The following is a 57,671-nucleotide window of genomic DNA, read 5'->3' on the forward strand; positions in this document are numbered from 1 at the left end:
CGGCAAAGCACGGCTGCTGCGTGAAGGCGCGGACGTGCTGTTCATTTCGAGCGGCATGATGACGATGCGTGTGCTTGCGGCGGCATCGGCTCTCGAAGCGGACCGCATCGGCTGCGCTGTGCTGCATGTGCCGACGATCAAGCCGCTCGATACGGAAGCGATACTTACTGCAGCGCGCCGGACCGGGCGAATGGTAGTGGTTGCGGAAAACCACACCTTGATCGGCGGGCTGGGCGAAGGTGTCGCTGCCCTGCTGATGCGCGAGGGTGTGAGCCCTGTCTTCCGACAAATCGCGCTCCCCGACGAGTTTCTCGATGCCGGGGCTCTGCCGACGCTTCACGATCGCTACGGGATATCGACAGCTGAGGTCGCGCGCCGTGTTCGTGAATGGACTAAGTAGGTACCAGATCGCCCTCTTCGCTCAGGAACGAGCCTTGACATCTGATATCTGCAGTCCCACGCCTCCGACCTCGCCTGGGCTGCTTTCAAAGTCGAAGAGCCTTTGGGTCGCAAGCGCCGCCGCGCCGCGCGCCCAGGAATCGTCTGCCCAGTCTGGCGTGATTGGTGGGGGGCTCCACAATGCATAACGCTTCAGTGCGTCGCGCATCGGCTCGAACAGAAAATCGCCGAAGGTGACGGCTTCGCCGCCGCCGACAATCACTTCCGGATCGACGATGTTACAGAAGCCGCCAAGGAATCTTCCTATTCCTAGGCCTGCCTCCCGCAACAGATCGATTGCTGTGCTGTCGCCGGCCTGAGCCGCGCTCAGCATGTCGTGGCGTGTGGCTTCCCCGGACAGGCGACGGGCCTCTTTCCATCGCCGCACCAAGGCCGGCTCGGAGAAGAAGGTTTGCAGGCAGCCGCGTCGGCCGCATTCGCACAGCGGACCATCGGGATCGTATGTCGAGTGACCCATCTTGCCGGCGGCTCCATTCGCGCCGTGATGGACAGAGCCGTCGATCACGACCGCGCAGCTGATCCCGGCGTCGGTTCTCAAAGTGCGGATTTGAACATCTCCGATTACCACCCGGCCGGTAACGTGTGGGCGTCAGAAGCCAAGAGCGAGCTCACGCCGGCTCGGCTGAGCTCACCACGACAGTTCCTCTAGAGGTCGGGCGCAGGTCGCCCTTTCGCAATTGGAGCAGTTCAACGCTTCCCGCCGCGCCTGAATTTACCGCCAATGGCAATGACGATGGCGAAACGGTAGGGACTGGTCCGCGGCGGCTCGGTGGGATCCTGCGAGGGACATCGGCATCGCGATACCAGGCGCGCCGATGGCCAGCGCGCCGACGGTGCGGTGATGCCTGCCAAGGCCGAACAATTGCTGTGCAAGCGCGAAAGCATTGGTGTCGTCGTCCGCCCAAACGGGAACATGCACGAGTTCGGCAAGCATGGCCGCGAACGGCACGTCGGCCCAGTTGAACCGGTGGCTCAGGCGACAGACGCCGTTCTCGATGACGTGCCGCTGAGCTGCGCAGTCGTATGGCGGTAGACCTCGATGCAAACAAACCTCTTATATCGCGACTGGCGATTTTTCGGCTTGGATGCGGCCGGGCATCATGGAGAGCCGTTGACAGATATGTGTAAACGTTTACCATCTCGACCGTCGAGCGTTACCGCCTTGCGTTAGAGCGCGAGCCAGCCGCTTGTCACAGATCCATAAAGGCGCCATGAACAATCATGATCAAACCGCCCACTCTCTTGTTGCGGATTGCAAAATTTACCTTGCCTTTCGTGGCTCTTCTCGTCTTTGCAGAGCTCTTTCCAACCGCTATGACGATGCTCGCTGAACAAAGCGCTGAACGCGGTATGATTGCTCAGGCGCAGTCCTCAGCGGCTGAGCACTATCTATCGACTCTGCTCGACAGGAATAAATAACGCATCGGGGATCCTGATTTTCGAGACTTGCGCCAGCAGGTTTTCCAGGGCGGGCCTTCCGCCGACTGGCACCGGCGCGATAAAGATCGCCCAGCTTTGTTCAGGTGGCTTCGCACCATTCATTTTAACAGACTCGTATCCTCGACGGTGTCCGGCCCTCCTTTCGCGTCGCCGTGTTAACATTCCTCCCCGTTGCAGCAGATGAAATACCTGACGGACCTAGCAGACGACGCGCTCCTCGAAGTCGTCCAGCGCCAGACGTTCAGATATTTCTGGGAAGGCGCCCACCCTGCAAGCGGCATGGCGCGCGACAGACAGCGTCTAGCACCCCGGTCCGAAAACGATCTCGTAGCGACAGGCGGTACAGGTTTCGGGGTGATGGCCATCATCGTGGCCGTCGAACGCGGCTGGATAGCGCGCGGTGACGCGGTGGAGCATCTCAGCCGCATAACCTGTTTCCTCGAAAAGGTCTGTCGATATCACGGGATGTTTCCGCACTTCGCCGATGGCCGGAGCGGGAAAACCATCCGCTTCGCTCGCAACGACGACGGCGGTGATTGCGTGGAAACGGCCCTGTTGTTCCAGGGCCTCTTGTGCTCGCGGCAGTACTTCAACCGAAAATCAGCTCCCGAATCGCGCCTACGAGAGCGGATCGACCGACTGTGGCTATCGGTTGAATGGGATTGGTACTGCCAGGACCAGGAAATGCTCTACTGGCACTGGAGCCCCGGCTGCGGATGGGCGCTGAATTGCCCCGTGTCAGGATGGAACGAAGGACTGCTGCCTTATGTGCTGGCAGCTGGCTCTGCCACCCATCCGATCAGGGCCAGCGCCTACCATAGGGGGTTCGCCCGCGATGGCCGGATGCGCAACGGGAAGAGTTTCTACGGCACAGTCCTCCCACTTGGGCCGGACTATGGAGGGCCCCTGTTTCTGGCCCAGTATTCGTTTTGCGGGCTGGACCCTCGGCGCATGAGGGACCGATACGCGTATTACTGGCAACAGAATGTGGCCCATACGCGCATCAACTACGAACATTGCGCTCGCAACCCGCACGGACATTCCGGCTATGGTACCGATTGCTGGGGACTAACCTCAGGCCACGGCCCCTACGGTTACGTTGCGCACGCGCCAGACCATGACAGGGGCGTTATTACCCCAAGCGCAGCCTTGTCCAGCCTTCCTTACGCGCCCGTGGAATCCATGCGGGCGTTGAGATGTTTCCTCACAAAGCCGCTTCATCGCATCTGGGGAAATTTTGGATTTGTCGACAGCTTCAGCGAGACCCTGAGTTGGTTCGCTCGAACCTATCTGGCGATAAATCAGGGGCCGATCATAGCGATGATCGAGAACCACCGCAGCGGGCTGATCTGGGAACTCTTCATGAGCGCACCTGAGGTGCGCGAAGGGTTGAGCGTGTTGGGCTTCGTCGAGATCTAGGCCGACTGACTCTCCACATATCTGGCGAAGAACCATAACGGCAAGGTTCAAGCGCTTGCCACGGCAGTACCTTTTCGCAGCACTACACAGGCTGGGACGATAAGCTAAAAAATCAAAATTCCCGTTGAGTTAATGGATGTAAACGTTTACAAGAGCACGATGCTTGTATGGGCGCGACGATCATGAATGGAAGTCATCCCTCACCCTCCGCGCTAGGACACCACGGCCTGATCAACCAGGCCGAGATGGTCGTCGATCTCGAAGCAATACGAGAGAACTACAGGCGCTTGCGCGCCATCGCTGGAGGGGCCGAGTGCGCGGCTGTCGTGAAGGGCGACGCCTATGGGCATGGCATGATCGCGTGCGCCCTCGCGCTGCGGCAAGCTGGCGCCAGGACCTTTTTTGTCGCCACCGCCAATGATGGCGTCGCCCTTAGGAGTGTCCTCGAGGAGGCAACGATCTGTGTGCTGGGCGGTTTCCTGCCTGAGGAAACGGAGGCGCTTGTAGGTTCGAACCTGCTTCCCGTCCTTAACAGCCGCAACCAGATCGAAGGATGGCACAAGGCCGCGCGTCGGCTTGGGCGCCCCCTCGACTCGATCATCCATTTCGACACCGGCATGAACCGGCTCGGACTGCTTGCTGACGACGTCGCATGGCTTGGCGAGAACTTGCCGCTGCTCTCGCGAATTCCACCCCTCCTTTATATGTCGCACCTCTCGGCTGCCGACGATCTCGATTTCGACCGGTGCGAATTCCAGCGCAGGGCTTTCCTGAAAGCAGTTAGTGGGCTGCCTGCCGCGAAGCTGTCGCTGGCCAATTCAGCTGGGGTCTATTTGGGAGAAGATTATCTGTTCGGCATGGTGCGAGCCGGCAAGGCGACGTTCGGGATCAATCCGCTGACCGGCCGTAAAAACCCAATGTTGCAACCGGCCAGCGTGATAGCCCCGATTATCCAGGTCAAGACGATGGAGCGCGGTTCGCCCGTCGGTTACAGCTCGACATATCGGCTGGTCGAAGAGGCCAAGATCGCGACTGTCGCGATCGGCTATGCCAACGGCTACTCCCGAGCCGGTTCAAGCCGCGCCACGGTCTTTGTTCAAGGTTTCGCAGCCCACGTTGTCGGGCGCGTCTCGATGGATCTTCTGACAGTGGATGTCTCGGCCGTTCCAGACTGGGCGCTGGTGCCGGGGAGCCCAGTTGAAATTCTTGGCCCCAATGTTCGCGACCACGATCTCGCGAAGGCCTGCGGGACGATTGAGCACGAGATCTTGATTTCGCTTGGCCATGGTTGCGCACGCCGTTACGTCAATGAATAGCTCGCGCCATCATGTTGGGTGCCCGAGGATGGGCCCGCTCCCAGGCTTTGCCGGGCACTCGGCCGCCAATGGGCACCTGGCGTGCTCGTTGGCGGCCCCGAAATCACAGGCAGCGGGACGGGTTGCTGCCAGCTCGCGATCATGACAGGCCAGTCCTCAGACGAACTCCCTATCTACCGCAGCTTCCCCGATCTTGTCGCCACGCTAGAATCAATTCTCCTGCGCAACGGAACGTCGGATGACGCCGCTCGCGTGCTTGCCACGAACTGTGCGAGCGCCGAGCGCGATGGCTCGGAAAGCCATGGCCTGTTCAGGATGACCGGTTATGTGAAGAATCTCAGGAGCGGCTTTGTCGACGGCCGCGCCGTCCCGCACATCCGCGACGCGGGGAGTGCCTTTCTCCACGTCGACGCCGGCAATGGCTATGCCAGACCGGCGCTGGAGTCGGCCATGCCGCGAGCCATCGACAAGGCCCGATCGGCTGGCGCGTGCGTGCTAGCGATCGGCAATGCCCATCATAACGGGCCACTTTGGCTTGATGTCGAGCCATTCGCCGAAGCCGGACTGGTCGCGCTCGGCGTCGTCAACAGCGTCACTTATGTTATCCCCCATGGCGGCCGCGAGCGGCTCTATGGCACAAATCCGATGGCCTTTGCCGTGCCGCGCCTGGATGGCCAAGTGCTGCTTTTCGACCAGGCGACAGCAGCCATGGCTCATGGCGAGGTGGCGGTCGCGGCGCGCGAAAACAAGCTCCTTCCGGAGGGGATTGGCCTCGACGCTTCAGGGCTGCCTACCCGCAGCCCAAAGGCGATACTGGAGGGGGGAGCGCTACTGCCCTTCGGCGGTCACAAGGGCTCATCCATCGCCATGATGATCGACATTCTTGCCGGAGCATTGACCGGCAGCAACTTTTCCCATCAGGTCGACTGGTCGGCCCATCCCGGCGCGGAATCGGCCCATACCGGAGAGACGATTGTCCTGATCGATCCGACCAGGGGGAACGGCTCACTGAGGATTTTCACGCAGCGGATCGAGAATCTGATCACAGCGATGGTTCGCGCCGGACAGACGCGCCTGCCGGGCGAACGCCGATTTGCCGCCCGCAGGTTGGCAGCCGAGCGCGGCATCGCAATTGCAGCCGCAACGTGGAGGCAGTTGATGGCCCTATGAGCGTGCGGCCGATAGCCTGATGGCCATTCCGGCTACCGAGTTACCCAGACCAGGAGATACATGGCCGATGTCGCGACAGCCACCCAGAACCAGTCCCACAGCCGGGATCGTCCCTCGGTAGCGTTGTCATCGCTTTTTCCTGGGACTTCGTCCTTGCCGCGCGTCCCCAAATCTGGTCGCCGCCCTTCAGATGTCATTGAGCACCTGCAACGCTGCCTCGTGCAAGATGGCGTTTGCCGATGCCAGGATGTTTCCACCTCGCTCCGCGCGGCCCCCGTCGAAGCGGGTGACGACACCGCCGGCGGCCTCGATAACCGGGATCAGGGCTGCGATGTTGCAGGCTTGCATGGAAAGTTCCACGCAAAGGTCGATCTGGCCGGCCGCCAGCATGGCGAATGCGTAACAGTCGCCGCCGTACCTCGTGAATTTGACTGACGACGCGAGCCGAGCAAAGCCCCTGCCCGGACGGCGTGCGAAGGGTTCAGGAGAATTCGTGTGGCAAATGGACTCAGAAAGGAGCTGGGTCCCACTCGTTTTCAACACAGTCTCGCCAAGGGCGGAGCGACACACCGATCTCATGCCGTCAGACCAGAAGCATTCCCCGGTATCGGGCTGGCTCATCATGCCCATCGTGGCGCGGCCATTTATTGTGAGACCGATCAGGGTCCCCCATACCGGAAGCCCACACAGGAAAGCTTTTGCACCATTGATCGGGTCGATGACCCACTGTATCGGCCCTGATCCTGACGGCCCGAATTGGTCGCCCAGCATCGCGTCCACGGGATAGTCGGCGGCTATGATCCCGCGAATGGCTCTTTCGGCCGCGCGAGCCGCCTCGCTCACAGGATCGTCTATGACGCCGGTCATGTTCTTGGCATTCGCCGACCCTCTGATGCGAAGTCTCGGCAGCGTCTCGGCGGCGGCTGCATCGGCCAGCCTGCGGAAGAATTCGAAGTCCGGCAGCGCCTCGTCGTACCCTCGACGGGCGACGCCAAGCGAGAAGCGCCCCTGCATCAGAGCCCCCTCTCCTCAAACAGGCTGTTGAGGCGCGCCCCGGCTTCCACCAGCTGATTGCCATATTGCGTAAGAAGCAATTGCTGGGTCTCTGTCCCGGCACATGACAAGGCACCGAAGATAGCAGCAAGCCTCTCGCTCAGAGCCCTGCTTTCCTCCAGCGAGGGCCGATCGGCAATGAGCGCGGCAAGGTGATCGCGCGAAGGCTTTCCGATGCCGGGTACCGTGCGGGTTCCACCGTCCACATAGTTTGCGGGCAGTTCGCCCTCGCGATTGACGATCCGACGGTTGAGAATTGCGTCAAGAATTTGGTCGACGGCCTGTCTCGCGCCGGCCACTCGAGAGGGGTGATCGGTGTCGGCGGCCGCGTGCGGCAGAAGCTCGAGCCTGCCTGGAAACTTGAGAGCAAGCTGGCGATACGGGACCAGCGGGCCGACGAACGAGGATGTCTGGCCGTCGAAGAAGATGTCGGCATCGACTGCGACATGGCGGACTTTCCCGCAATCCAGGGCGGCTGCCAGCGCCGAAGCATCGATGATCTCGCCGCGGTCGTAATTTATGACCACCGCACCGTCGTTGAGAAGCGAGAGTATCTCACCGTCGATCAGTCCCGCATTTGCGAAGCGTCCGCGGGCTTGGTCAAAGGCGCCGAGACCAGTGTGGGGGCTGATGAAGTCGGCGCCACGCGCGGCGTCCTGAAGCGTCGGTGCATATTTGAGGCCCTCGGCTTCTATCCATTCGCGGTGAATTGCGCGGGCATGCACACAGACACGCATGCGTAGCGCCTTGCAAAGCTTGGCCAGCTCACGGCCGATATTGCCGTATCCAATAATGGCGATCTTCTTGCCTTCGATCTTTTCGGTGGGGAAATCGCGAAGGTTCCTCGCGGTGTCGAAATGCCCGTCGACCACCCTTTGATGCAATTCATCGACCGGCAGATCGGGAACCACCTTCAGCATCGCCTTGAACGCCATCTGCGCCGTGGCCCGGCTGTTGAAGCTTGGTGTGTTCATCAAAGGCGCAGGGCCGCCGCCGTTCGGCCCTCCCCAGGACCTGGACTGCATGTTGCCGGTGCCCGCACCGATGCGCACGCCGCCCTCCGTAAAGACCGCTCCTTCCGGGATTGCCGTAGCTGCCGCAATGACGGCGTCGTACTGACCTTTGTCGGTCTGCCGCAGGATCTCTTCGGCGGTGCTCAGGTCCGGCTGATAGAAGAAATGGACGCGGCCCGGCTCAAGCGCTTCACGGCAGAGAGGCCCAAGGTGGAACACGCCTCCCCTTGCTTCGATGTGAGCGCGCACCTCGCTATGGTCCGGCGTGCCGTCCGGCCCAAATCGCAATCCGACCGGATCAGCGACAAGCACGGTATAGGCTCGGCTGGCATCGCCTTTGCGGCCGCTCTCCGTTGTGTTCGGCGACTGCGGAAACCGCTCTCCGAGCTTGGCGATTTCCTCCTCGATGACGGCCACCTTTGCCCTGAGATAGGCGTATTGAAGATTGTCCAGGAGCGCGACGACGTCGTCTGGGGCGCGCACCCCGCCGATCCAGGCACGATAGTCGCCCGGCGTGCCCGGGAACGCGTTGACATAACGGGCGACGTCCAGTCCCGGCTCGTGATTTCCGTCAGGATGGGTGATCCCTTCATAGCCAAGCAGTTGCTTGGAGCGCGCAATGATGCGCGCGTGCAGACCCGAGCTCTCCAAGGCTGGGTCCACAACCTTCAACAGCGTCACCGCGGCGCCGCGCCGTTCAGGGTCGGTGACGCTGAGCCGAAGCACCGCACTGCGCGACACCCAGTCGTTGATCGCATCCCGGTTGGCTGTCGAGCGTCGATTGAGATTCTCCACTGGGCCGAGCCGCCTCTCGGACCGCAGCAGGCCGAAAGTCGTCTCTGCGAAGGCGAGCGCGGAGTAAGTATTGATAACGCCGCCCAGCATCTTGTCGCCTTGCGGATCATAAAGCGGTCCGACAGCGACGGAGCGCTCGCCGCTCAGGGGCCGTTTGGGATCTGCCGGCACAGCGATCTTGAGCTGGCGGGGAATTGCCCAGGAAGGATCCCGCTGGTTGCGCTCGACAAGCCGCAGCGCCTGCGGCGTGAATGTCGCGACAAAGTAGCCAGAGACGCCGCCGATCGCCTTCTGGAACGGCATGAACATGCAGGTTCTTGCCAGCAGTTCCTGCACGACGTGGTCACCCCAGGGCATTGCTCCAAGCAGCGATGTCGCGTCCAAAACGGCGTGATGGTTGTCAGGGTCGCTGCGCAGCCATTCCAGGAGGTTGGAGATATCCTGCGACGCATAGGTGGTGGCGCCAGTCGTTTCATGGCCGACGCCAACGAAGAGTTCGATCCCCAAGCCGCGCAGATAGTCGGCGGACGGAATGATCCCTTCTGTTGGCGAGAAGTGCACGCGCCGTTCGTCGCCTCGCTTTGAATAGCGATGCAGTTCGACAAGCTGGGCACCCCAAGACTGGCGGAAGAAGCCGCCGGAGCCTGCCGCTGCCGATTCCGGCGCTGGCGTGTCGACATAGACCCTTTGCTTGTCGTCGTTTGCGTTCATCAGGTGCATGACGCCAGCGGTGAAGCCGCTATGTCCTCCCCCAAGTCCGACCGCCATGTGGTTCGACTTGGGGAAGCCGAAGTAGCGATGGATCTCGCGCATCATGTCGAGCAGGATCTTGTCGGCGGGATAACCGCGATGCATGCCTCGACCGATCTCCGCGGTGGTGAAGGGGCCGATATCGTTGCCCCTGTCGTCGAACTTCCTGTAGTTGCGTTCCAGCCAGGCATCGAACTCGAAGCGCAGGAGCCGCGCATCGACTTCGTCGGCGGTGAGGTCGGTGATGGGGCCGACGCCAAAAAATGGATTGGCGGTCCGCTTTGGGCGCCCGGCGGCCGTCAGGCGCGACGCGGCAAGCCGCTCTGCCCTTAGTGTTTCGATGGATGTCATCAGCCTACCTCGACGCAATGCGGCAGCACCTGCGAACCGCAGGCGACTTCCGTTCCCGACTTGGAGTGGGCTGGCCAGCTCAGACGCCGGCCAGCGGTGTTATCAGCGCAGCTGGATCCACACGGCTTTCGTCTCCGTGTATTGGTCGTGCGCGGCCAGGCCCTTGTCCTTGCCGCCGAAGCCGGACTCCTTGTAACCGCCAAACGGCACGGCAAAGTCGCCTTCCGAATAGCAGTTCACCGAAACAGTTCCTGCGCGGATCTGCTTGGCGACGCGGTGAGCGGTGTTGAGATCGTCGGTGTATAGGGACGCGGCGAGGCCGTAGTTGGTGTCGTTTGCCAGGCGGACTGCATCAGCCTCATCCTTGAAAGTGATCACCGACAGCACCGGGCCGAAGATTTCCTCACGGGCAATCTTCATGTTGTTCGAAACACCATCGAAGATGGTCGGCTCGACGAAACTGCCGCCCGTTCCGGCCAATATCTGGCTACCGCCCAGGGCGATCCTGGCGCCTTCCTTGCGTCCGGTTTCGATGTAGGAGAGCACCTTGGCAAGATGCTCCTGCTCGATCATGGCTCCAATGCGCGTCGTTCGTTCGAGCGGGTCGCCAACAGTCCATGATTCGAAGACTGGCTTCAATTCATCGAGCAGTCGGTCCTTGATGCTCTCATGGACGATGAGGCGCGAGCCAGCCGAGCAGTTCTCGCCCTGGCAGAAAAGAATACCGGTCGCGACATTCTCGACTATCGGAGCGAAATTCCTGACGTCGCCCATCACAATGGCCGGGCTCTTGCCGCCGCATTCGAGAATGATGCGCTTCATGTTTGAGTCTGCGGAATATTTGAGGAATAGCCGGCCCACCTCTCCCGATCCCGTGAAGCTTACGCAATCGATGTCTTTGTGGAGGCCAATGGCCTGACCGGCAGTCGGCCCCAGGCCAGGAACGACGTTGAACACCCCATCAGGTATGCCCGCCTCGGACGCGAGCGCCGCCAGCCTGATCAATGACAGGGATGTCTGCTCGGCCGGCTTCAGAACGAGGGAGTTGCCCCCAGCCAAGGCGGGCGCCAGCTTCCACATGGCGACGAACAGCGGGAAGTTCCAGGGGATCACGCCGCCGACAACGCCGATTGGCTCGCGCACGATCATCGACACGACGTCGCGCGGCGCCGGAGACACCTGGTCGTAGATCTTGTCGGTTGCCTCCGCATGCCAGCGCAATGTCTCGATTGAGTCGGGCAAGTCGACATTGATGGAATCGTTGATAGGCTTGCCGCAGTCGAGCGTCTCGATAAGGGCCAGTTCGGCACTGTGTTTGTCGATCAGATCCGCAAAGCGCAGCAGGACTTTCTTCCGTTCTCGCGGCGGCAAGCCCGACCAGGTGCCGGCTTCGAAGCTGCGGCGCGCCGCCTTGACCGCGACATCGACGTCCGCCGCGCCGCCGGCAGCCACGTTGGCCAGCAACTTGCCTGTTGCCGGATTCACCGTCTCGAAGGTCTCGCCCGATTGGGCCGCGACATAGGCGCCATCAATGAAGGCCCTGGTCTCGAATTTCAGCGTCTGGGCTTGGGCGTGGAAGTCCGTGTGAACATTCATGTTAAACTCCTGGGGATCGCATTGAAGGGTGTTGATCAGGCGCTGGGCCAGGTGTCGGAAAGCGTGTATCCGGTAGGGAACGGATCGCTCGGATCGAGCACAAACTGGTGAAAGCCGGTGATCCAGGCCCGCCCGCTGATCGCGACGGAGACGGCATCGAAGTCGCCGACCTTGGAAGTCTCGAATATCTCGCCCTCGAACTTTGTTCCGATGATCGATTCGTGGATGAATTTTTCGCCGGGCGCGATCTCGCCGCGGGCATGGAGGAGCGCCAGCCGCGCGCAAGTCCCGGTGCCGCAGGGCGAGCGGTCGAGGCGGCCAGGCGAGACGATCACGCCGTTGCGCGATGACTTTAGCCCGTCGCTGACCGTGAGCGGACCGGCGAAAAGTGTCTGGTTTATGGTGTGAATTGCCGGGTTTTCAGGATGGATCGAAGGCAGTTGCTCGGCCGCCGCGCGCTTGATCTTTTCTCCGACGTCGGAGAGGTCGCGCGCCTCTGACGGCTCAATCGCGAAGCCACAGTCGCGGGCATCGACGATCACATAGATCATCCCGCCATATGAGACGTCGACGCGAAGAGATCCAATGCCAGCGACCTCGATCATCCGGTTGCGATGCATGACGAAGGACGGCTGGTTGCGGAACTTCACTCTTTCGCATTTTCCGTTGCGGCATTGCGCCTCGACCTCGATCAATCCCGCCGGCGCCTCGAGCGTCAATCTGGTGACGGGCTCCTGCATCGCGATGACGCCCGTCTCAAGCAACACGGTGACCGTGCAGATCGTGTTGGTCCCCGACATCGGCGGATAGGATGCCGGCTCGATGATCACGTACCCCATCTGGGCGTCGGGGTGGGACGAGGGCAGGACGAGGTTGGTGCACAGTGTGACTTTGCCGCGCGGCTCGTGGAGAAGGAACGCTCGAAGGTCGTCGCCCTTCGTCTCCAGCCAGCGCGCCTTTTCGAACATCGTCTTGCCAGGGACGTCGATGACGCCGCCGGTGATGACATCGTTGGGCTCGCCCTCGGCATGGGCGCCGACAACGTTGATCATCCGCGATAACCGCATGTGTCGTCCTCCTTGTTCACTCGCTTGCGAGGCGTTCCGAGGGATGCGGCCGAATGACGACCGGTGAATTGCCAAGCATGCCGCAGCGGGCCGGCGGCATCCAGCCCTGCCCCGGGGAGACGGTGTCCCCGGGACAAGGGCGCTCGCCTTAAGCGGCGGCCGCGAGGGCTTCGTCGACCAGCTTCACCTCCGCCTCGGTCAGTGGCAGGACAGGAAGCCGGCACTCGCCGACGGGGCGACCCGTCTTGGTGCTGGCTGCCTTGGCGACGGGGTTGAACGGAGACGTCCAAAGCAGCAGCGACAGCGGGCGCAGCTTGAGCCAAAGAGCAGCCGCCTCGGCGAGGTTCTTGGCTTGAACAAGATCATAGAGCTTGACCAGTTGCTTCGGGACGGCATTGCCGGACCCGGTGAAGACGCCGGGCGCACCGCTGACAAGGCTGTAGAAGTTCAGATAGTCGCAACCATTGAACACCTTGGCGCCCTGGGCCGAGAGCTGATCGATGCGCATCATGTTCGACGTGCTGTCCTTGATGTACTTGACGTTGTCGATCTCGCTGAAGCGCTTGAAGACGTCTGGCGTGATGTCAAAGCCGGTGTACTGGGGAATGTTGTAGACCATGATGGGGGTCGCGACGGCCTTGGAAATCTGCTCGTAGTGGTAGCGCACTCCCGGTTCGCCTGGCCCCTCGAAGAAGGGCGGCAGGATGAGCAATGCGTCCGCGCCAGCGTCCCGCGCGTGCTTCGAGTTGTCGATCGCGTCCTCGGTGCGCAAGGCAGACGTCTGCACGATAAGCTTGGCCCGGCCATTGATCCGCTTGCCCGCGATCTCGGCGATGCGCCGCTTCTCGGTCTCGGTGAGGAAAGGAAACTCTCCGGTCCCGCCATTCACGGCGATGATGTGAATTCCCGCATCGATCAGCGAGTCGATGTTTGCCGCCAATGCGCCCTCGTCGAGCGCAGCGCCATTGTCCTTGAATGGCGTGCAGATCGGCACGCAGATACCTTTTAGTTCACTCACGTCTTTGCTCCTTTTGCGCGACTGAATTGACCGTTGAACTTGCAGCGCGCCCCATCCCCCATGGAATGACTTGACGCCCAAAGCTATAGACTCCCACGTCTACTTCCTGTTAGCCATCAGCGATCCATGACCACATTGCCATTCAAGGATTTTCTCAGTTGTAATCGTTTTCATACCTTGGATCAAGCGCTTGCTGCATTTGATGTGCGCCGCCTCAGGCGGTGTGGTAAGGCTGCGGGTCGGCGGGCAACGGCGCTACCCCGCGAATGGCGTCGGCGACTTTTTCAGCCATCATGATGACGGGGGCGTTGAGGTTGCCACTGACGATCTCAGGCATGATCGAGGCATCGACGACCCTCAGGCCCTCAATGCCATGCACCTTTGCTTCCCGATCGACGACCGCGTCATCCCCCTCGCCCATTCTGCAGGTGCAGCATGGATGGTAGTTGGTGCCGGCAATACCGCGCAACCAATTGGCGATATCGTCGTCGGTGGCGATCGAAGGGCCAGGCATTTCTTCCACACCGCGAAACTCGTCCCATGCCTTCTGACGGACTACGTTGCGGATTGCCTTCACGGCCTGAACCGCCTGCAGCACGTCGTCGGGGTGCTCGAGATAGTTGAACACGAATTTCGGCGCCACCATTGGATTGGCCGATTCCACCCAGACACGACCCTCGCTCTTTGGCCTCATCAGGCTCAGGAAATACTGGAAGCCGTTCTCGAGCTTGACATTGCCGTGCTGGAATTCACCCAGCATCGGCACAAACTCGAACTGCACGTTCGGTATGCTTTCTTCTTCCCTCGTGCGCATGAAGGTACCGACTTCGAAGAAATTGGTAGCGCCAAGCCCCTTCTTGAAGAGGAGCCACTGAAGCCCGAGCTTCGCCTTACCGAAGGTTGAGAGTTCCTTGGCAGCCGATACGTCCTTGGTCGCGCGATACATGACAGGGGCCGCGACATGATCCTTCAACCCTCGTCCAACACCAGGCAGGTGGTGTTTCAGCGCGATCCCGGCGTTTCTAAGGTCATCAGCAGGGCCAATGCCGGATAGCAGCAGCAGTTGCGGGGAATTCAGCGCTCCGCCACACAGGATCGTTTCTCGCTCCGGCTCAAACTGTTGGGCGCCGGCTTTTGTGGTCACAGCAACGCGAACGACGCGCTTGTTGCTGGTCTCAATGCCTGTGACCCTCGCACCGGTCAGCACGGTGAGGTTCGGCTTGCGGGGCTGGGCGTGGATATAGGCCTGCGAGGTGCTCCAGCGAATACCGTCATGGACGTTGCGCTGGGTTATGTGAACGCCTTCCTGCTGGTATGCGTTGTGGTCAGCAACATGCTTCAGCCCGCTCTCCACCCCCGCCCTCAGGAAGGCGTGGTAGAGCGGATTTTCCGCCTTGCAGGTCTCGATCCGCATTGGCCCGGAGCCGCCGCGATAAGCGTTACCTCCCTTGTCGAATGTCTCGGCTTTCTTGAAATAGGGCAGGCATTGCGCATAGGACCATCCGTCGGCTCCCATGCCTGCCCAATTGTCATAGTCCCAAGGGTTGCCGCGGACCCAATTCATGCCATTGATGGAAGACGAGCCGCCCAGCACGCGGCCTCTCGCCTCATGAACGATGCGCCCTTGCAAGTGCGGCTCCGGCTCCGAATTGTAGAACCAGTTGAAGCGATCGTTCATCAACGGGAAGCCAAGCGCCGCCGGCATTCGGATATAGATGTGCTGATCCGAGGGTCCCGCTTCCAGGAGAAGAACCGTGCTTGAGGGGTCCTCGGCGAGGCGGGACGCGATTACCGAACCTGCTGAGCCAGAGCCTATGATGATGTAGTCGAACGTCTTTTTGTCTGCCACCTCGGGGTCACTCCTTACGGTCTTGCTAAGGTCGCCACAGTGTGCGGCAGGGCGTGGGGACGTTTCCCAAGTTTGATGAAGGTCGACTTCACCTCGGTGAACTCGAGCAACCCATCCATGCCGTTTTCGCGACCGATCCCACTCTCCTTGAAGCCGCCAAATGGCATCTGGACCGCTGTCTCGAGGAATGTGTTGACGTAGACTGTTCCGCTGCGGAGCTCGCGGGAAACGCGTATCGCCTTGTCGATATCCTTCGTCCATAGCCCGTTGCCCAGGCCATAGTTCGTGTCATTGGCCAGTGCGATTGCTTCCTCCACTGTGTTGAAACGGGTGACCGCAAGTACTGGTCCGAAGATTTCTTCGCGAAAGATGGTCATGTTGGGGGTGACATCAGAAAAGATGGTAGGGGCAACATAATAGCCCATGCCAAGTCCGTTTTCGGTTACGCGTTTACCACCGAGCAGGAGAGTCGCGCCCTCCTCTAAACCAGACTCGATGTATGACAGCACCTGCTCCATGTGCTTCTCGTGGATCAGCGCTCCGACGTCAGCGTCCTCATCCGTCGGCAAGCCGAGGCGGATCTTCGTAGAGCGCTCGACCAGCTTCTCCAGGAAGCTTTCCGCAATGCTATCCTCAACAAGAAGCCTGGTGCCCTGGACGCATTCTTCGCCCTGATTGAGGATGTAGCCGAGCAGGATGCCATCCAGCGCCGCATCGATGTCGGCATCGGCAAAGACGATATTTGCCGCCTTTCCGCCAAGCTCGAGGCCAACGCGCTTGACCTGCTCGGCCGCGCGCTGCGCGATCCTGATCCCGACCGCGGTCGATCCGGTAAACGAGATCATGTCGACATCTCGATGCCCGGTGAGGATCTCGCCGACTGCCCGGCCCGAGCCCGTTACCACATTTATGACGCCATTTGGGATGCCGGCCTCTGTCGCCAGCTTGGCGATTTCCAGCGTCGAACCAGAGGTCAACTCCGATGGCTTGACCACAACCGTACAGCCGGCCGCGAGCGCGAACGGCAGCTTCTGGAACAGGGTCACCATGGGGAAGTTCCATGGCGTGATCATTGCAATCACTCCGCGCGGCTCACGGGTGACAAGACCCAGATTTGCGTCACCGATGTTGGAGACCAGGTCTCCTGGGAGTTGCCAGGCAAGCGCTGCCGCATAGCGCGCCAGCTCAATTGACCACTCAATCTCTGACCTGGCGAAGCGGATCGGCTTGCCAACCTCTTCTGCCTCAATCAGGGCCAACTTGTCGACGTCACGGGTCATCAAATCGACCCAACGCCCAAGTGCCTTGGCTCTGTCGGCGCCAGGCAGCGATGACCAGACAGCTCTCGTGTCGAAGGCTTTGCGGGCGGCCCCGACAGCAGCCTTCACCGCGTGCTCGTCGCTTTGCGCGAAACGGGCTAGCAGCCTGCCATGGGCTGGCGATTTGCGCTCTACCTTCCGATCGGCGCCTGCCCAACCCCCGTCGATCCAATTGTCGTATTCACGGACGTCCATCGATCCATTTTCCTCGATCAGTTTGGGGCGACGAGCCGGCTCTTGCCTGGCGCAACAAGCACGCCGACCACGTCGCCGACCCTCGCCTCTGTTCGATCGGTGACGACGATGAACTTGTGACCACCGCAGTCGACATAGACATTGGTGGTTTGCCCAAGCGGCTCGACGAAATCGACGCTTGCCGACGCGGCGCCTTCGACGCCGTCACCAACGATCAAGAGATGCTCGGGGCGGACGCCGACGAAGAATTGTCCCTGGGCGTCGGCAAAGCTGCTTGCCTTGTCGGCGACCTCCCCTGACAGACTGTCGGCAAAGGGCTGGACGGAGGCGGCAATTCCCTTCTTGCGGTCAAAATGAGCAGGGAACAGATTCATGGGCGGAGAACCGATGAAATCGGCCACAAACTCGGTTCTTGGCCTGTCGTAGATCTCCAGCGGCGTTGCCACCTGGACCATGTCGCCCTTGCGCATGACCGCGATCCGGTCGGCCATCGACATTGCTTCGATCTGGTCATGGGTCACGTAGACCGTGGTGATGCCAAGGCTGGTGACCAGCTTCTTGATCTCGGTGCGCATCGTGGCACGCAACTTTGCATCGAGGTTCGAAAGCGGCTCATCCATCAGGAAGACGCGGGGGTTGCGCACCAAAGCCCGTGCGAGGGAGACGCGCTGCCGTTGCCCGCCCGAGATCTGCCCCGGTTTGCGATCCAGATACTCGGCAATTCCGAGTTTTTCCGCGGTCGCATGCACTTTCTTTTTGCGCTCGCCCTCGGCGATCTTGCGCACCTTCAGAGGAAACTCAATGTTCTGGAACACGGATAGGTGCGGATAGAGACCATAGTCCTGGAATGCCATCGCAATATCGCGGTGACGAGGCTCCTCATATGTCACGTCGCGGCCATTGATCTTGATCTGCCCGTCGCTGGGAAGCTCCAGTCCGGCAATCATGCGCAATGTCGTGGTCTTGCCGCAACCGGAGGGTCCCAGCATGACGAAGAATTCGCCGTCCTTGATGTCAACCGACACGCCGTTCACAGCAGTGAAGGCGCCAAAGCGCTTGTAGACTGATCTGACTTCAATACCCATTGTGGTTCCTCATCCCTTTACGGCGCCAAGCGTCAGGCCCCTGACTAGGTATTTTTGCATCAGCAGGACGAGCACGACGACCGGCAACGACATCAGCACGCCGGCCGCCGAGCCCAATCCCCACGAGATCGCCTTGGCCTTGATCGAGCTCGCCGCGATCACTGGCAGCGTGCGCGCCTCCGAAGAGGTCAGAATGCTGGCCAGCAGGAACTCATTCCAGGCGAACATGAATATGATCACCATCGTCGCCGCGAGGCCCGGCAAAAGCAGCGGCAAGGTCACGCGCCAGAAGCACTCGAAGCGGCTGCATCCGTCGATCAGGGCAGCCTCTTCGATCGACTGCGGAATCTCCTGGATGAAGACCCGCATCACCCAGACCACGAAGGGCAATCCGTTCAGCGTGTAGACCGCGATCAGCAGCCACGGCGTGTCGAAGATGCCCAACTGCTTGGCGATGATGAACAACGGGATGACGCTCACCATCGGCGGCAGCATTCGGATCGACAGCACCTCGAAGGCGATGAAGTTCTTGTTCTTGACGTCGAAACGCGCCAATCCATAGGCGGCGAGCGTGCCCGCGATCATAGCAAATAGCGTGGCCAGGCAGACGATGAACGCGCTGTTGATCAAGGCATCCATCGCATTCAGCTCCGTGAAAAGCTTGCGGTAGCTCTCCAATGTCGGAGCAAAAACCCACTTCGGCGGATAAGCCGCTATGTCGACATCCGATTTCAGCGAAGAAAGCGTCATCCACACGATGGGGAAAGCAAAGAAGGCGGTCGCCATCAGGGCAAGGACGTAGTAGCCGATGCCGCTGAGGATGGAGCCGCGTCGCATGATCGAGCTTGACATCAGCGGGCCTCCTTTTCGTTCACCATGCGCATGAAGCCCGTGTATTTCACGAAGATGAGAACCACGGCGAGGATGATGAGGAGCGTCAGCCAGGATAGCGCAGCACCATAGCCGAGGCTGAAGAAGCGGAAATTGACCCTTGCCAGATAGATGCTGAGCAGGTCGGTGGCGAAATCGGGGCCGCCGCGCGTGACAATGTAGACCGTGTCGTAGGTGCGGATGGCATCGACGATCCTGAGCAAGCTCGCGATCACGATCACCGGTTTCAGCATCGGCAGCGTGACCATGAAGAAGGTCTGGATCGGCGAGGCGCCGTCGATCTGAGCCGCCTCGAAGGGGCTCTTGGGCAGGGCCGAGAGGCCGGCGAAGATGATCAGGAACATGAACGGAGTCCATTGCCAGACATCGACAAGCAGCATCGAGGCCATTGCGCTGGCCTTCTCGCCGGCCCATGGCTGCGGCGGAATGCCTGCAAGGCTCAGCACGTAGTTGAGCACGCCGAGGTCGGGCATCATCATGATGCGCCAGGTGATGCCGACGGCGATCGGCGTGATCAGCATGGGGACGATGATGATGGTCCTCAGCAGCGTGAAACCCCGAAGCCTGACATTGAAGAGGAGCGCCAGCAGCACGGCCAAGGTCAGAGACAGCCCCACGGACAAGACGGTGAACAACAGCGTCAGCAGGATCGAATGCAGGAACTGGGCGTCCGTCACCGCATCGGCGTAGTTGGCGAGGCCGACAAATCCCTGGAACTTGTCTGGATCCGATGGGCGATAGCCGGTGAGGCTCATGTATAGCGAGTGCAGGAGCGGAAAGAGCCCGACAACCGTCATGATGATCATGGTCGGCGCGAGCAGGATCATGCCGGTGTAACGCTCTCCGGCACGCTTGGCCCGGTCGGTCGCGACGGGCAAACCCTCTAAGCTGACTGTCATGGTCCTTGATCCCGAAGGCGCCGAGCAGGCATCTGCCTGCACAGCGCGTTCCTGTTCGACGAGCGCTGGAATAATCCAGGCGCTTGCAGGCGGCGACTTCAGCCCTTGACGAGCTTTCCCACCCGATCGACGGCATCGACCATCGCGGTCTTGGGGGTCTTTCGCCCAGTCACGCCGGCGAGGACTTCCTCGTAGATTGCCCGCTGAACTTCCACCGCATTGGTCAGGCGATAAGGCGGGATCGCGATCGGCTGCGTCCCGCGGGTCTTGAAATCCTCGAAGACATGGAGCCCCGGAATCTTTTTGATCATGTCCGGATTTTCGAGATCCGGCTTGTAGCAGATCGAGGTTTCGCCCGCTTCCGAGAAATACTTGTAACCGCCATCAGCAAGCCAGGCCAGGAACCTGTAACCGTCAGCCTGCTTTTTGCTGGCGGCGTTGAGCACCACGGTCCAGCCGCCAATCATCGACTGCTGGAACTTCTCGGTCGGCGCCACCGCATAGCCGAATTTGCCGGCATGCGGTCCGCTCTCAATGCCGGAGAGCGCGTCCGACCAAGAAATGATCATGGCCGCGGTTCCCTGCCCGATCGCGGACTGACCTTCCGGGTAGTCGAATCCGGAGACGCCTTGCGGGCAATACTGCAAGACCTCCTTCAGCCTTTCGATGGCATGCTCGCCCTGTCCTTCCGAATTGAAGACGGGCTCATTGGCATCGTTGAAGCAGCCGTCGTCGGTCGGCGCAAGCTTCGTCATTCCCATGACGCGCGTCATCCAGTCGCCGGACATGTGGGCGTCCTGCCCTCCCAGGCAAAGCGTGTTTCCAGCGACGTCCGAGCTGTGCAGCTTCTTGGCGGCCGCGACATACTCGTCCCAGGTGACGGGCACCTTGTCGATACCGGCTTTCTCGAAGAGATCCTTGCGATAGATGAAGACTGGAATGGTCATGGCGAGCGGCAGGCCGTAGTGCTTGCCCTGGTAGATGGAATATTGCAGCGATCCCTCTGTGACGTTCCCATATTTGATCTCGGGAAGGTCAGGGTTGGCGGCTTTGATGTCCTCCATCGTGGGCGCCCACTTGTTGCGCTGCGGCTGCCGGACCCACAGGCTGTCGGTGGTGATGATGTCGAACGTTTCCGAACCCTGTGAGAGTTCGATCAGCATCTTTTCGTAGTGAGATTCGTAAGGGTTGGATTCCCCGGTGATCTTCGCGGCTGTATATGCCTTCGCCACCTGATCGGTGAGTGCCCCTGCCCAGACTGAATTGCTATTGAGGATATTGAGCGTCACTTCCTCCGCATATGCTGACGAGGCGCGATAGGCGGCCAAGGCGGCAGCAAGGCCGGCAGAGGCCTTCAGGAAGTTGCGACGAGACACTGGCAGTCTGATCGACGCGGTCAATTGTTGATTCTCCCTTTTATGCGAGACGGGCAAAAGCCGGCCTCGGCGCTCCCAACTCATGTAAACGTTTTCATTCTTTGCGAGCCGAACGGTGATGTCAAGCCCAAACCCGCAGTAAAATAGAAATTTCTGTAAACGATTACATTTTGGAGCGTTTTATGGCTTGTCAAGCGAGGTGAAGTCGAGGACAAAAGCCATAGGTGAATAAAAGCCAACGAAATGGTGCGGCTTATGCCGGGCAAAAGAGCCAAACAGCCCAAGTTGAAGAAGAAGGCAGGCGTCTTCGACGTTGCTCGCGAGGCGGGTGTTTCGGTGGCCACTGTGTCGCGGGCGTTCAATTTGCCTGACCTTGTCAGCGAGGATGTTCGCCGACGGGTCCTGGCGACTGCGCAGAATCTCGGCTACGCGGCCAACCCGGCGGCAAAAGCACTGCGCTCTCGCAAGACCCATATCGTGGGAGCGGCGATCCCGACGCTGGACTATGCAATCTTTGCGAAGATGATCAATCATTTTCAGGATAGCTTTGCGCAGCACGGCTATATGACGATCGTTGCAACAACCGGCTTCGAACACGCCAATGTTTTCGAGAAGGTCAAAACATTGGTGGATCGCGGCGCCGAGGCGCTTCTTCTGGTTGGCGCGATCGAGGACTCGGCGCTCGTGAGCTATCTCAAGCAACCGCATATCCCGGTGGTGACGACCTACTCATATCTACCCGACGAGATCGTACCCTGCATTGGATTTGACAATTACGCGGCTACGCAAAGCGCGATGGAATACCTTGCCGATCTGGGGCACAGAAATTTCGCCATGATTGCCGGCAGTCCGAAGGGTAGTGATCGTCAGCGCGCTCGGATCGCCGCGTACAAGGATTTCGTCGGATCGAGGAATCTCCATGGGGCAGCGAACATAATCATTCGCAATTTCACCATCCGGGACGGAACCGAGGCGATACGCGCCATCCTGGACAAATACCCGGAAACCACGGCGGTGGTCTGCAACACCGACGTCATGGCGTTTGGAGCCTTGAGCGAAAGTCGGCGACTCGGAATCCGGGTTCCCCAGGATATCTCGATTGTGGGGTTCGATGATGCAGAATATGCAGCGCAGTTGGAGCCTCCGTTGACGACTATAGCCGTGCCTGCCGAGGAAATGGGCAGGCTGGCGGCCGAAATGCTCCACAGCTCGCTGTCGAGCGGCGAGCCCCCTCGCTTTGTCAGGCTCGATTCGCACCTGATTGTACGAAAATCAGCGTGCCCGCCGCGTGCTTTGAAGCAGTTGCGCTTGGCCGCGGCCGTCTGACTATCCAGAACCGCGGGCACCTCTCACCTCGATGTCGAGTGGGTACACAGGCACTCTCATGTCCCATAAGCCGCTTCTTCCCTCTAGACCCGCCGCGATCATATTCGATTTCGATGGCGTCATCCTTGACTCTGCCGAGATCAAAGCAGAGGCATTCGCTGAAATCTATTCCGGCTATGGGCAGCAGTGGAGGGAACCAATCCTCCGCTACCAAAGGCTGCATGGCGGTATTTCACGCCGGGAGAAGTTCGACCATTTCGACAGACAGATATTGGGTCGCGCCCCGACCGAGGAGCGTTTGGCGCTGCTGTCGAAGAGGTTCACCGAAATCGTTTTTGAGAAAATCCTCGTCGCGCCTTTCATTCCCGGCGCGCGAGAACTGCTTGAAAACGGGTCCGGTCGTTCCAGGCTTTTCGTCGTTTCCGGAACCCCGCAGCAAGAACTGATCGAGGTCATCCGTCTGCGAGCCCTTGATCGCTATTTCGAGCTGGTCATCGGCGCGCCGACGAAGAAAGGCGAGGCCTTTGCGCGGATCTTGCACATGGGGCTAGAGCGCGAAACCGTGGTGGCGGTCGGCGATTCAACCACGGAATGTTCCGCTGCCTGTGAGCTGGGGATCGCGTTCCTCGGAATTCGAGGCGGGCCCTCCCCAATCGCCTTTCCGGAAGGTATCGTAACGCTCCCAGACCTGCGCGATGCAAGCAACCTGCTCGGCTTCGGCGCCCTGCCCCTAAGCTGACCACCGTCCCCGTGGCCCGAGATGCCTGCCGCCGAGAAAGGGTGCACCGGTACCGGACGAGCACATGCATCCCGGAATCGACAATCTTAATGCGCCTCGACTGAACTCGTTTTAGCGCGGGCGCGCTTGGTCCGAACGGTCGACCACTGGCAATCCGGAAATGGGGTCTCGGAAGAGAGTCCGTATTGACTCAATCCGCCAATGGTGTAAACGTTTACAGGAGGCACGCATCCACCGGGTTAGCTGCTGGCCAGTGCATGCCGCCCACCCCGGGACGGCTATCGGCCGGCTAGTGCTGATAAAGCAGTTGCCTGATCTCATGATAGATCTCGCGTGCCGTCCGGTCCGCGGTGATATCGACGAGGTCCCGAGGTCGAGCGAAAGGGATCGAGAATTCCTTGGCGATCCTGCCGTCTTTGAAGACAAGGATACGGTCGGCCAAGGTGATCGCCTCGTTCAGATCGTGAGTGACGAAGACAACGCTCTTCTTGTCGGCGACCCACATGCGCAAGAACTCCTCGTGAAGCGATTCACGCGTCTGTGCGTCGAGCGCCGAAAAAGGCTCGTCCATCAAGAGTATCTTCGGCGAAGGCGCCCAGGTGCGAGCGAGCGCCACACGCTGCCGCTGGCCCTGGGAGAGCTGACTTGGATAATTATCGGCAAAGCGCTTCAAACTGACGAGGTCCAGATAGTCTCGGGCCAAGGCCCGTCTTTCGCTTTTTGCGAAACCGCGCACTTCCAGCCCGAACTCTACGTTCTTGAGTGCGGTTCGCCATGGCAGTAAAGCGTCGCGCGCGAACATGTAGCCGAGCTGTGGACGCGTGGCGACGGGCGGTTGGCCAAGTACGCTCACCTCGCCGATCGTTGCAGTGTGGAGCCCGGCCAGGACATTGAGCGCAGTGGTCTTGCCGGAACCGCTACGTCCGACAAGAACCAGGAACTCCCCCTCTCGCAGTTCCAATGACACATCATCCAGCCCGCGCACTGGTCCCGACGTGGTCTGGAACTCCATGACGACGTCGGAAATCCTGGCGGCGACACCATCGGTTCCCGCGGCAGGCGATATGCTTAGTGCCATCGTCCTTCGTCCTCGCGGTTTAGAGCGCTCGCGCACCGAGCAGATAGCGTTCGAGCAGAGCCATCCCGGCGTTGAGCAACGAAGCGATCACCGCCAGCACAATGCAGACGGCGTAGACCCCTTCGAGCTGAAAAGTGCCGGCATATCCCGCAATGAGCTGGCCGAGCCCTACCCGCGACGCCAATATCTCGGAGGTTACGACGCCAAGAAGCGAATAGATGATGCCAAGGCGCAATCCGGCGAAAATGGACGGCACAGCACTCGGCAGCAGGATTTTCATGAACATATCACGCTTGGAAATATTCATGACCGTCACCATCAGCCTGATATCGCGATCGACGGTGCGAATACCGGCGCGCGCGTTGACCATCAGGATGAAAACCACGACGCTGAAGGCAAGCGCGATCTTGGCGGCTTGGCTGACGCCGAAAAGCAATATGAAGACCGGCGCGAAGGCGATCCGCGGCATGGCGTTGAACGCACTGATATAGGGCTCCAGCAGTTCCTCCACCCTGGGGAACAGACCAAGGCCGATGCCGATGACAACTCCAACGAATGAGGCCAGCACGAAAGCGACCACTGTCGCCTCGACCGTGGAATAGAGCGCTGGCAGCAACGTGCCATCGGTGGCTATCTGGATGAAAAACCAGAACACCTGCCCGGGACTTCGCGAAATCAGCGGCTTGACGACGCCGGACATGTAGACGAGTTGCCACAACGCCAGAAAGGCTATTCCGACGCCGATTTGTCCAGCAAGTCGCTTGAGCCGCGCGACATTCCGGTGGGAAGGCCGACCGGCCTTCCCTTTTAAGCCCGATGAACCTGCCGCGGCGACCAACTCGGCCACCTCAGCCCGAAGTCAGGCTCGCGCAGGGCTCATACGCGTTTGTCGTCCAGTCTGGAACAAAAGCGGCATATTTCTTCATGCCTTCCCAGCGCTCCTTGGTGAGCTTGGCATTGAAGCCCGATTTGTAGACGTCGATCAACGCCTTGGCCTTGTCCACATCGAGCTTGAGCGTCTTTGCGGTGAAATCGACCAGTTTCTGTTCGTTCGCAGGGTCTTTCATGTAGCTGATCGTCTCGATGACCGCCTTGCAGAAATTCTGGGCAACCTGCGGGCGGTTTTTGATGAAATCCGAATTGGCGGTGAAAACCGTGAAGAGATACTCGGGATCGAACACCTTGTTGCGCGTGGCATTGAGATCGACCAGCACATCGAGATTGTCCGGACCGATCAACGTCGAGCTCGGCGGAATGCTGGCCATCGCATCGACCTGGCGGTTGGTGAAGGCGCCCGCCGCGCCATAGCCAGTGCCGATCGCGATGAAGGTTATGTCCTTGTCAGGATTCATGCCCGCGTCGGTGAACATCTTGCGCACGTAGAGCTCGGTTGCGCCCCCGCGACCGGCAACGCCGATCAGCTTGCCCTTGAGATCGTTTAGGAAAGCCGGATAGCCCTTCTTGACGTCGACTCCGGCGTCCTTGCGCGCGATGAAGGTGTAATCGATGTCATAATTGCCCAACAGGACCGTCAACGCCGCACCCTTTTGGATGGCCGGAAAGATCAGGGCCGCGCCGACATGCGTGATGTCGGCCGAGCCTCCAACCACCGCGGCTACCATGGCTGACCCGTTGGCGCCCTTGACGTAGTTGATGTCGAGTTCATGCTTGGCGAAGATGCCGACCTGCGAGCCGAACTGTGGCACGAAAGCGTCGAGTGTTTCGATCGATGTCGCGATGGTCACGGTATCTGTGGCCTGCGCGGTTCCGGCCGACATCGCCATCCCTATCAAGCCTGCGACCAAGGCGGCGAGCGAATGCAGTTCGTTTCGAAATCCACCCATTTGCTGCTCCCTTTTTTTGCTGGCGGCCTGCAAGCCGCGCCTTACCAAACCTTGAAAGAGGCCTTTCCTTCTACCGGCCTCGGCCGAATCGCGGCCTTCGCGAAGGCGACGAGGCGCCTCTCGACGGCGAAGTGGGGCACGTCGTTGATAATGTCGTGGAAGCCGTCTTTCACGATGAGCACCGTGGCGTTCTTGAGTTGCGAGCGGACGGCAAGGGCATACCTGGCGGGGGCAATAACATCCTGGTCGCCATTGATCAGCAGCACGGGAAGGTCGACTTTGGGGAGAGTCGCGGCCAACTCCCCGCGCGCCTTGTGCATGGCCGCCCGCCGGGCCGCCGTGCTTTTTGGCGTTACGCTGAAGGCGAAAGGATCGGTCGCCAGCATGTCTAAATAGAATGGGTCGAGGGTGACTTCCGGCGCCGCGGGTATGGCAACGGTCTCCGGCCGGATCAGCGTGCCCGTGACGGCCAGCCCCAGGCACCGGCGATCGCCGCGAGCGATCAACAGCGCAGCGGCAATGCCGCCGAGAGAATGGCCGGCGAGAACCAGCGGCAGGCCGGGAGCCTCGCTGGCCGCGATCGAGATTAGACGCTCGGCATTGTCGACGAGGGGATCCATCGACGCCACCGCGCCACGTTTGCCATAGGAAAGGCCGTGTCCTTGCTGATCAAGCGCCCACATGGCGAGGCCACTGGCATTGAAGGCTCCCGCAAGGCGGTGGTAATGCCCGCTGTGCTCGCCAAAACCATGGAGAAACACGACACCGCCGACCGGCTTCCGCGCATCCCAGCGCCGGTAGTAGCTTTTTCCATGTGCGGTTTCGAAGAACGGCATCTGGACGGCCCTTCGGCAAATTTTGACCCGAACGGGTCACTCGACTGGAGAGCCGACGCTCGAGAGCATCGGCCGTGTGTCATGTCAGTCCGGCAGTATCCTGATGTCCCCGACTTCCGTGTTCCGAATGAACTTGACGTCGGCGCTAGCATAGCCTCCGACCAGGGCGATATTGCCGTGGACGCTGTAATCTCCTGTGCGAATGATCAACTTGCTGGCGTTGCGGATCGCATACATCGAGGGCCGGTATGGAACGGTAGTGACCCGCTCCATCCCGAAAGTGTCGACGACGAATTTGTATTTCTGGGGACTCTGCGCCTCCATCGGCTCGGCAACGATCGCCCGCTCGATGTCACCATTGTCGCGCAGCAGCGGCAGCAGCTGCTCGATCGAGACCAGACCTGGGGCAATTCCAAGGTCCACGATCGGCACCTGCACGGAGGAAGCGATGACGCCGCCCGCGTCGGCAATGAAGATCACCTCACCATGGCGGAGCGTGGCCAGAGCCGCCGCGATCGTGCCGTTGATGATGCGGTTGTCCGCGCCGTATTGCATTTCGCGCTCCCCCTTTATCGATAATATTATCCTACGGTTTTATCGATAATGTCAATCGACAAACCAAGGCCGGCCTGCCGGCATGCTCCTTGTGGCGCGGCGCCTGCAATTGCGCGGCCGCTCTTGGCGAGCGACATGAGGACCTGAAGTGCGTCGCCCGGATTCGTTTCAGCGCGACGCGCCTTAAGAGGTCAGGTGCTTAAGGTAATAGTCCCGGAAGGTCCGGATATGGTTTCGAAGCGTTCGAGCCAGGGTTTTCTGGTCGCCCTTCTCTATCGCTTGAATCATAGTCAAGTGATCCCTGGCGCCTTTGGAGCGCAAATCCTTGCTTTGCACCGAATTGGTATGAATCAGGTGAGAGAGAAGTGAATGATGCTTAATGGCGTCGAGTAGGAACTCGTTCTCGCACCGTTGATATATAGCCTCGTGCAAAAGATTGTTCTGCAGATACATTTCAGCAAGATCGTTGTTCGCGATCGCCCTCTCGTGATCCGAGACAATGGCCTTCAATTTTCGCACGAGCTCCTTTGCCGCCGGCTCGGTATAGTAGCTTATTGCCTTCAACTCGAGGCACTCACGGACTTCGTAGATTTGCCAGATCTCGGATTCTCTGAAGCTCCGCACCTGCACGCCGCGATGCGGGTAGCGAACGGCGAGGCCGAGGCGAACAAGTTCGTCGAATGCCTTGCGGACTGCATGGCGGGTTGCCCTGGTGGCTTCAATAATGTCGTCTTCGATGAGCCGCACGCCGGAACGATACTTTCCGGAGATAATGCCCTTTTGAAGCCCCTCATAGACGGCCTGCCATTGGCCGCCGTGGGCGCCTGGTCCGGTGAGATCTTCATTCTTTGCAGTTCTCATGACAATCCATCAGAGTTGCGGGCGATGCGACACACCGTGACCATGTCATAGCGTTGAGCCGGCAAGATCGCCAGAATCGACGGCATCTTGCACGTAAAATCGATCAGTTCGCAATCGCGCCTGGAAAGACGTCCTCCCGCTACTTTGTTCAAGCAGGCCATGCCTCAGAATTCCGCCTGCCGAGTTATAAGAGTTCCTGCCAAAGATATCGACAAAACCGAATTTTTGTGTAAACGATTTCAGTCGCCGCCGACGATCGAACCCGCGAGAACGCACGATGACCACGAAGCTTCTGAGGCCGAGAATACTGAACCAAAGGTTGGCAGCGGCGCTGGCCGACTTGCGCCATGGCGAGTTGATATTCATTGCCGATGCCGGCAGTGGCACGTCAGCCAAGGCGCTGCGTTCGTTGGCGCCTGATGTGGAGATCCTCGACCTGGAAGTCGTTACCGGCGTGCCGTCGATCGACGATCTCGTCCCCGTGATCTGCGACGTCGGCGACATCGAGGCCTGCATCGTCACCAAGGACATGCGTGGCGCAAATCCTGATGGCTTCGCCATGCTGTCCAAGCTCTTCGATGAGAAACACATCTACGAAGTGCCTTACATCCCGGATTATTACGACCTTCGCGATCGGTGCAAGCTGTTTGTCCAGACGGGCGACTATCGCGTGCATGCCAATGTGATCCTTGTCGGCGGCTATCCAAGCGCAGACATTCCTATGGACATGATCCTCAACGGGCTTGTCCCGAAAACGAAGTAACCCGCCACAGGTGGTCGATGCCAAGGTTTGAGGGCGCTTCCGGACAGGTCTACTACCGCCACTGGGCTCCGCTGAAGCCCACTGCGCAGATCGTCTTTCTGCATGGATATGGCGAACATAGCGGCCTCTACCATCGCTTCGCGAACTCCTTGAATGCACAGGGAATCGGCGTCTGGGCGCTTGATGCAATTGGACACGGGCTCTCGGATGGCGAGCGGGGCAATCCCGGCTCCATGGCCGATCTGAGAACGAATGCCGAGCGCCTGACAGGGATAGCGCAGCGGGAAGACCCCGGGCTTCCAATGGTGCTGGTCGGACATTCGATGGGCGCGATGACGGCAGCTGCGGTGGTCATTGCCGGCGCTGGCCCCTTCCGTGGGGTGGTGCTCGGCGGCATGCCTGTCGAGGGGATCAGCCAAGAGCAAGAGCGCCAGGCTGAGCAAGGCGTGATGTCGCTTGACCCCTTCTATCTAGACGAACTGGAATTCGACCCGCTCAAGTTCGATGCAACGATGGCCTTCGTCCATCTAAGAAGCGTCCTGTCGGCGCCGGTCTGTGAGCAGATACAGGCCGGATTGCTTGAACTCAGCCTTCCCGCGCTCATGATCAGCGGGGAAAATGACATGTTTTGCCCTCCTGATCTCGCGCGGCGCTGGGCGTCACGAATTCCAGGCGCAAGGCATCACCTGTTCGCCAATACCCATCACGATCTCATCAACGATGCGAGCCATGCCGACGTTGCGGACGTTATTGCGCAAGCCGTGATCGGATGGACGGTTGATACGCGAGCCGGCTGATCCGCCGGACGCAGCACACTGATACGCCAGTCAGCGCTGCAGCACACGTGCGATGGTCGTTCGCCGACCGCTATGTCGTCTCGCGGACGAAGCCTACATGGCCTGAAACACTCCAACCTCTTTGCGCTTGACACCGTCGCTCCAGCGCGCCATTTTGAAAACGTTTACACGCATTCACCGGAGACCGTCGCAGAAACGGCCGATATCGATGCGTAAGGCGATGGGAGCGCGTCCAGGGCGGAGGCCGGAACTTTCAAAACAGCAATCTCCCAAAATGACGGAGCACGGCCGAAGCCATGCTCCAAGCCCTGTGATGTTCCGAAACTCGGATGATGCGGCGGACCAGAGAGAGAACAGCGAAAATGGAAGGATCTCGTAATGCTTAGGAAATTCGTTGGGAAAATTCGCATGCCAGCGCTGATGTGCGGGTTCGCGGCATGCATGGCACTCACGCCTGCCGCCGCCGCAGAAGATCTTACCGGCAAGATCTACTTTATCCTGCCGGACTTCACGACAGTCCGCTTCGAGCAGTTCGACAAGCCGGCCTTCTTGAAGGCCGCCAAGGAACTGGTGCCGAACATGACAGTCGAGATTCTCAACTCCGAAAACAACGTGCAGCAACAGACCTCGCAGGTTCAGGCCGCTATCGCCAACGATGCCAAAGCGATCGTCATGGTTGCCGTCGACCCAATGCAGACCGCGGGCACGTTGGCCCTTGCCGAGCAAGCCGGGATCCCGCTCATATGCACCATTCACGCTTGCACCGGCGGGCCCGCCTACGCCTACCTGACCGCACCGTTCGTTGAAATCGGCCAGAAGCAGGCGCAGGCGGCGGCCAAGGTAATCGAAGAGATGAACGCCAAGACCGGCAAGCCTGTCCGGCTGGCGAAGATTTACGGCGACCCCAAGTTTCCCTTCTACGGCGACCAGGTGAAGGGCATTGGCGAATATCTCGATCCGCTGATCAAGGCCGGCAAATTGGAGGTCGTTTGTCAGGCGGATGCGCTGCTTTGGCTCCCGGCCAATGCTCAGACTGCAATGGATCAGTGCCTGACCAAGACCCACAATGGCGTCGATGCGATCTTCTCGATGAATGACGACACCGGCGGTGCGGCGCTGGCTGCGGTGGAAGCCGCCGGGCTCAAGGGGATCAAGCTGTTTGGCGGGTACGACGCGACTCTTGCCGGAGTGCAGCGCGTTGCTGCCGGCCTGCAGGAGATGGACATGACTGTGGACTATGTCGCGATGAACAAGCTGGCCGTCCAGTTGGCCGTGCACGCGATGAAGGGCGACAAGATACCGGCTGATCTCGTCGCAACCACGTTCGACAACGGCTACAAGGGAGGCATTCCCGAGGTGGACGCGCCAAATAGCGTCATCACCAAGGATAACATCCAGAAATCGGTGGTCGACACCGGTCTTTATACCAAGGAACAGATCTGCGCCAAAGGCGTGGCCGCCGACTCCGCCTTCTGTCGCGGCTGATGCAGAGAAGCGGTAACAACAAGATGGTCGCCATGAACGACGACGCTCCAATCCTGTCCCTGGCGGGAATTGGGAAGCACTATGGCGGCATCACCGCCCTTTCGGGCGTCGATTTCGACGTCCGAGAGGGAGAGGTCGTGGCGCTGGCCGGAGACAACGGCGCCGGAAAGTCGACCCTCGTCAAGATCATCAGCGGGATCGTTTCCGCCGACGAGGGCAGGATTCTGTTCAACGGGCAAGAGGTATCGCTGAGGAAGCCGCAGGATGCGGCGGAGCTGGGCATTCAGACGGTCTATCAGGACCTCGCGCTTTGCGACAATCTTGATACCGTTCAGAACCTTTTCCTGGGAAGGGAAATGCATTCAGGGCTGCTTCGGGGTGCAAAGCTCTCGCGACCGCTGATGGAATCTCGGGCCCATGCGGCCCTGTCCAGTCTCAACGTGAAGATCAGGGACTACAGTGTCTCCGTGGGACGGCTTTCTGGCGGCCAGCGCCAGTCTGTGGCCATCGCGCGCGCGGTTCTGTCGAAACCGCGAGTGATCCTGCTCGACGAGCCTACCGCCGCACTTGGCGTGGCGCAGCGGGCGGAGGTGATGGCACTGATCGCGCGCCTTCGCGAGCAGGGTCTGGGCGTGATCCTCGTCTCTCACGATCTGGGCGATGTGTTGGACATTGCCGATAGGATCGTCGTCCTGCGCCTGGGGCGCAAAGCCGCCGAGCGGCCAGTGGCGGAATGGACGAGGAGCAGCCTGGTCGCAGCCATAACCGGCACGGACCATTGAAGGGATGCAGGCTATGAACACCACGAGACAACAAGTTTCTGCCACACCGGCGCCTGCGAAAATCAGTTTCAGGCAGAACCTGCTTGAAGCGCTATCGACAAAATGGCGTGTCGTACCGGTCCTGCTGTCGCTGGCTCTCATCTGGGCGATCTTTGCCTCGCAATCTCCGGTGTTTCTTTCGGCGCGCAACCTGACCAACCTTGCCGATCAGATCGCGACCACAAGCATCGTGGCACTCGGGCTTGTCCTCGTACTTGTCGTTGCCGAGATCGATCTTTCGGTTGCCGGTCTCGCGGCGGTGTGCGCCGGCATTGTCGGCGTGCTCGTCGTCAACATGGACGTCGGCCTGTCGATCGCGCTGATCATCGCGATTACCGTCGGCGGCCTCTACGGTTTGCTGCAGGGTTCGATGATCGTCTATAGCGGCGCACCGGCCTTCATCGTCACACTCGGCTTCTCGCTCATGCTGCAAGGTGTCCTGCTGATTTTGCTTCCGGCAGAAAGCGGCCTTGTTCCTCTCGCCGGGACCGATTTGCAGTTCCTGGCCGCGTACCGCCTGCCAACGACCGTCAGCTATGCCTTGCCCGCGGCCGTCGGGCTGATAGGCCTTGCCATGCGATGGAACGATCACCGCCAAAGAGTGGCCTACGGTTTGCCATCGAATCTGATGCGCTCCATAGCCATTGGCGTCGCCATCATTTTTGCCAGTCTGGCGGTTGTCGCCATTTTCAATGCTTATCGAGGCGTGCCTCTGACCGTTGCCGTTCTTGCGGGCCTGATCGCTATCTTGTCCTACGCCACCACCCAAACTCCATTCGGCATTTGGCTATATGCCATCGGCGGCAACCGCGAGGCGGCACGCCGCGCCGGCATACCCGTGAACTGGATGAAGATGGCGGCTTTTTCAATTCTTGGGATGTTGACGGCGCTCGGCGGAGTCGTGGCTGCTGCCCGGGTGCTGGGCGTCTCCCCGGCATCCGCTGACCAAAGTCTCTTGCTGGAGGCAATTGCGGCGGCGGTCATCGGCGGGACGAGCCTTTTTGGCGGTCGCGGCAGCGTCTGGGCAGCTATTCTTGGCGCCCTCGTCATCGGCTCGATAGCAAACGGCATGTTCCTGATCAACGCCAGCACCCAGTTGCGCTTGGTGGTGCAAGGCGGCGTGCTCATAGCCGCGGTCATAGCGGACGCGCTCATTGCCAGGAGTGGATCTTCGTCGTCGCGCTAGACTGGGCCGCCCGCCTGCCGTGACCACATTGGGAGAAGATCAAGATGCTGATCGGCTATGCCGATAAATTTTCCGTCGATGCTGGCGACCATGTCGAAGTCAAAGTCAGCGCTGCCGGCCTCTACAGATCGCAACTGGTGCGCCTGAAAGGCATGAAAGAAGGTGCCGCCGGTCTCTCGGTTGCCGAAGAACCAGTGTCGTGCAACAGCAATGGTCAGCACATCGGCCGGGTGCAGGCACTTCATCCGGGATCGTTCGTCGATGTTACCTTGCCAAAGGTCGATTTCGCCACGGGGGTCCGGGTCAGCCTGTTGGTGAAACCGACCGCCCCAGGTCGTCTTTGCCAGACGCTGTTCAGCCTCTCGGACGATAGCTCTGTCACTCGGTTGATGCTTGAACTCGATCGGACCGGCCGGCCGGCGCTGTATCTGCGATCCACGAACGGCGCGGTCACGACGGTGTCCTCACCCGATCCGCTGCTCAAGGGGCGTTGGGTGTTCTTGAAGGCTGTCTACAACCCCGGCGAAGCGGAACTGCGCCTGATCGCGGAGGAACAGACCGGCACGCACTGCTGGTCCACGCCGGTCATCGTAGCAGAAGGATCTGCTGCAGGTTTTCGTGTCGGCGCGTCGCATGCCGAAGACGGGCGTGCAACGGACTGCTTCAACGGATGCGTATCCGACGTCACTGTATTTGGTGCGTCGCCGAAGCAGCCTATCTTGCAATGGGACTTCTCCAGGCAAATGGACAGCGACATCGCGGTGGACGTCTCTGGGGCCGGGCGGCACGGACGGCTACTCAACCGGCCGGCTCGAGCGGTTCTCGGTCCTGCATGGGATAAGAAAACCATCCGCTGGACCGACGACCCGGCGCAGTGGAATGCCTTGCATCTGCATGATGACGATCTCGATGACGCGCAATGGAGAACGGACTTCGAGGTCGAAGCTCCCGCCGAAAGCGGGATATATGCCGTTCGCCTGAACCACGGTGAAACCAGCTACTATATTCCCTTCTATGTTCGCCCGGGCGCGGTCAGGAAACGGGTCCTGTTCGTCGCTCCGACGAACACCTACCTGGCCTATGGCAACGAGCATCTTTGGGAGGGCGAGCGCGGAATTGCTCATCAAAAGATGATGAGTTTTCCGATCGTGCTGGACAAGGCGGAAACCATTCTTCAGCAGATGCCTTCACTCGGCAGATCGCTGTACGATCGGCATTCGGACGATAGCGGGGTGATTTATTCTTCGCGGTTGCGCCCCCTGACCAACATGCAGCCGAACTACATCAACTGGCTGGCCGGGGGTCCAAGACATTTCTCCGGCGACTTCTTCATCACCGGTTGGCTGGACAGCATCGGCATCGAATTCGACGTGGCGACCGATGAGGACGTCGACAGTTTGGGCAAAAGCCTGCTCGACAACTATGACGTGGTCCTCACCGGGAGCCATCCGGAATACCCCACTGCGGCCGAATTCGACGCTTTCGAAGATTACGTCACGGGCGGCGGCAAGCTGATGTATCTCGGGGCCAACGGATTTTTCTGGGTCACGAGTTACGTTAACAAGCTGCGCACCGCCGTCGAGGTGCGGCGGGGCTATGCGGCCCAGCGCAACTGGACCTCCCATGCCGCTGAGCTTTATCACAGTTCGACCGGCGAGATGGGCGGCGCCTACAGGCACCGCGGCCGTGACCAAAATCCTTTCCTTGGGGTAGGCATGGCGGCCGCCGGATGGGGACCCGCCTCGGGCTTCACCCGCACGGCGGAAAGCTATGCCGAAGCGGTGGCGTGGGCTTTCGAGGGTATTGCGAGCGAAACGGTGGGCGAGCACGGTTATTTGTTGGGTGGCGCGGCCGGCGATGAGCTCGATCACGCAGATCCAGCGCGCGGGACGCCCGACAGCACGGTCGTGTTGATGTCATCCAAACATAACGATCTGTTCTTCCCCAGCCTCGAGAGCGTCACAGAAGTTGCACCAAATCAGCAGGGTTCCAAAAACCCGCACGTTCGTGCCGACGTGGTTCTTGTTGAACATCCCGGAGGGGGCAAGGTATTCTCGACAGGCTCTATCTGCTGGGCAGGCAGCTTGGGGACAAACAACTATGACAACGATATCGCGAGATTGACCACCAACGTGCTGAGCAAGTTCTTGGCAGAGTGAGCGCTACCCCGAGATCATCCGTCCGAACGGTGACACGCGCGGCCGTGTCGTTTACCGAGAAGTCTGCAGTTCGGGCGCAACTACGATTAGGTCGGCGCCGGACTATCGACAAGTTGCCAGACTGTGTCCCTTCCATCAACGCGGCTAGCTTCTCTATCGAAGACGCCGGCCCGCGTCGGTTGGAAGCGCAGCGTGATGGTCTCGCCAAAGCGCGGCTGATCCTCGCGGCGCTCGGCAACCACCGTCTCGCCGCTCAGCGCGCCGTGTACCGAGAGCGGCGTGCCGGGCCTGCTCGATGCGGCCGGACCTTCAGCACGACGATCTTGTCGGCATTGCAGACCTCTCGGCCATGTACGAGATCATCGTGGTCATCAGTGAGGCCGCTTTCGAGGATCGACGCGGTTGGCCGACATGGCAGAAACCTGCCCCATCGGTCTATACATGCGAAGCAACTCCGCAGACCGGTTTCTTGAATCAATTTTGGAGAACTGCCTCGCAACTCGTTGGAGAACCACAACTATGTTAGTCGCTGAGGGCCACGCTTTTGTATAGCAAATCAATCTGTTATCGAGCGGACCGCCAACCCGTTTCCCGAGTACTCTCATATGGTCGGACGAAACCTAAGGACCAGGAGGTTCTAGTTCCGTTTATCGCACGCACAAATCATCGATGAACAGATGGCGACCGGCGCCGGTTACACAAGCCGTCCCAGTTTGCATATTATGCGACTTCGAGCTGTAGGCGCAAAGTTAAAATGTCCCACTTCTGCAAAGTAGGAATGTCGCTTCGCCTTTGCTGGATGCCATTCTCCCAGGCGCGGTTTTCGAGGGAGACAGCTGGTGGGATTGGTTCTGATGAGCGAACGCGAGCTTCAACGCATAGAGGTGCTGTCGAGGGTCGCTGACCGGCGGATGACGACCATCGCAGCCGCACATGTGCTTGGTTTGACCAGGCGCCAGGTGCAGAGGCTTTTGAAGACACTCCAGGTCGACGGAGCTTCGGGACTACGCCACAAGGCGCGCGGCCGGCGTTCGAACCATCAGATTATCGACGGCATTCGGGATTTAACGCTGTCGCTCGTGCGCGAGCATTACCTGGACTTTGGGCCGACGCTTGCGGCCGAGAAGTTGGCCGAGGACAATGGTGTGACGGTGTCGCGCGAGACGCTGCGCAAATGGATGGCTGAGGCGGGAATCTGGCTACAGCGCAAGCACCGTCGGACATTTCACCAGCCACGTTTGCGCCGCGAAGCCTACGGCGAATTGGTTCAGATCGACGGCAGCGAGCATCGATGGTTCGAGGAGCGGGGCGCTCCATGTACCCTGCTCGTCTTCATCGACGACGCGACTGGCAAGCTTCAGCAACTTCGCTTTGTGAAGTCGGAGAGCACGTTCTCCTATTTCGAGGCGGCTGGAGTTCTATCTGAAGGCACATGGCTGCCCGGTTGCGTTCTATTCCGACAAGCACACGGTGTTTCGGGTGGCGAAGGCCGAGGCTCGTGCCGGCCGCGGCATGACGCAGTTCGGACGCGCCTTGTCTGAGCTCAACATCAAGATCCCTTTGTGCCAATTCCAGCCAGGCCAAAGGCCGGGTCGAACGGGTCAATCGGACGCTGCAGGATCGGCTTGTGAAGGAACTGCGCCTTGCCGGCGTTTCGGACATTGAAGAAGCCAACGTTTTCCTGCCGGCCTTCACAGCCGACTTCAACGAGAAGTTCGCCAAGGTCCCTGCCCGGCCGGACAATCTGCACCGCGCCTTGAACATGCCGCCGGATCGGCTGCGTGACGTGCTGTGCAAGCGTGAGCAGCGTTATGTGGGTCAGCAATTGTCATTCTCCTACGAGCCCAGGCAGATCATGCTCGAGAAGAACGACATCTCATGCGGACTGGTCGGCAAATACGTCGACGTCTATGAGTTCGCCGACGGCCGACTGGACGTTCGTTGGAAGGGCATGCTCGCTCCCCTATAGCGTCTTCGACAAGGAGCAGCGCGTCCCCGCTTCGACCAGATAGCCGATGATCATGTCCTGAGAGGCGAGCCAACCGGCCGGCAGAGGATCCTTCACGCTGGCGTAGCGGCCGCGGCAAAAGCCGAGCGGCGCCGACGGACTGGTCCCGAAGGCTTGCACCTGACCGATCAGGATGATGTGGTCGCCGGCCTCGACGCGGTTGTGAACGGTGCAGTCGAACCAGGTCAGGCTATCGGTGAGGACCGGTGCGCCGGTGTGGGCGCGGTCATGGTTCACCGACTGGAACTTGTCCGCCGTCTTCGAAGCGAACACCGACGAGACATCGACCTGCCCCTCATGAAGGAAATTGACTGCGAAGGACTGCGCCTCGTTGAAGGCCGGAAAGCTCGCCGCCGACTTGCCGACGCAGACCAGCAGCAGCGGCGGATCGAGCGAGACGGAGGTGAAGGAATTGGCGGTCATGCCGCGCGGATTGCCGTCGCCGTCGCGCGTAGTGATGACGGTGACCCCGGTGACGAAGGTGCCGAAGGCACGACGCAAGGCGATCGGGTCGATCGTCCTTTGTGTCATCGCATCTGCCATCGTCTTCCTCCACATCGTTGGACGGAAGCTAGTCAGGAGCCGGCGATCGTTCTTCCTCCGATCTATAGGAAAGAGTTCACGACGCGCTGCTGCCGACCCGAGCAAGCGGAAGCGCGGCGTGCCCGTGCCTGCACGGGGCCTGATATGGCGGCAGGGGTGGAACGGTTCTAGCGGACGGCCGGCACGCGGCTGTCGATAATGCCGCTGAGGCGGATCGCTAGCTCGACCGCAAAGCGCTGTTCGGGTGTGTCCAGCTTGATGCCGAACAATTCCTTCATGCGCGACAGGCGGTAGCGCAAGGTGGTGACGTGCAGCCCGAGGGCGTCGGCACAAGCCTGGCTGCGACAGCCGTCGCGCAGATAGGCAAACAGCGTGTCCAGATAGGGCGTGCCGTGCTCGCGATCATGCGCGATCAGCGCGCCGACGCTTTTGTCGACGAAGTTGCGCACGTCGGGCACGTCGGCTGCGGCGACCAGCATCGGCAGCGGACCAAAATCCTGGCCGGCAAAAACGCCGGTGCGCCCGAAGGACCGACCGATACGGATCATGCGGCGGCAGCGCTCCCACGCGGTCGGATAGTCGGCTAGCGCAGAACAAACCTCGGAAGCCAAGACCGCCGGCTCACGCTCGAAATAGCGGCCAAGCTCCCCGGCGATTTTGTTCGGCAGCTTCCCCAGACGCGTATCCCGCCCGGTATCCTCCTCAACGAGACAGACCAGGCCGCCCTCGACGGCGATGACAGTGCCCCCCAGGCCTGCCTGTTCCAGCAGCCGGACCAATGCGTGGTGGGGATCGGCAAGACCGCCGCTGCCATCCTTGGCCTCATCGGCATAGTCGACGACGATCAATCTTTGCGGCGTTGTCAGATTGACCCCCAATCGACGGGCGCGATTGACGATATCGGCCTCGTCGCGCCAGCGGCGCTCAACGACCTCCAGGAAAAGTTCGGTCAGCGATCTGGTCTCGAAGCGGAAGCGCACGAAGCTGCGCATCATCTGCACGCTCAGCGCGAATTTGGCGCTGTCGAGCAGCATCTGGTCGAGCTGGCCCGACTGCTGCGGCGTCGGAAAAATCATCAGCGCCCCAACCACTTCGTCGTCGATGGTCAGCGGCTCGAGGCGCACCGAAAGCTTGAGCCGGTGCTTGCCGTCATCGACGAACAGCGTCTCGTTCTGGCGCGCTTCCGAGGCGCCGCGCGCGACCTTGAATATCTGTCGGTTGAGCACGCCGCCGACCGCCTGCTGCCAGGACGCGGCGTCGAAATGCGCTTCGCTCGGCGAGCGGCCGGCCACGACCAGGTTGGCATGGAAATCGATTACCACAACCGGATTGGGCAGCAGCTCGCCGACCTTGTCGGCGAGCGCGGCCACCGATCCTTCCGACAGGGCCTGCTGCAGAAGGGAGGTGTGTGCAGCCAGGGCGCGCTGCAGGCGCTCGCCGGCCTGCTTTTCCTGGCGCAGGCGGTGCTGCTTCTCCACCGCGATCTCGCCCAGATGCACGATCATGCCGATGAAAGCGATATCCTCAGCGCTCACTTCGGTGATCTCGCGCGAGACGACCGTCAGCACCATCGGCCGGCCGTCCTCATCGACGCAGTTCATCGGCATGACGAGCACGCTGCGGTAGTCGCGCTCGAACGCCTCGCGGCGGTAGCCCGGAAACTCCTCGGACATCCGCGCGTCCCTGATGTAGACAGGCTCGTTGCGGTTGAGCGCGACGATGGAAGGACTGGTGGCCAGTTCCCAACGGTCAGGCAAAGTGCGCTGAATGAGCGTCGGGTCATGGCGCACGATGACATAGGCGTGGCCATGCGGCGCATCAATGCTCATGATCGAGCCAAGCGTCCATTTGGCATGGCGGCAAGCTGCCAGCACGAGGTCGCGCAGCACCGACTGGAGATCGCCACCCGAATTGATGAGGCTGGCGGCGTCCCGCAAAGAGAGAATTTGCGACTCGTGGTCCACGCCCGGTCTTCCGCCTCGCGAAAGGTCAATTTAAGCCCTCGCGGATATACCAACGCTACACAGCTTCCAAGCGTGGCGCACGCCGATTCTTCCTACGAACCGGAGGAATACCTGTCCCCTGGGGCTTACTAGGCTAGGCTTCCACCAACGGGACTCGAAATGATGGAATTGCGAAAAGTCTGCACCTTCATCGAGGAAGTGCACATCGAAGGCGGCAAGGCGGGCGCCAGGCCGGTCACGTCGATCGTCGTCGCCGGCGTCTTGCGCAATCCCTGGGCCGGGCGAGGGTTTGTCGAGAATCTGCGACCGGAGATCGTGGCCATCACACCCCGGCTGGGCCATGAGCTGACACGCCGCCTGCTCGAGCTCATGCCCGCGGAGCGCATCGAGAGCTACGGCAAGGCCGCGGCCGTCGGGGTCTCCGGCGAGATCGAGCACGCCTCGGCCATGATCCACACACTGCGCTTCGGCAATGTGTTCCGCGAGGCCGTCGGCGGCACGACCTATCTCGAATTCTGCAACACGCGCAACGCGCCGGGAGCGCTGCTGTCGCTGCCGATGATGCACAAGAGCGAGCACGGTCGCCGCTCGCATTTCATCACCGCCAATTTCCAGATTGCCGATGGCCCGGCCGCCGACGAGATCGTCGTTGCCATCGGCGCGGCGGATGGCGGCCGGCTCCACCCGCGGATCGCGGACCGCTTTCAGGACATGAAGGAGATGGAGCAGGAAGCCGCGACGTAGTGCCTTGTGCGACGTCCTTTGCGTTGTCGTCGATGACGTCCGCTTTCGAGATACTCACAGCTGACCTCAACGGCCGACACGGGGCGCAAAGCAGCCGAATGGTTCATTTTCGCCGTGGCTCAGATTTGCGACTTGCTCTTGATCGCTTCCGACCTGAACTCAGTGCTAAAAGCGTTGCGGGAAAGCGGAATAGAGGTCACGTCCATGCACAACCAGCCCGACGACGAACCCGGGCTGTTCTCCATTGATTTCTGGGCGAATGACGACTGTCGGGAAGTTGGCCAAAGGACTAAACCTGGCCCTCGATCAAGTACACCTCATGACGGGTAGCTGATCTTTGACAGAGTCCCTTCGAAATTCCGAAGGCAACTGCGTTGGCCCTGGCGAGGTCAAGCACCTTAGGAAAGGCGGCCGCGCTGCGGACATATACGCGGCGCGGGCCTGTCGAGACTTTGGCGATGGCTTTGCCGCAGTGCTCTTGCCGGTATACCTGGCTTCAATCGGGCTTGGACCGCTCGGGATCGGCGTTGTCGCCACCGCCGCACTCCTTGGTTCGGCGCTGCTGACGCTCGGCATTGGATTCCTGGCCGTACGGGCGGACCGGCGCACTCTGCTTTTGGCTGCGTCCGGGCTGATGATCGCAACCGGGGTGGCCTACACGCAGTCAAGCACCTATGCAGCTGTTCTGCTCGTGGCTTTCCTGGGCACGATCAATCCTTCGTCCGGGAGCGTCAGCATCTTCGTTCCGCTCGAGCACGCCGTCTTGTCTCGGCTTGTCGCGGATACGGACCGCACGAAGGCATTCGCACGCTATAGCCTGTTAGGTGCGCTGGCGGCTGCGTTTGGCGCCCTTGCTGCAACCAGTCCCGATTTCTTGGTGACGATTGGGATCTCACGGCTCGCCGCTCTCAAGGCAATGTTTTTCCTCTATGCCGTTCTTGGCGTGGCGGGCGGCCTGGTGTACGCGCGCATTCCTGCTGGTCCGAAAACGTCTCCACAGGACCGGCCCGCCGCGGCACTTGGGCCGTCGCGCGCTATTGTCTACAAGCTGGCGGCGCTGTTCAGCATCGATGCCTTCGCCGGCGGTTTTGCCGTGCAATCGCTCATAGCTTTGTGGCTGTTCAGCAGGTTCGGGCTTTCGCTATCGACCGCCGGGGTGTTCTTTTTCTGGTCGGGTGTTTTGTCTGCGGTTTCATTTCCGGTCGCTGCATGGCTGTCGAGGCGCATCGGGCTTGTGAACACGATGGTGTTCACGCACATCCCGTCAAGCATTTGCCTGATCCTGGCCGCCTTGGTGCCCAATCTCTATGCCTCTCTGGCATTTCTTCTTGTACGCGCAGCACTGTCCCAGATGGACGTGCCGACTCGCTCCTCGTATGTGATGGCAGTCGTTACGCCACCGGAGCGGCCCGCGGCGGCGAGCGTCACCTCTGTACCACGCAGCCTCGCGGCCGCTGCGAGCCCGGCGATCGCCGGCGCGCTATTTGCCGCGGGGTTCGGAGCCTGGCCTCTGGTGATCTGCGGTGCCCTCAAGATCCTCTACGACTTGGCCTTGCTTTGGGCTTTCCGCCACACCAAGCCACCTGAAGAGAGCTAAAGCTGCGCACGACCCTCTGCGACTGCGGTCAACCCATCCCTCAAGCTGCTGCGATCTGCCAGACGGCGACGCTGGCGAGCACGATCCCCGCAGCGCCTTCGATGCGTGAGACAGCAGCGAACAGGCGCGGCCGGCTCTCAAAGATGTGCACAAGCCGTTCGCGGAACAGGATCGACAACACTGCGACCGTGGACAGGGTCACTGCAACCCCGGTCATCATCGTAACGGCAAAGAGAAGACCCGCTACCGGAACTCCCCTCGACATCGCGAAGGTCATGACGAAAAGAGTCAACGGCACGGGATCAGGCCAGCCATGAAGCCGACGGCCTCGCGCTCAGCGGAATGATCGGCCGTTGACAGGAAGTCGATCCAATTACCACGGGCGCCCTGCCGGCCGGCTATCAAGTCACGGTCGCGCACGGCGGCAGCGCTGTCAGGTATATTGTTCCGCATAAAGAATAGCCCGGAAGCCGAGGCCACCGGGCCAAAGCCGAACCTGGAGAGGTTCAGGTGTGATGCGCACTCCCACCCGGAATCCGGTTCGAACGCACATCACACATCCGCGATTGCTAAAAAGCCCGGCCACCGAGGCAGCCGGGCGAAAAAGAACCCTAACTTGGAGAGTTCAGGTGTGTGGCGTCATTGTATCCAGCAAGCCGGTTGAACGCCACAAACGCGGGGTTGCCTGCTAGCGAACCGCCACCATCACAAATCGCGCTTGGTGGCCGTCAGCACCTAGGAATTCGGCGCCGTTGTGATTGCCGCAGGGGGTAGCGTGCCGCAGGCGTTAACAACCTGTCGCTGCATTTTCCATCGTTCTGGGCAAATTACCTGGGACGGTGTTAGCGGGGCAACAGTGCCGAGCGGCACGCGCCTCGTGTCTTAGACGCAGCAACAGTTGGCTGACGCCGCGAAGGTTGGCGTTGCAACGCTCCAGAATTTCGAGACTGGCGTTTCGACGCCCGGAATGCCACCATAGAGGTGCTAAGAAAGCGCTGGGCGATGCCGGCGTGGTTTTCCTTGAGGAAGGGGAAATGACCGATGGGGGCACTGGCGTGAGGCTGAGGAAGCTTTGACTGTGTTACTTTCCCGGTCAGAGTGGATAATAGGCCTGACGCTCCTCGTCCTCGTCTTTCTCCCGCCGCTTGTACCGCGCGACAAACTCTACCGCTTTGAAGTACTGCTCTGCGCGGTCGGATGCGGCCTTGCAATCCTTTGGTTCGCAATAAAAGCCATTTGAAGCGGCGGATTTGCTGAAATCGTCAAGCGCCCCTTCCTGGGGGAAGTATTCCCTGTGCAAGGTGCTTTGCAGCACCGGCTAAGAGGTGATAAGGTCTCACCAGTTGATCCGGAGGGATCTGGGGATGTTGTTCAAAGCAGCATTGGCTTTTATAGCGCCTTTGGTGTCAACTCTGGCATCAGCAAACAACGAGGGATTGCAGTTCCAAATCGAGAGCGAGCTGGCTTACTTGAATTCGGCTACGGGATTGAAAGCGTGGAAGTCCGCGCCGACGGTGTTCGAACTCAAGTCGTCGTCGGCGTAGATGACCTCAGTGTCCAATTTGAGCGGTGTCATGTGGGATACAAGTAGTGGGAAAATCCGGGGGAGGCATTGATGAGCTATCAACCGTGGAAGTGGTCGGTTGAGGTCGAAGAAATTGCAAATAGAAGTTATGTGCGCATCATCGAAGACGGTGTGATTAGCATCAGGGGCTTCGAATCTGAGGCAAATGCAAAAAGCTTCGCCCACAGCGAGCGCGCGAGGCTCGGGCTTGATATCGAGCAGGTAGGCGACGTTGAGGACAGTCGGCGGCAGACGAAACGCACGCCCTACAAACCTACTTTGCGGTGAAGGTCTTTCGGGGCCGGTGTCTGTCAGCGTGACACGCCTGCCGCCGCACTAACCTTGCCGTCCTCGCTGGTGTGCTGGACGGCCGTCTGCATGGTCGGCGACCCCTCGACCGCGATCCAGCCCGGCAGATCGCCGCCATCGCCATGCTCGACGGGGCCGAATTTCAGGATAGTGGGCTTGGTCATGGCAGGCTCCTGCGGTTGGGATTGGCTGGACGTGGCAATAGACGACGACGCCGAGCGCGCACGCGCTGCACGGCGACAGCAGGTGGCGATATGGCGACTCCGAAGATCGAAAACAGCGGGGCGAAGAAAAGCGTGACCTTCCCCGCAAGGGCGAAGATCGTCAGCTTCGGCGCCGCTTCGCTCCTCGCCGGGCCCAGGATCGCCGCCCAACTTTCTCGGAACACCACCCGTCCCGAAACCGTTTGTGCCTCGAAGGGGCAACCATCGACCTCAAGGAGGCAGCGATGAAAAAGCTTCTGCTTGTTTCGATGATCGCCATCGCCTCGGCCTTTGCGATCGCGCCGGCGAGTGCCGGTAGCGTTCAGCTCGGCATCGGCGTCGGCCCCAGCTACGGCCCTTACTATGGTGACTACTATGGCGGGTATTACCCTCACCGCTATCACCGACACGTCTACGATGACGACTACTACACTCCCTATCGCGAGCGTTATGTGGTGCGCTATCATAACGAGTATTATCGCGATCATTGCCGGGTCAAGATCGTGAAGCACTGGCGCCACGGCCACCGCGTCATCGAAAAGATCCGCATCTGCAGGCGCTGACCGACCAGCGCCCCTGACCGGCTCATCTCCCCTCGGCGAGGGGAGATGTTGCCGTAGCGCGTCCGCCTCAGCATCCAAGGCGCGCGCGTCGCGAGCGGGCTCCATACAGGCCCCCGTGTCGCCGCTTCGCGGCAATCTCCTCTTGCCACCGGGAATAGCGACCGGGAACATGGCTTCCTACGGCGCGTTGACCCGATGATCAGCCTTCAGGAGGAGGTTGCCATGAAAAAACTGCTACTCGCTTCAGTGATCGCCGTTGCCAGCGCGGCAGCCACGGTCGCGCCTGCGGATGCGCAGGGGTTCTTCGGTCTCGGTTTCGGTCCATTCGGCGGCTTCAGCCCGTTCTACGGTGGCCCATTCAACGGTGGTCCTTTCTACGGCGGCGGTCCGTTTTACGACTATGGCGGCCGCTATTACGGCCCTAGCTATTACCGCGATTACTATCCCGGCTACGTGGCCCGCTATCCGCATCGCTACCACTACCGGCACCGCCATTACCGCCATTGCCACGTAAAGTGGGTGCGGCACTGGCATCATCATCGCCGGGTGCTGGAACGCGTGCGGGTTTGCCGTTACTGACACGGCCAAACATTGGCTGCGGCTGCGCCGCCTTGCAAATTCCCGCTAAATGCCCGGCATTCATAAGGGAAGCAAAAGTGACGAGCGAAGCGGCAGCGCCGACCTGCCGCTGCATGGCGGGCGGGTTCTGCAATAGCTGGGCGATCGCATGACGAAGCTCGGCGCGGTGCTGCGCGAAGCCATCATCCATCATTATGGCCGCGACGAGCTTTTGCGGCGCCTCGCGCATCCCTTTTCGTTCCAGTCCTTCGGCGCTGTGATGGGCATGGACTGGCACTCCTCCGGCATCACCACTTCCGTCATCGGCGCGCTGAAGCGCGGGCTCAGCCCGACGGCCGTGAGCTTGGCATCCATGCCTGTGGCGGGCGCGGGATGGCGCACTTCATCTTCGGCCGCAGATCCACTCCATGGCGGGAGCGTCAGGGCCGAAGCGATCGCGGAGCGCCGGCAGATCGAGGCTCTGATGACGATGGCAGTCTAGGCAGCCGCCCGTGACGGACATGCCCGCGTCGATAAGCTCTTGAAGAGTCCAGCCGTCATGCTGGCGATCCAAGGGCGGCTCGGCCTTTTGGCGGGATTTCATTTTATTGGCAGATGCGCTCAAATAGAGATGGTTTGTCAGACAAAAGAGATTTCGCATGTCACTAGTGGACCTCACCGCCGACATCGTCTCCGCTTATGTTAGCAATAATCTCGTCTCGGTAACCGACTTGGCAGATTTGATCGCGTCGGTGTATTACTCGCTCACTGGCGCAGCCCTGCTGCCAAAGCAGGAGCCTGCCGTCGACCCGGAGCGCTCGGTCTTCCCCGATCACATCATCTGCCTGGAGGATGGCAAGGAGTTCAAGTCGCTCAAGCGGCACCTGAGGACCGATCACGGTCTTACACCAAAGCAGTATCGCGCGAAATGGAACCTGCCGGCAGAGTATCCGATGGTGGCGCCGAACTATGCGCAGCGGCGATCGGACTTGGCGAAGGGGTTGGGCTTTCAGCGGAAGCCTGCAGATCTCCGAAAATGAGGTCGCCGCACCAGCGAGGATTATATTCCTGATCGATGGAGGTACGCGATCACGCCATGTCCTTTTGTGGTAGAAATTAGCTATCTTGCATGTGCGGCGGACCGCCGGTTCGCCAGGCCGGCGCCAGGACTCAGGCAATTCTCCCCACGAGAAAAGGCGCCGGTCACACCTTAGCCCGCCGCGCGGGTGTGGGGCCACACCCAGCGGCGGGTTAAAGGATTCTGCCGAATATTGGCGTCCTCGTGATGGGGCGTAAGCAAGCGCCCACGCTGCCGCGCATCACGGGTCAATCAGCGCCTTTTGGCTGAATTCGATTTATTAGCAGACGCGCATATACGGCCTCGCGGCACTTACCCCTGCCGGCTAAGGCCCGGTGGCCGGCCCCCAAAGCCACACCCAAAGGCTACCGGGCCACCATCCGTTATATGGCGCGATGCATTCCGATAGATGGCGATGGCGCTAGTCCCGCCCGTCGTGTGCACTTATGCGACCTTCAGGTTAATGACGCGCATCACCGCGACCACTGTTCCATTGTTCGTAGCAGCCTCTTTCGTACTGCCCTTGCCGCAGCTCCAAACGTCGCCTTCCTTGGCCGTGAACTTCATATCGCCGGCCGTAACTTCCAGTTCGCCTTAAGTGACCGTGCAGACCATGTCGTCGGCCATCACATCCCCCAACGGGCTAGATCCTTTCGGCTGATAAATCACGTCTTCCATGACGATCTTGTTATACCCCTTGATATGGGAGTCTCGTGTCCCCCGCTCGACTAGCCGAACGCCAGGAAAAATCTCCTTGCCCTCAGTCGCGCCATAGGTCTTGGCCGCTACTGGAGTGAACTCTGCGGCCAATAGCGGGGCAGCCAACGAGGTGGCAGCAAGGGCGAGAGCATTACGTCGATTCATCTTCATAACATCCTCCCTGAGTTGGTCCGCCCGGTTGGGCGAACTTGATATTTTACGCGCCCGACAAGCCAAATAGTCAAAACACAATTGGGGATCCGCCCGGCAATCACCAGGCGAGGTATAGACAGCGAAACGGGACCAGAACGGCAAGAGCCCGCTCGCCCAAGGTCAGTCAGCGTGGGCATCAGCCTAGAGCCCGCTCGTGAGGGCCGAGCGGGCTCCGTCGTGGCCTTTCAGACGGCAGGCAGAAACGGAGGACAAAGCCGTGCCGCCCAATCTATAACCGCTCGCGTGTGGCGATGTTCCCTGTTCAGAGCTTAGAGCGCTCTAGGTCATCTCTGTGGGCACATCCAATCGACCAATTTGGGATCGACGGTCTTAGAGCCGGTATACGCCCGGATTATTTTCGCGGCCAGCTCTCGCCGCTCGGCTTCGGGAGTCTTGTTATACCGAACTTCGTTTTGGAAGGCCTTCTTCAGGGTTTCGGCGTCCAACGCCGTCAAGTGTGATTTCGCCATTTTTCCCTCACAGGCGGGGGCGCAAACCATTCCCGCGCGGCGATAAGCGTGAAAGCGACTGGCCTTACTTGGAAAACTGTTTCAGGTAAGCGATGACGTTGGTTACGTCCTGATCGTTCTTGAGGCCGGGAAACGCCATCTTCGTCCCTTTGATCATGCTCCTGGGGTCATGAAGATACTTCGTCAGGGTGGGCTCATCCCATTTGATGCCGGATTTTCCGGCCTCGGTCATGGCCATGGAATAAGTGAAACCGGGATGCGTGCCCGCGGTGCGCCCGATGACGCCGTTCAGAGAGGGGCCAACCTTGTTCTGGTCTTGGTCGGCAATATGGCAGACCTTGCACTTGGTGAAGACCTTCTCGCCCGCGGCGGCATCCTGCGCCCGCGAGGGGCTTGCAAGGAAGATCGTGGCCGACGAGGCGATGAAAAGTGCGATTGCGCGCATGGCATTCCTCCCTGACGATCGTCATTTGCGCCGGACGATCCGAACGCCAGCTGCGCTGGCGTGGCCTGAACGGTAGAGCGGAATATCCGTGGTCCCTCCAATGGAATTGCGGCATCTACATACCACAGTATCAAGCCGATGGTAGAAACGCCAGTTTGTGCGAAGGCCTAAACTGCCCTCACAGAACCCCGTACAGACATTTGGGGCAAGGTGTGCCTCATTGCCCTAGATGCCGCCGGCAGGTTCTTCACCGGCGTCGCTATATTGGCATCCGTTTCGCGATTGTGCACGCTTTCGACGGCTGACCCAAAAACAACAATTGCGATCGCCCGCCGTGACGCTATGGTTAACGCCGTCCGGGGTTTTTGGCTACCCCAGTCCCGGACCACCTCGGCCCGGCGGCGCGTCACCACTTCCCCCCGAAGCAGATGGCTGCCGGGCCGTTCTCGGCCTCCAGGCGCGTGAGGGCGGCAGGGTTCTAGCCGAGGCCATAGCCCTGGCTATGTAAGTTGCCCGCCATTCGAGAGTGCAGAACGAAAAGAGACCAAGAGCGTAGTGACGCCCCTATAAGCCGCCGACAGAAAGACGGCTCTGGCGTCAACCGAGTTGAGGCCTCCGACGTTCATCTGAAACCTTATGAACGGTCGTAACCAGGAGATAAAATGCAAGATTTGAAGCGGACGCGCTGGACGGAAACCTACGACCCAGACGAGTTTGCGGCAAAGCACGGTCTGACAACAGGCGGGCCGAAATTGTGATTCAGAGCAATGGTCCATCCAAGCACAATAGCGACGTGGCAGCCAAATGCCTAGAAGGGCCGAATGCGGACCGTCCGCTAGTCGCGCAACGCGAAGGCGACGACCGGCCAACAGATGCCAAAGCGAGTGCATATGCTGAGCCTCGTTTTCTATACCACCCCCGTGGCGATCTAAAAAATGGATTTGCAGGGCGGTCAGCCGTCTTCGAGCAGACGCCACTCGCTGGAATGGATGACTGCCCCGCCTATGCTTCAGGGCGACTACACGCAAATCTCCGCATGGCAACGACACCAATCGTGGTGGAGCGCTCTCACCGCATCCATACCGCTCGCCGTATCACCTCCGCCTCAGAAGGCATAAATATTAGCACCTCTGCATAAAAATCTGTCCCGATGTTTCGCCTGCTTCTATTTAGAGCGTCCGTACGATTTGACGGTAGTTCTTGGCGCAGTTCAAACCGATCCTTTACATTGCTTTATTATATTAGTATATGCTAAATCTAAAAACGCGGAAATCGTGGCCTTCGCGAACACCCGCGCCACCCAGGGAGAGCGTGAATGGTTCTTGGGGATGACGACAATTTCGGTCACCGCTAGCGGAGCGACCATATGTACTTTGTCAGCACGCGACATCGCGCAGGGCTGGCAGGCCTGATGGCCACTGCTGTGGCGTTGGAGAGTGGTCCTGCATTGGCGCACAGCGCCGATCGAACCTGGACTTATCCGCCAGCGTGCTGTCACGGCGACCAAGTCACCGGCGAGTGTGCCAAGATACCTGCCACGGCGGTGACACCGCGGCCAGATGGTTATGTCATAATCTTACGGCCGGGCGATCACCAGAAAGTCACTTATCAGGACCGTTATTTCGTTCCTTATGACGTGGTGATTCCATCCGGTGATGACAATTTTCACATCTGCCTGCATCCAACTGAAGAAGACGAGAATTGCTTCTTCGCGCCCGCCGATGCGATGTGAGCTGTCACGCCTTGCGGAAGCACTGGTCCGTGGGGATCTTTCCTCGCAATCATAGCCTGACCCAGCCGAACAAGTCTTGCGCCCAGTGGGAGGGCATTAATGCCACAAGCCCTCGTTGACGGTTTGTCCGGGCCTCGCAGTCGGTTAATCGGTGCGGTGGAAGGGTGATCCCTGCTCTGCTATTCTGGCCAGCTAGCGAGGTGTCTGCGAACCGCTGCTCGGGGGAGGCGAAGGCAATGAAGCAACTCGACTTCTTCTATTTCTTCGGCAGTGGGTATTCATATCTTTCAGTGATGCGCATTGCTGACATGGCGAAACAAGCGTGCGTTGCTGTTCGATGGCGCCCGTTCAATGTCCGTACCGTAATGGCAGAAAACAACATCGCCCTTCGCATCCAGGCGGCCAAGGTAAAGTACATGTGGCGCGATGTGGAGCGGCGTGCGGCAATGCACGGCTTGCCTTACGTTCGGGCACCGATCTGGCCGACCGATCCGGACCTTCTGGCCAACCGCGTCGCCATGGTGGCCGCCGAAGAGGGCTGGTGTGAGTCCTATACAGTCGCAAGCTTCAAGGCCTGGTACCTGGAAGGGATGGCACTGGGCAATCGCGGCCATCTGGAGCATGTGCTGCCTCCCCTCGGTCAAGATGTCGACAGCGTGATTGCAAAGGCCGACGGGCCTGGTGCGCATGATCGTCTGAAGGCTGAAACCGATGCCGCCCGCAAATATGGCATTTTCGGCTCTCCTGCGTTCGTCGTGCATGAGGAAATGTTTTGGGGTGACGACAGGCTGGAAGAGGCGCTTGCCTGGGCCGTGAATAGCCATAAGCTGCAAGCATCGTGAAATAGGCCCTGATATCAAAGAGCGACAGATGTCCGAACAGACTGGACCCTACCGTCCCGTCTGTATTACTTCTGTCCATCCCTCAGTGAGGCTTTTCGCTGCGCGTGATTGAACTTGTGCTCATCGGCGCGAAGAAACAGGTCCATTTCCGCTTGAACTTGCCGACACGAGAGGTCGGAACCAAAGGCTCGCAGATGTGGTAGCGATCGTCCGGCGCTGTCTGCACGCGATCTTTGGGAATATACCACTCTCCCGTTGGCGGATCGTTTTGATAGAAGGGTTGAGGTTGCCTCACGAAATAGCCGCCGTCCCGAGCCGATCTGACGTCGCCGGCGCCGAGGGTGTGGCAATCGTGGTCGCCGCAGCAATTGTAATGAAGGACAGGGTCTGTCTTGCCTGTGTACCAGCCGTGAGCCTTCGCCTCGCCGCCGGCGGCGAGCCACAACAGCAAGGCAATATATCTTTGCGAACCTTTCATGGTCGAATTCGCCAGCGATGATCAAGCTGAGGCTCGCCTGGCTCGCTGTCAAAGCTCAATCCCGCAGGCCATACAGCCGGTATCAGTCCCCGGTCAGGCAGAAATGATCGCCCATAGCTGCGTCACCCCTATCGCAAGAACGAAGATGACACTTGCTGCGATGAACAGCGCCGTGGGTATCTGCTTGAGGTGAGCGCCAAAGCTGCTGCCCGAGAAGTCGTCGACTGCATCGTCCAGCATCGCCTTCAAGTCATCCATGGCGGCCTTGGCTGCCAAGACCCCATAAACTGTAACTGCGACCACGATCGTCGCGAGCGCAAACCTGGCGGCTGGTCCCGCCAATGGTGCGTACGCCAGTATCGCAAACATGGTCGCGATATTGGCGGAAAAAACAATCGCATAGGTCTGGGTCAGATGGGCAAGTCGCGCAGCTGCCGCCATCAAGTATTGATCAACGGTGAGTTTCGCCATGAGCTGCTCCTGCAAGGGACCTGCTGGGCACCAGTTATCCTTCATTTTCCGGGATCGAAGTTCCATATGTCCCGGTAGAGCTTCCAGCTGCCGTCCTGTCCCTTCTTCCAGACCACTACATACTTCCCGGCGGCGTCCGCCAGCTTCGAATCCTTGCCTGGTGCCTTGAGGGAGAAAGTCCCCGACTCATATGCAAAATCTCCGCTTTCCTGAACCTCGAGCGTGGTGAGCGCGAGATCGGATATGCCCATGTCGATCACGCCCTGCCATAATTTCTGGATATTCTGGCGGCCGTCGACCCGCGCCATGTCGGGGGGGAGTGCAGCCGCATCATCCGCGTACTTCGCCGCCACCCCGGCCGCATCCTTACTGTTGTAGGCCTTCACGAACTCTGCATTGGCGGCTTCAATCGCTTCTTTCGCCGGCTGGGCCTGCGCAGATCCGAGGCACAGCGCCGTCAAAACAACGACCAAAAGGCAATGATTGAAAGTCATTTCCGTCCTCCCGTGTTTCGGTCTCCTGGCTATCCCCGTTTTGTAGGCGCCCCTCTGGTTTAGTCCGCTCAGGTAATCAAAGGCGAGAAAGCCCATTCATGCTGACCTCGATGACCAGCTTGCGGCGAAGGGCAGCTGTGTAATCGCGAGGCCCGTTGGTGGATATGACGAAAGCCCGTGAGCCGCCGATCACGGAACGGGCGAAGTAGGTTGCCAGCGCTTGCTTGGGGTCCTCGTCGTCTGGTGGAATCGCTAGCGCGTTGATCGTGTATCCCTTGGCAATGGCGTTCAGCCTGCTCGGCTGAACGGGCAGCCCGTCGTTGTTCTCCCCATTAGAAGAGATGTCGATCACCTTCCTCATCGCATTTCCAGGAAACCGATCTAGCAGCAGGCTTCCTACGTCGATGGCCGCCGAAACTGACGTTCCGCCCCGGCCGCGCCGAATATAGCCGGTGTCGCCTTTCCTTCTGATCACCGCCCCTGCCGCTTTGGCGTCTTCCAAGCCGCAGATGCGAGTCCACGGTAGCACGGTGCGCGAGTGACCGGCACTTGACCATTCGAAATAGGTCACGCCGATGCAGCCAAGGTAATTCTCGGAGATAGCGCTGATGATCTCGGGCGAGGTGAGCGCCGCAGCATGCCCTTCGCGCTGCATGTCAGCGGCCCTGGGGGCGATCGAGGACGAAAAATCGACGGCGAACACGATCGCAACGTCGACGTTCGCTACTGCGATATTGGCGTCGGCGGCATGTGCAGCCGGACTGCAAAATGCCGCAGCTGAAAGGAGCGCTAGTCTCAGCCAAGGGCTGGACCGCTGCCCCGGCCCCGCAGCTAGTCGAGGCAAACTGTCGCGCGCGCGAGCGAAGGTGGCGTTTGATCGGGAGTTCAATTCCTCATGGAGGCATTGAGCCATGTAGCCCTCCATCTCGCGGACGGATCGTTTTCGAAGCGGTGCAGTTGCTGGGCGCGGCGGTGCGCGTTACCGACTAGAACCTCCCAGCCTCCCGGTGCCCCGGGGAAGCCATGGATCGGCGCGTCGACAGCGGTTCGCGAGGGCAGACGTGCCGCCGGCGTTCGGCTCGCCATTGCGACCGACAGAATTGAACCGAGGATGATGGCGGCACCCAGCGCGCCCACCGCTGAACACTGTTCTCCGAGGAAGATCGCCGCGCCCATGGCGCCGAAGACGCTTTCGGCGCTGACGATCACGGCGGCATGGCTGGCGGAAGTGAAGCGCAGAGCGACAATCTGTATGCCGAAGGCGACCGCGGTGGAGAACACCCCGAGCACCACCAGTTCGGGGCCAGCCTCGGCAGCCGCTGTGACTGACAGATTACCTTGCATCGCTCCTAGCGGAAGGGCGAGCGCAGCGGCGACAAGGAACTGCGCGGCCGCCGCCGTGAAGGGACGTGCATGGGCTTGCATGTGCCGCCCGAGCTCGACTGTCCAGAGCGCATAGCAGCCGGCCGACAGGAGGGCGGTGAGATCACCGCTGCTCAGACCGGCGATCCCACCTGAAAGAAAAAGGCAGCCGACGACAGTCGCTCCGGCGGCAAGCATGAGACTCGCCGTTGGACGTTCGCCGATGAGCAGCCAGGCCGCCAGCGGCGTGATTACCGTTACCGTGCTGATCAGGAAGCTTGCATTGGTGACGGTGGCGCCGAGATAGCAAAGCTGCTGCAGCACGATCAAGACGGCAAACAGCGCGACCACCCGAGCCAGGCTGGAAAAATGAGCGGCGCCGGCAGGCAGCCGCCGTTCGGTCAGGACAAGTGGCAATACAAGCAGCCCACCGATCAGGCAGCGCAGGCCAACGGCGCTTAGCGCATCGAGGTGATTGAGCACCGTCTTTTGTGCCACATTCCCGAACCCCCAGAGAGCGGCGGCGAACAGGAGCAGCAAGTTGGCTGTGAGCTTCGACATCCGCCGCCCCCCGGAGCCAGAACCGCGCCAGGTTCAAGTGTTTGAGCAAAGGCTTTGTTGTCGGCTGGAAATCGTCAGCGCAGCCGTTATGGCCGTCACCCCTTCAAACCCATTCGACTGATAAAGAAAGATATCCGCTCCGACGGAACGGCTCATGACCCGTTTGGGTCATCAGGGCAGAAAAAACTCGACCCTGTAGTGAACTTCCAGGAAGTCGCCCACCGGCAGGGACAACGTCTCCCGAACAATCGCGCGTAAAAGCTGGACAGAAAAATAAAAGAGGTCCAAGCTTCAAAATCCTTTAGTAACTTCCAAAAGACAACTATTGGATTGTAAGAGGAAACGTATCAACTGAAAGTTGGTACATATTCTGAGTAAGTCTCTACTACTTCTGGGCACGAATCAGTAATTCGTGATTTTTTTCGCGTTCTATAGACAACAGTCTGCGCGAGGTTTTTGTGTCCACGGTGTTCGATTTTGCTGCCATTGAAGCCGGCTTGGTCGAGGCGGCGCTTGATCCGACCCGCTGGGATGAAGCAATGGAGCGGGCAGCGAAGGCCACCGGAAGCTTCGGCGCACTGCTGTTTGATGTACAGGGCCATTTGCCGATCCTACCTCGCACACGCTCGGTTGCTCGGGCATTTGATGCCTATGTCAGCGGCGGCTGGATTGAACGCGACGAGCGCTTCCGCCTGGTACCGTTCCTGCGCGCCCGCGGTGTCGCAACCGACGAGGACCTACTGACGTCGGACGAGGTCGCCCGGCATCCCTATTTCCAAGAATTCCTTGCCCCGTGCGGGCTGCGGTGGTGCGCCCTCATAAAGATTGCGGCCGGCGACACTTTCTGGTCCCTATCCTTGCAGAGATCGGTCGAACAGGGACCGTTCTCCCCGCGTGAGCTTCAACATTTGGTAGCTTTCTCCCATCGGGCCGGATCGGTCGCTGCACTTGCGACGATGCTCGGCCTGGCGCGCGCGGAAGCGGCGCTGGATGCTTTTAGCGCGAGCGGCATGGCTGCCGTAATGATTGGTAAGGACGGGACCGTGCTCGCAATGAACGGCGTGGCGGAGTCATTGCAGGCCCGCGGCCTGATTGTGAAAGGCCGCCGCCTGGCCTCGACCGACAAAGGCGCCACCGAAAGGTTGAACCGGGCGCTGCAGACGCTTTTGCGGGACCAGTCCTCCGTCACGTCCGCGCCGCCAGTGGCGCTCCCGAGAACGCAAGGCGGTCCGTTGATAGCCTATCCGGTCCGCTTGCCGCACGTTTCGTACAATTCACTAGCTCCATGTCAGGTGATCATCATCCTTGTGGATCCGGACGTGCAACGCCAGCCACCAGAGATCCACCTTCAGGCTACCTTTCACCTGACGGGGCGCCGAGGCGCGGCTGGCATCCATGATGTCGACCGGCGAGCCGCTCGAGACTGTCGCAGACAGGTGTCGGATCTCGTATCAGACAGCACGCAATGAGTTGAAAGCCGTTTTTGCGAAGACGGGCACACACCGCCAGGCTGAACTGGTGTCCCTGTTGACGAGACTTTTGCCGAAACAATGAGACGGCCGTCCACATGACGGACGCCGATTTGAGCCGCCGTTTCGCAGTCGCTACAGCCAATCATTGCGAAGGCTTCAATCCCAAAGGGAGTAAAGTTCGTTGTATTGGCGAAGACGCCTTCGTTCCTGCTCGTGGAAAGGTCATTCTCGATGACCACAGTGCTGCCGGCGTCAAGCGGGCAGCCCGCGCTGGGCACGATAGTGGCGCCACGAGTCGCTGGGGCTGGCGGCTTCGTGAGATCGAAGGACTGCGGCTGATTATGGGCCGAACTCTTACATATGACCCAAATGGGGGATGTCGCCGCATGGCTGGATGCTATCCTTGGGTCCAGGAGGCGTCACAAGCACATAACGGGAGGCTAGGATCGGAACGGTTATCCTAATCGGGGGAGGCCCGTACGTGCCCCTGTGCGACCCCGGCGGAGAATGGCTTGTTTGGAATGCCGTGCGAGCCACGGTGGCCGAGTTCGACGGCTATGTCTTTCATGGCCTCACACAGAGAGAGGCGATAAGGTTCTCGACGCTCATGAACGACATGACAAGGCCTTCGACTCGGAAGGATTCACTGTACCGACCTTTACAGCAGGCGTGAGATGCTTCACGCCAATCCCACGGAGCGCTGAGTGCCAGATACCTGGTGAACTCGCATTCAGCCGACACTAGTCATCCCAACATCGCGCACCTCCAGGGAGTGTCCGCGAATCTCTCGGCGGGCAGTTTGCAAGGCTTCCAGTGCGGCGGCGCGTTGCGTGTTCGTCGAGGTCAATAGCCTTCGGTCTTCCGCGGCTCGAACATTGTGAATGGCTGGAAGGGAAGGGGGCGGCGGAACCGGACATCTCGCTTGGGCGCGCGTGCCTCCGCAAGCACACCCAATTTGACTATGGGTAGCGGCATTCCGTTCCTGAGTGTTCTCGTGGTTTGCTGCCGATTTTTCTTCAAGATCGCAAACCTTGAGATCACCATTCCCACCCACGACGGGGTAGTTCTGCAAGACTAGCGCCTAAGGCGGAAACTCCTCGCACGGACCCACGACTACAGGTCGCAATTTAAGCCATTTGTCTGACAAGACGGCCGTTGTGATGTGGCAGAATTGCCCGAAATAATACTAGAAATCAGCTTCCGCACCATTCTGTTCGGGTCATCGTGAAGCGCCAGCGCGCGCGAATGCGACCGTTTCCTGCTGCGATTCAGGCTGAGGCTGGGCGCTTTGTCATGAGCGGCGAAGGAGACAAGATATGTCCGAACTACTTTGGACCTTGGGCATTGGCGGGAGCCTGGGAAACGACGCGACTTGGTTCAGCTCCTGGTCCTCCCTCAAAGGCCTTCAGACGATCGGCGACGGGCCGGTCCCAACCGCTGGAACTGGCGCACCGGCTGCCGATATTGACAGCACGCCAAGGGCTTCGGCGATTGAGGAAGCGACCCCCGGCTCCGGCAGCCTTGCTACCGGAATCGACAAAAGCGTTCATAGCGATGGCGCGGATCAAGCCGCGACCAGGATCGATGCCCTTATTGCCGCCTGCACTTCGACAGGCGGGATCAATGCCGGCCTGAACGGCCTTGCGGAAGCTGCAGCCAGAATTGGTATTCATCTCGACGGCACCTTTCCTGAGAGCGCGACAGGATATGCCTCGGGCTTATGGCATCGTGCGGGCCTCCCAGATGCCACCCACGAAAACACCAGTGCCGGTGCCGCATCCACGACCGGC

At 60.1% G+C, this 57,671-nt stretch carries 54 protein-coding genes and 4 pseudogenes (1 of these 58 running past the window's edge); 27 read left to right on the top strand and 31 right to left on the bottom strand.

Features of this window, described 5'->3' with window-relative positions:
* On the top strand, positions 1-400 hold a 400-nt coding region (locus CK222_RS29320), incomplete at its 5' end, for a transketolase C-terminal domain-containing protein (protein WP_280951799.1).
* A 21-nt stretch (positions 401-421) separates the two neighbouring features.
* Here the strand turns inward: CK222_RS29320 and CK222_RS29325 are convergent.
* A complete protein-coding gene (locus CK222_RS29325) occupies positions 422-1,027 on the bottom strand; it encodes an ROK family protein (RefSeq protein WP_095802720.1) in 606 nt (201 codons plus the stop codon).
* A 228-nt stretch (positions 1,028-1,255) separates the two neighbouring features.
* Positions 1,256-1,432 (bottom strand): annotated as a pseudogene (locus CK222_RS33200) (ROK family protein); the annotation flags it as partial.
* Between the two features lie 248 nt (positions 1,433-1,680).
* Between CK222_RS33200 and CK222_RS29335 the strand changes: the two are divergent.
* The 4 genes from CK222_RS29335 (at position 1,681) to CK222_RS29350 (ending at position 5,804) form a co-directional block, all read left to right on the top strand.
* Complete coding sequence (locus tag CK222_RS29335; RefSeq protein WP_067320287.1) at positions 1,681-1,878, top strand: hypothetical protein; 198 nt, start codon at positions 1,681-1,683, stop codon at positions 1,876-1,878.
* Positions 1,879-2,079: 201 nt separating this feature from the next.
* Positions 2,080-3,318 carry a glucoamylase family protein gene (locus CK222_RS29340; RefSeq protein ID WP_067320696.1) on the top strand — a complete coding sequence of 413 codons (1,239 nt, stop codon included), beginning with the start codon at positions 2,080-2,082 and terminating at the stop codon, positions 3,316-3,318.
* Between the two features lie 167 nt (positions 3,319-3,485).
* Positions 3,486-4,634, top strand: coding sequence for an alanine racemase (alr, locus tag CK222_RS29345; RefSeq protein ID WP_095802721.1), 1,149 nt, complete (start codon positions 3,486-3,488; stop codon positions 4,632-4,634).
* Positions 4,635-4,775: 141 nt separating this feature from the next.
* On the top strand, positions 4,776-5,804 hold the full coding sequence (locus CK222_RS29350; protein WP_067320690.1) for an Ldh family oxidoreductase: 1,029 nt from the start codon (positions 4,776-4,778) through the stop codon (positions 5,802-5,804).
* A gap of 186 nt (positions 5,805-5,990) precedes the next feature.
* Here the strand turns inward: CK222_RS29350 and CK222_RS29355 are convergent, their stop codons facing one another.
* The 11 genes from CK222_RS29355 to CK222_RS29405 form a co-directional block, all read right to left on the bottom strand.
* On the bottom strand, positions 5,991-6,818 hold the full coding sequence (locus tag CK222_RS29355; RefSeq protein ID WP_067320285.1) for an inositol monophosphatase family protein: 828 nt from the start codon (positions 6,816-6,818) through the stop codon (positions 5,991-5,993).
* Positions 6,818-9,766, bottom strand: a complete 2,949-nt coding sequence (locus CK222_RS29360; protein WP_067320282.1) for an NAD(P)-dependent oxidoreductase — start codon at positions 9,764-9,766, stop codon at positions 6,818-6,820. Before CK222_RS29360 ends, CK222_RS29355 begins: the two co-directional genes overlap by 1 nt.
* A gap of 102 nt (positions 9,767-9,868) precedes the next feature.
* Positions 9,869-11,362: an aldehyde dehydrogenase gene (locus CK222_RS29365; RefSeq protein ID WP_067320279.1), complete on the bottom strand. Its 1,494-nt coding sequence runs from the start codon at positions 11,360-11,362 to the stop codon at positions 9,869-9,871.
* Positions 11,363-11,397: 35 nt separating this feature from the next.
* Entirely contained in the window at positions 11,398-12,429 is a 1,032-nt protein-coding gene (locus CK222_RS29370) for a proline racemase family protein (RefSeq protein WP_067320275.1), read from the bottom strand.
* A gap of 148 nt (positions 12,430-12,577) precedes the next feature.
* Positions 12,578-13,447: a dihydrodipicolinate synthase family protein gene (locus CK222_RS29375; RefSeq protein ID WP_067320272.1), complete on the bottom strand. Its 870-nt coding sequence runs from the start codon at positions 13,445-13,447 to the stop codon at positions 12,578-12,580.
* 214 nt (positions 13,448-13,661) lie between these two features.
* Entirely contained in the window at positions 13,662-15,296 is a 1,635-nt protein-coding gene (locus CK222_RS29380; protein ID WP_067320267.1) for a choline dehydrogenase, read from the bottom strand.
* Positions 15,297-15,310: 14 nt separating this feature from the next.
* A complete protein-coding gene (locus CK222_RS29385) occupies positions 15,311-16,810 on the bottom strand; it encodes an aldehyde dehydrogenase family protein (RefSeq protein WP_095802722.1) in 1,500 nt (499 codons plus the stop codon).
* Between the two features lie 17 nt (positions 16,811-16,827).
* Positions 16,828-17,895, bottom strand: a complete 1,068-nt coding sequence (locus CK222_RS29390) for an ABC transporter ATP-binding protein (protein ID WP_067320261.1) — start codon at positions 17,893-17,895, stop codon at positions 16,828-16,830.
* Positions 17,896-17,904: 9 nt separating this feature from the next.
* Entirely contained in the window at positions 17,905-18,747 is an 843-nt protein-coding gene (locus CK222_RS29395) for a carbohydrate ABC transporter permease (protein WP_095802723.1), read from the bottom strand.
* A complete protein-coding gene (locus tag CK222_RS29400; RefSeq protein ID WP_095802724.1) occupies positions 18,747-19,685 on the bottom strand; it encodes a sugar ABC transporter permease in 939 nt (312 codons plus the stop codon). The genes CK222_RS29395 and CK222_RS29400 overlap by 1 nt, the downstream gene beginning before the upstream one ends.
* Before the next feature lie 98 nt (positions 19,686-19,783).
* Positions 19,784-21,085 carry an extracellular solute-binding protein gene (locus tag CK222_RS29405; protein WP_176477777.1) on the bottom strand — a complete coding sequence of 434 codons (1,302 nt, stop codon included), beginning with the start codon at positions 21,083-21,085 and terminating at the stop codon, positions 19,784-19,786.
* 231 nt (positions 21,086-21,316) lie between these two features.
* Here CK222_RS29405 and CK222_RS29410 point away from each other — a divergent pair, with 231 nt between their 5' ends.
* Positions 21,317-22,387, top strand: coding sequence for a substrate-binding domain-containing protein (locus tag CK222_RS29410; protein ID WP_176477778.1), 1,071 nt, complete (start codon positions 21,317-21,319; stop codon positions 22,385-22,387).
* Between the two features lie 58 nt (positions 22,388-22,445).
* Positions 22,446-23,126: an HAD hydrolase-like protein gene (locus CK222_RS29415; protein ID WP_176477779.1), complete on the top strand. Its 681-nt coding sequence runs from the start codon at positions 22,446-22,448 to the stop codon at positions 23,124-23,126.
* Positions 23,127-23,415: 289 nt separating this feature from the next.
* On the opposite strand, the gene CK222_RS29420 is transcribed toward CK222_RS29415, so the two are convergent.
* From CK222_RS29420 to CK222_RS29445, 6 genes are all read right to left on the bottom strand, one after another.
* Positions 23,416-24,138, bottom strand: a complete 723-nt coding sequence (locus CK222_RS29420; protein ID WP_176477780.1) for an ABC transporter ATP-binding protein — start codon at positions 24,136-24,138, stop codon at positions 23,416-23,418.
* An 85-nt stretch (positions 24,139-24,223) separates the two neighbouring features.
* Positions 24,224-25,042, bottom strand: a complete 819-nt coding sequence (locus tag CK222_RS29425) for an ABC transporter permease (protein WP_210201953.1) — start codon at positions 25,040-25,042, stop codon at positions 24,224-24,226.
* 10 nt (positions 25,043-25,052) lie between these two features.
* A complete protein-coding gene (locus CK222_RS29430) occupies positions 25,053-26,048 on the bottom strand; it encodes an ABC transporter substrate-binding protein (protein WP_095802730.1) in 996 nt (331 codons plus the stop codon).
* A 41-nt stretch (positions 26,049-26,089) separates the two neighbouring features.
* Positions 26,090-26,884 carry an alpha/beta hydrolase gene (locus CK222_RS29435; protein WP_095802731.1) on the bottom strand — a complete coding sequence of 265 codons (795 nt, stop codon included), beginning with the start codon at positions 26,882-26,884 and terminating at the stop codon, positions 26,090-26,092.
* Positions 26,885-26,968: 84 nt separating this feature from the next.
* The gene (locus tag CK222_RS29440; protein WP_095802732.1) at positions 26,969-27,439 is read right to left on the bottom strand and encodes an RbsD/FucU domain-containing protein; all 471 of its coding nucleotides are present in this window, start codon (positions 27,437-27,439) and stop codon (positions 26,969-26,971) included.
* Positions 27,440-27,622: 183 nt separating this feature from the next.
* Complete coding sequence (locus CK222_RS29445; RefSeq protein ID WP_095802733.1) at positions 27,623-28,300, bottom strand: GntR family transcriptional regulator; 678 nt, start codon at positions 28,298-28,300, stop codon at positions 27,623-27,625.
* A gap of 277 nt (positions 28,301-28,577) precedes the next feature.
* On the opposite strand from CK222_RS29445, the gene CK222_RS29450 reads away from it, so the two are divergent.
* From CK222_RS29450 to CK222_RS29485, 7 genes and pseudogenes are all read left to right on the top strand, one after another.
* Positions 28,578-29,063: an RbsD/FucU domain-containing protein gene (locus CK222_RS29450; RefSeq protein ID WP_210201954.1), complete on the top strand. Its 486-nt coding sequence runs from the start codon at positions 28,578-28,580 to the stop codon at positions 29,061-29,063.
* A gap of 17 nt (positions 29,064-29,080) precedes the next feature.
* Positions 29,081-29,860, top strand: a complete 780-nt coding sequence (locus CK222_RS29455; protein WP_095802734.1) for an alpha/beta fold hydrolase — start codon at positions 29,081-29,083, stop codon at positions 29,858-29,860.
* Positions 29,861-30,301: 441 nt separating this feature from the next.
* A complete protein-coding gene (locus CK222_RS29460; protein ID WP_176477781.1) occupies positions 30,302-31,345 on the top strand; it encodes a substrate-binding domain-containing protein in 1,044 nt (347 codons plus the stop codon).
* 32 nt (positions 31,346-31,377) lie between these two features.
* Positions 31,378-32,127, top strand: coding sequence for an ATP-binding cassette domain-containing protein (locus CK222_RS29465; protein ID WP_210201955.1), 750 nt, complete (start codon positions 31,378-31,380; stop codon positions 32,125-32,127).
* Between the two features lie 13 nt (positions 32,128-32,140).
* Positions 32,141-33,352 carry an ABC transporter permease gene (locus CK222_RS29470; protein ID WP_210201956.1) on the top strand — a complete coding sequence of 404 codons (1,212 nt, stop codon included), beginning with the start codon at positions 32,141-32,143 and terminating at the stop codon, positions 33,350-33,352.
* Positions 33,353-33,396: 44 nt separating this feature from the next.
* Entirely contained in the window at positions 33,397-35,511 is a 2,115-nt protein-coding gene (locus CK222_RS29475; RefSeq protein ID WP_095802737.1) for a N,N-dimethylformamidase beta subunit family domain-containing protein, read from the top strand.
* An 839-nt stretch (positions 35,512-36,350) separates the two neighbouring features.
* Positions 36,351-37,505: pseudogene (locus CK222_RS29485) on the top strand (ISNCY family transposase); the annotation flags it as partial.
* On the opposite strand, the gene CK222_RS29490 reads toward CK222_RS29485, so the two are convergent.
* Both CK222_RS29490 and CK222_RS29495 read right to left on the bottom strand, forming a co-directional pair.
* Positions 37,475-38,077, bottom strand: coding sequence for a flavin reductase family protein (locus CK222_RS29490; protein WP_348628820.1), 603 nt, complete (start codon positions 38,075-38,077; stop codon positions 37,475-37,477). The pseudogene CK222_RS29485 and the gene CK222_RS29490 sit on opposite strands and share 31 nt — an antisense overlap.
* Positions 38,078-38,229: 152 nt before the next feature.
* Entirely contained in the window at positions 38,230-40,026 is a 1,797-nt protein-coding gene (locus tag CK222_RS29495) for a helix-turn-helix domain-containing protein (RefSeq protein WP_095802738.1), read from the bottom strand.
* 162 nt (positions 40,027-40,188) lie between these two features.
* Between CK222_RS29495 and CK222_RS29500 the strand changes: the two genes are divergently transcribed.
* The 3 genes from CK222_RS29500 (at position 40,189) to CK222_RS29510 (ending at position 42,367) form a co-directional block, all read left to right on the top strand.
* On the top strand, positions 40,189-40,770 hold the full coding sequence (locus tag CK222_RS29500; protein ID WP_095802751.1) for an amino acid synthesis family protein: 582 nt from the start codon (positions 40,189-40,191) through the stop codon (positions 40,768-40,770).
* A gap of 162 nt (positions 40,771-40,932) precedes the next feature.
* Positions 40,933-41,100, top strand: a complete 168-nt coding sequence (locus tag CK222_RS33205) for a DUF1259 domain-containing protein (protein ID WP_245433359.1) — start codon at positions 40,933-40,935, stop codon at positions 41,098-41,100.
* A 94-nt stretch (positions 41,101-41,194) separates the two neighbouring features.
* On the top strand, positions 41,195-42,367 hold the full coding sequence (locus CK222_RS29510; RefSeq protein WP_095802752.1) for an MFS transporter: 1,173 nt from the start codon (positions 41,195-41,197) through the stop codon (positions 42,365-42,367).
* Between the two features lie 40 nt (positions 42,368-42,407).
* On the opposite strand, the gene CK222_RS29515 is transcribed toward CK222_RS29510, so the two are convergent.
* Positions 42,408-42,665, bottom strand: coding sequence for a hypothetical protein (locus CK222_RS29515; protein ID WP_176477782.1), 258 nt, complete (start codon positions 42,663-42,665; stop codon positions 42,408-42,410).
* Positions 42,666-43,460: 795 nt separating this feature from the next.
* Positions 43,461-43,667 (bottom strand): hypothetical protein, encoded by a 207-nt coding sequence (locus tag CK222_RS29520; protein ID WP_141247153.1) that lies wholly within the window; start codon positions 43,665-43,667, stop codon positions 43,461-43,463.
* A gap of 315 nt (positions 43,668-43,982) precedes the next feature.
* Here CK222_RS29520 and CK222_RS32030 point away from each other — a divergent pair, with 315 nt between their 5' ends.
* Positions 43,983-44,219: a hypothetical protein gene (locus tag CK222_RS32030; protein ID WP_141247154.1), complete on the top strand. Its 237-nt coding sequence runs from the start codon at positions 43,983-43,985 to the stop codon at positions 44,217-44,219.
* Positions 44,220-44,242: 23 nt separating this feature from the next.
* On the opposite strand, the gene CK222_RS32585 is transcribed toward CK222_RS32030, so the two are convergent.
* A complete protein-coding gene (locus CK222_RS32585; RefSeq protein WP_176477774.1) occupies positions 44,243-44,404 on the bottom strand; it encodes a hypothetical protein in 162 nt (53 codons plus the stop codon).
* Positions 44,405-44,688: 284 nt separating this feature from the next.
* Between CK222_RS32585 and CK222_RS29530 the strand changes: the two genes are divergently transcribed.
* The 4 genes and pseudogenes from CK222_RS29530 (at position 44,689) to CK222_RS29545 (ending at position 46,604) form a co-directional block, all read left to right on the top strand.
* On the top strand, positions 44,689-45,006 hold the full coding sequence (locus CK222_RS29530; RefSeq protein ID WP_095802753.1) for a hypothetical protein: 318 nt from the start codon (positions 44,689-44,691) through the stop codon (positions 45,004-45,006).
* Positions 45,007-45,228: 222 nt separating this feature from the next.
* Positions 45,229-45,585, top strand: coding sequence for a hypothetical protein (locus CK222_RS29535; RefSeq protein WP_095802754.1), 357 nt, complete (start codon positions 45,229-45,231; stop codon positions 45,583-45,585).
* A 136-nt stretch (positions 45,586-45,721) separates the two neighbouring features.
* Positions 45,722-45,957, top strand: a pseudogene (locus CK222_RS29540) (DUF763 domain-containing protein); the annotation flags it as partial.
* A 266-nt stretch (positions 45,958-46,223) separates the two neighbouring features.
* Entirely contained in the window at positions 46,224-46,604 is a 381-nt protein-coding gene (locus tag CK222_RS29545; protein WP_095802741.1) for a MucR family transcriptional regulator, read from the top strand.
* Between the two features lie 632 nt (positions 46,605-47,236).
* Here CK222_RS29545 and CK222_RS29550 read toward each other — a convergent pair.
* Both CK222_RS29550 and CK222_RS29560 read right to left on the bottom strand, forming a co-directional pair.
* Positions 47,237-47,512 (bottom strand): hypothetical protein, encoded by a 276-nt coding sequence (locus CK222_RS29550; protein WP_095802742.1) that lies wholly within the window; start codon positions 47,510-47,512, stop codon positions 47,237-47,239.
* Positions 47,513-48,088: 576 nt separating this feature from the next.
* A complete protein-coding gene (locus CK222_RS29560; protein ID WP_095802744.1) occupies positions 48,089-48,469 on the bottom strand; it encodes a cytochrome c family protein in 381 nt (126 codons plus the stop codon).
* 1,366 nt (positions 48,470-49,835) lie between these two features.
* Between CK222_RS29560 and CK222_RS29565 the strand changes: the two genes are divergently transcribed.
* Both CK222_RS29565 and CK222_RS29570 read left to right on the top strand, forming a co-directional pair.
* On the top strand, positions 49,836-50,201 hold the full coding sequence (locus CK222_RS29565; RefSeq protein WP_245433352.1) for a hypothetical protein: 366 nt from the start codon (positions 49,836-49,838) through the stop codon (positions 50,199-50,201).
* A 236-nt stretch (positions 50,202-50,437) separates the two neighbouring features.
* Positions 50,438-51,043: a 2-hydroxychromene-2-carboxylate isomerase gene (locus tag CK222_RS29570; RefSeq protein WP_095802745.1), complete on the top strand. Its 606-nt coding sequence runs from the start codon at positions 50,438-50,440 to the stop codon at positions 51,041-51,043.
* A gap of 82 nt (positions 51,044-51,125) precedes the next feature.
* Here the strand turns inward: CK222_RS29570 and CK222_RS29575 are convergent, their stop codons facing one another.
* The 5 genes from CK222_RS29575 to CK222_RS29595 all read right to left on the bottom strand — a co-directional run bounded on the left by CK222_RS29575 (position 51,126) and on the right by CK222_RS29595 (position 54,409).
* A complete protein-coding gene (locus CK222_RS29575) occupies positions 51,126-51,521 on the bottom strand; it encodes a hypothetical protein (RefSeq protein WP_095802746.1) in 396 nt (131 codons plus the stop codon).
* Positions 51,522-51,614: 93 nt separating this feature from the next.
* Positions 51,615-51,992: a hypothetical protein gene (locus CK222_RS29580; protein WP_095802756.1), complete on the bottom strand. Its 378-nt coding sequence runs from the start codon at positions 51,990-51,992 to the stop codon at positions 51,615-51,617.
* A gap of 41 nt (positions 51,993-52,033) precedes the next feature.
* Entirely contained in the window at positions 52,034-52,486 is a 453-nt protein-coding gene (locus CK222_RS29585; RefSeq protein ID WP_176477783.1) for a DUF4440 domain-containing protein, read from the bottom strand.
* Between the two features lie 76 nt (positions 52,487-52,562).
* Positions 52,563-53,399, bottom strand: a complete 837-nt coding sequence (locus tag CK222_RS29590; protein WP_095802757.1) for a DUF1194 domain-containing protein — start codon at positions 53,397-53,399, stop codon at positions 52,563-52,565.
* Positions 53,372-54,409: a DMT family transporter gene (locus CK222_RS29595; protein ID WP_095802748.1), complete on the bottom strand. Its 1,038-nt coding sequence runs from the start codon at positions 54,407-54,409 to the stop codon at positions 53,372-53,374. The genes CK222_RS29590 and CK222_RS29595 overlap by 28 nt, the downstream gene beginning before the upstream one ends.
* 458 nt (positions 54,410-54,867) lie before the next feature.
* On the opposite strand from CK222_RS29595, the gene CK222_RS29600 reads away from it, so the two are divergent.
* The 3 genes and pseudogenes from CK222_RS29600 to CK222_RS29605 form a co-directional block, all read left to right on the top strand.
* Positions 54,868-55,878 carry a helix-turn-helix transcriptional regulator gene (locus CK222_RS29600; protein WP_245433355.1) on the top strand — a complete coding sequence of 337 codons (1,011 nt, stop codon included), beginning with the start codon at positions 54,868-54,870 and terminating at the stop codon, positions 55,876-55,878.
* On the top strand, positions 55,808-55,963 hold the full coding sequence (locus CK222_RS33210; protein WP_245433356.1) for a hypothetical protein: 156 nt from the start codon (positions 55,808-55,810) through the stop codon (positions 55,961-55,963). Before CK222_RS29600 ends, CK222_RS33210 begins: the two co-directional genes overlap by 71 nt.
* 1,234 nt (positions 55,964-57,197) lie before the next feature.
* Positions 57,198-57,671, top strand: a pseudogene (locus CK222_RS29605) (hypothetical protein) (its annotated part continues 267 nt past the right edge of the window); the annotation flags it as partial.

The sequence above is a fragment of the Mesorhizobium sp. WSM3866 genome, from assembly GCF_002294795.1.
Classification (GTDB): Bacteria; Pseudomonadota; Alphaproteobacteria; order Rhizobiales; family Rhizobiaceae; genus Mesorhizobium.

Coding starts and splice junctions, on each gene's coding strand:
- CK222_RS29335 (WP_067320287.1), top strand. CDS start 1,681: ATGATCAAACCGCCCACTCTCTTGTTGCGGATTGCAAAATTTACCTTG.
- CK222_RS29340 (WP_067320696.1), top strand. CDS start 2,080: ATGAAATACCTGACGGACCTAGCAGACGACGCGCTCCTCGAAGTCGTC.
- alr (WP_095802721.1), top strand. CDS start 3,486: ATGGGCGCGACGATCATGAATGGAAGTCATCCCTCACCCTCCGCGCTA.
- CK222_RS29350 (WP_067320690.1), top strand. CDS start 4,776: ATGACAGGCCAGTCCTCAGACGAACTCCCTATCTACCGCAGCTTCCCC.
- CK222_RS29355 (WP_067320285.1), bottom strand. CDS start 6,818: ATGCAGGGGCGCTTCTCGCTTGGCGTCGCCCGTCGAGGGTACGACGAG.
- CK222_RS29360 (WP_067320282.1), bottom strand. CDS start 9,766: ATGACATCCATCGAAACACTAAGGGCAGAGCGGCTTGCCGCGTCGCGC.
- CK222_RS29365 (WP_067320279.1), bottom strand. CDS start 11,362: ATGAATGTTCACACGGACTTCCACGCCCAAGCCCAGACGCTGAAATTC.
- CK222_RS29370 (WP_067320275.1), bottom strand. CDS start 12,429: ATGCGGTTATCGCGGATGATCAACGTTGTCGGCGCCCATGCCGAGGGC.
- CK222_RS29385 (WP_095802722.1), bottom strand. CDS start 16,810: ATGGACGTCCGTGAATACGACAATTGGATCGACGGGGGTTGGGCAGGC.
- CK222_RS29390 (WP_067320261.1), bottom strand. CDS start 17,895: ATGGGTATTGAAGTCAGATCAGTCTACAAGCGCTTTGGCGCCTTCACT.
- CK222_RS29395 (WP_095802723.1), bottom strand. CDS start 18,747: ATGTCAAGCTCGATCATGCGACGCGGCTCCATCCTCAGCGGCATCGGC.
- CK222_RS29400 (WP_095802724.1), bottom strand. CDS start 19,685: ATGACAGTCAGCTTAGAGGGTTTGCCCGTCGCGACCGACCGGGCCAAG.
- CK222_RS29410 (WP_176477778.1), top strand. CDS start 21,317: ATGCCGGGCAAAAGAGCCAAACAGCCCAAGTTGAAGAAGAAGGCAGGC.
- CK222_RS29415 (WP_176477779.1), top strand. CDS start 22,446: ATGTCCCATAAGCCGCTTCTTCCCTCTAGACCCGCCGCGATCATATTC.
- CK222_RS29420 (WP_176477780.1), bottom strand. CDS start 24,138: ATGGAGTTCCAGACCACGTCGGGACCAGTGCGCGGGCTGGATGATGTG.
- CK222_RS29430 (WP_095802730.1), bottom strand. CDS start 26,048: ATGGGTGGATTTCGAAACGAACTGCATTCGCTCGCCGCCTTGGTCGCA.
- CK222_RS29435 (WP_095802731.1), bottom strand. CDS start 26,884: ATGCCGTTCTTCGAAACCGCACATGGAAAAAGCTACTACCGGCGCTGG.
- CK222_RS29440 (WP_095802732.1), bottom strand. CDS start 27,439: ATGCAATACGGCGCGGACAACCGCATCATCAACGGCACGATCGCGGCG.
- CK222_RS29445 (WP_095802733.1), bottom strand. CDS start 28,300: ATGAGAACTGCAAAGAATGAAGATCTCACCGGACCAGGCGCCCACGGC.
- CK222_RS29450 (WP_210201954.1), top strand. CDS start 28,578: ATGACCACGAAGCTTCTGAGGCCGAGAATACTGAACCAAAGGTTGGCA.
- CK222_RS29455 (WP_095802734.1), top strand. CDS start 29,081: ATGCCAAGGTTTGAGGGCGCTTCCGGACAGGTCTACTACCGCCACTGG.
- CK222_RS29460 (WP_176477781.1), top strand. CDS start 30,302: ATGGCACTCACGCCTGCCGCCGCCGCAGAAGATCTTACCGGCAAGATC.
- CK222_RS29465 (WP_210201955.1), top strand. CDS start 31,378: ATGAACGACGACGCTCCAATCCTGTCCCTGGCGGGAATTGGGAAGCAC.
- CK222_RS29470 (WP_210201956.1), top strand. CDS start 32,141: ATGAACACCACGAGACAACAAGTTTCTGCCACACCGGCGCCTGCGAAA.
- CK222_RS29475 (WP_095802737.1), top strand. CDS start 33,397: ATGCTGATCGGCTATGCCGATAAATTTTCCGTCGATGCTGGCGACCAT.
- CK222_RS29490 (WP_348628820.1), bottom strand. CDS start 38,077: ATGTGGAGGAAGACGATGGCAGATGCGATGACACAAAGGACGATCGAC.
- CK222_RS29500 (WP_095802751.1), top strand. CDS start 40,189: ATGGAATTGCGAAAAGTCTGCACCTTCATCGAGGAAGTGCACATCGAA.
- CK222_RS32030 (WP_141247154.1), top strand. CDS start 43,983: ATGAGCTATCAACCGTGGAAGTGGTCGGTTGAGGTCGAAGAAATTGCA.
- CK222_RS32585 (WP_176477774.1), bottom strand. CDS start 44,404: ATGACCAAGCCCACTATCCTGAAATTCGGCCCCGTCGAGCATGGCGAT.
- CK222_RS29530 (WP_095802753.1), top strand. CDS start 44,689: ATGAAAAAGCTTCTGCTTGTTTCGATGATCGCCATCGCCTCGGCCTTT.
- CK222_RS29535 (WP_095802754.1), top strand. CDS start 45,229: ATGAAAAAACTGCTACTCGCTTCAGTGATCGCCGTTGCCAGCGCGGCA.
- CK222_RS29545 (WP_095802741.1), top strand. CDS start 46,224: ATGTCACTAGTGGACCTCACCGCCGACATCGTCTCCGCTTATGTTAGC.
- CK222_RS29550 (WP_095802742.1), bottom strand. CDS start 47,512: ATGAAGATGAATCGACGTAATGCTCTCGCCCTTGCTGCCACCTCGTTG.
- CK222_RS29560 (WP_095802744.1), bottom strand. CDS start 48,469: ATGCGCGCAATCGCACTTTTCATCGCCTCGTCGGCCACGATCTTCCTT.
- CK222_RS29565 (WP_245433352.1), top strand. CDS start 49,836: ATGTACTTTGTCAGCACGCGACATCGCGCAGGGCTGGCAGGCCTGATG.
- CK222_RS29570 (WP_095802745.1), top strand. CDS start 50,438: ATGAAGCAACTCGACTTCTTCTATTTCTTCGGCAGTGGGTATTCATAT.
- CK222_RS29575 (WP_095802746.1), bottom strand. CDS start 51,521: ATGAAAGGTTCGCAAAGATATATTGCCTTGCTGTTGTGGCTCGCCGCC.
- CK222_RS29580 (WP_095802756.1), bottom strand. CDS start 51,992: ATGGCGAAACTCACCGTTGATCAATACTTGATGGCGGCAGCTGCGCGA.
- CK222_RS29585 (WP_176477783.1), bottom strand. CDS start 52,486: ATGACTTTCAATCATTGCCTTTTGGTCGTTGTTTTGACGGCGCTGTGC.
- CK222_RS29590 (WP_095802757.1), bottom strand. CDS start 53,399: ATGGCTCAATGCCTCCATGAGGAATTGAACTCCCGATCAAACGCCACC.
- CK222_RS29595 (WP_095802748.1), bottom strand. CDS start 54,409: ATGTCGAAGCTCACAGCCAACTTGCTGCTCCTGTTCGCCGCCGCTCTC.
- CK222_RS33210 (WP_245433356.1), top strand. CDS start 55,808: ATGTCGACCGGCGAGCCGCTCGAGACTGTCGCAGACAGGTGTCGGATC.